The organism is Pelomonas sp. Root1237, assembly GCF_001425055.1.
Lineage (GTDB): Bacteria > Pseudomonadota > Gammaproteobacteria > Burkholderiales > Burkholderiaceae_C > Pelomonas.
Window position 1 is genome coordinate 1,022,926 of sequence record NZ_LMDK01000012.1, and the last position, 57,671, is coordinate 1,080,596.

General features: G+C 68.5%; 45 protein-coding genes (2 of these 45 only partly in view). 12 read left to right on the forward strand and 33 right to left on the reverse strand.

The window, feature by feature from the left end:
* The 23 genes from ASC91_RS12430 to ASC91_RS12540 all read right to left on the reverse strand — a co-directional run.
* Positions 1 to 279, reverse strand: the 5' end (the start) of a protein-coding gene (locus ASC91_RS12430) for an ATP-binding protein (protein WP_056197017.1). It extends 1,683 nt beyond the left edge of the window; the window shows 279 of its 1,962 coding nt (coding positions 1-279); the start codon lies at positions 277 to 279; its stop codon lies beyond the left edge, outside the window.
* Between the two features lie 7 nt (positions 280 to 286).
* A complete protein-coding gene (locus tag ASC91_RS12435) occupies positions 287 to 1,594 on the reverse strand; it encodes a hypothetical protein (protein ID WP_056197018.1) in 1,308 nt (435 codons plus the stop codon).
* Between the two features lie 6 nt (positions 1,595 to 1,600).
* Positions 1,601 to 6,214, reverse strand: a complete 4,614-nt coding sequence (locus ASC91_RS12440) for a hypothetical protein (RefSeq protein ID WP_056197019.1) — start codon at positions 6,212 to 6,214, stop codon at positions 1,601 to 1,603.
* Between the two features lie 16 nt (positions 6,215 to 6,230).
* A complete protein-coding gene (locus ASC91_RS12445) occupies positions 6,231 to 8,111 on the reverse strand; it encodes a hypothetical protein (RefSeq protein WP_157281509.1) in 1,881 nt (626 codons plus the stop codon).
* 12 nt (positions 8,112 to 8,123) lie between these two features.
* Positions 8,124 to 9,038: a hypothetical protein gene (locus ASC91_RS12450; RefSeq protein ID WP_056197024.1), complete on the reverse strand. Its 915-nt coding sequence runs from the start codon at positions 9,036 to 9,038 to the stop codon at positions 8,124 to 8,126.
* The gene (locus tag ASC91_RS12455; RefSeq protein WP_056197026.1) at positions 9,035 to 9,250 is read right to left on the reverse strand and encodes a hypothetical protein; all 216 of its coding nucleotides are present in this window, start codon (positions 9,248 to 9,250) and stop codon (positions 9,035 to 9,037) included. Before ASC91_RS12455 ends, ASC91_RS12450 begins: the two co-directional genes overlap by 4 nt.
* An 8-nt stretch (positions 9,251 to 9,258) precedes the next feature.
* Positions 9,259 to 9,570 carry a hypothetical protein gene (locus tag ASC91_RS12460; protein WP_056197028.1) on the reverse strand — a complete coding sequence of 104 codons (312 nt, stop codon included), beginning with the start codon at positions 9,568 to 9,570 and terminating at the stop codon, positions 9,259 to 9,261.
* Between the two features lie 30 nt (positions 9,571 to 9,600).
* Entirely contained in the window at positions 9,601 to 12,150 is a 2,550-nt protein-coding gene (locus ASC91_RS12465) for a phage tail protein (protein WP_056197030.1), read from the reverse strand.
* Positions 12,151 to 12,152: 2 nt separating this feature from the next.
* Positions 12,153 to 14,417 (reverse strand): putative baseplate assembly protein, encoded by a 2,265-nt coding sequence (locus ASC91_RS12470; RefSeq protein ID WP_056197032.1) that lies wholly within the window; start codon positions 14,415 to 14,417, stop codon positions 12,153 to 12,155.
* Positions 14,418 to 14,422: 5 nt separating this feature from the next.
* On the reverse strand, positions 14,423 to 14,824 hold the full coding sequence (locus ASC91_RS12475) for a GPW/gp25 family protein (RefSeq protein WP_056197034.1): 402 nt from the start codon (positions 14,822 to 14,824) through the stop codon (positions 14,423 to 14,425).
* A gap of 9 nt (positions 14,825 to 14,833) precedes the next feature.
* Positions 14,834 to 16,441: a hypothetical protein gene (locus ASC91_RS12480; RefSeq protein WP_157281512.1), complete on the reverse strand. Its 1,608-nt coding sequence runs from the start codon at positions 16,439 to 16,441 to the stop codon at positions 14,834 to 14,836.
* Positions 16,442 to 16,447: 6 nt separating this feature from the next.
* Positions 16,448 to 17,161 (reverse strand): phage baseplate assembly protein V, encoded by a 714-nt coding sequence (locus tag ASC91_RS12485; RefSeq protein ID WP_056197038.1) that lies wholly within the window; start codon positions 17,159 to 17,161, stop codon positions 16,448 to 16,450.
* A 1-nt stretch (position 17,162) separates the two neighbouring features.
* Positions 17,163 to 18,257, reverse strand: coding sequence for a phage late control D family protein (locus ASC91_RS12490; RefSeq protein WP_056197040.1), 1,095 nt, complete (start codon positions 18,255 to 18,257; stop codon positions 17,163 to 17,165).
* A gap of 12 nt (positions 18,258 to 18,269) precedes the next feature.
* The gene (locus ASC91_RS12495; protein WP_056197044.1) at positions 18,270 to 18,461 is read right to left on the reverse strand and encodes a hypothetical protein; all 192 of its coding nucleotides are present in this window, start codon (positions 18,459 to 18,461) and stop codon (positions 18,270 to 18,272) included.
* 14 nt (positions 18,462 to 18,475) lie between these two features.
* Positions 18,476 to 19,411 carry a hypothetical protein gene (locus ASC91_RS12500; RefSeq protein WP_056197045.1) on the reverse strand — a complete coding sequence of 312 codons (936 nt, stop codon included), beginning with the start codon at positions 19,409 to 19,411 and terminating at the stop codon, positions 18,476 to 18,478.
* Positions 19,408 to 19,887, reverse strand: coding sequence for a phage tail protein (locus ASC91_RS12505; RefSeq protein WP_056197047.1), 480 nt, complete (start codon positions 19,885 to 19,887; stop codon positions 19,408 to 19,410). The genes ASC91_RS12500 and ASC91_RS12505 overlap by 4 nt, the downstream gene beginning before the upstream one ends.
* Entirely contained in the window at positions 19,884 to 21,377 is a 1,494-nt protein-coding gene (locus tag ASC91_RS12510; protein WP_056197048.1) for a hypothetical protein, read from the reverse strand. The genes ASC91_RS12505 and ASC91_RS12510 overlap by 4 nt, the downstream gene beginning before the upstream one ends.
* A 13-nt stretch (positions 21,378 to 21,390) precedes the next feature.
* Positions 21,391 to 21,834, reverse strand: coding sequence for a phage tail protein (locus ASC91_RS12515; protein WP_056197049.1), 444 nt, complete (start codon positions 21,832 to 21,834; stop codon positions 21,391 to 21,393).
* 13 nt (positions 21,835 to 21,847) lie between these two features.
* Entirely contained in the window at positions 21,848 to 23,716 is a 1,869-nt protein-coding gene (locus ASC91_RS12520) for a phage tail sheath subtilisin-like domain-containing protein (RefSeq protein WP_056197050.1), read from the reverse strand.
* Between the two features lie 31 nt (positions 23,717 to 23,747).
* Entirely contained in the window at positions 23,748 to 24,518 is a 771-nt protein-coding gene (locus ASC91_RS12525; protein WP_056197051.1) for a hypothetical protein, read from the reverse strand.
* On the reverse strand, positions 24,515 to 25,105 hold the full coding sequence (locus ASC91_RS12530) for a DUF4255 domain-containing protein (RefSeq protein WP_056197052.1): 591 nt from the start codon (positions 25,103 to 25,105) through the stop codon (positions 24,515 to 24,517). The genes ASC91_RS12525 and ASC91_RS12530 overlap by 4 nt, the downstream gene beginning before the upstream one ends.
* Before the next feature lies 1 nt (position 25,106).
* Positions 25,107 to 25,418, reverse strand: a complete 312-nt coding sequence (locus tag ASC91_RS12535) for a DUF3467 domain-containing protein (protein WP_056197054.1) — start codon at positions 25,416 to 25,418, stop codon at positions 25,107 to 25,109.
* Between the two features lie 161 nt (positions 25,419 to 25,579).
* The gene (locus tag ASC91_RS12540; RefSeq protein ID WP_082532626.1) at positions 25,580 to 26,581 is read right to left on the reverse strand and encodes a sigma-54-dependent Fis family transcriptional regulator; all 1,002 of its coding nucleotides are present in this window, start codon (positions 26,579 to 26,581) and stop codon (positions 25,580 to 25,582) included.
* Between the two features lie 737 nt (positions 26,582 to 27,318).
* On the opposite strand from ASC91_RS12540, the gene kaiC reads away from it, so the two are divergent.
* Genes kaiC through ASC91_RS12555 form a run of 3 tightly spaced genes read left to right on the forward strand, consistent with a single transcriptional unit; the run spans position 27,319 to position 31,788 of the window.
* Positions 27,319 to 29,079: a circadian clock protein KaiC gene (gene kaiC / locus ASC91_RS12545; protein WP_162247781.1), complete on the forward strand. Its 1,761-nt coding sequence runs from the start codon at positions 27,319 to 27,321 to the stop codon at positions 29,077 to 29,079.
* Entirely contained in the window at positions 29,076 to 29,378 is a 303-nt protein-coding gene (locus ASC91_RS12550) for a circadian clock KaiB family protein (RefSeq protein ID WP_056197060.1), read from the forward strand. The genes kaiC and ASC91_RS12550 overlap by 4 nt, the downstream gene beginning before the upstream one ends.
* A complete protein-coding gene (locus ASC91_RS12555; RefSeq protein WP_056197062.1) occupies positions 29,365 to 31,788 on the forward strand; it encodes an EAL domain-containing protein in 2,424 nt (807 codons plus the stop codon). The genes ASC91_RS12550 and ASC91_RS12555 overlap by 14 nt, the downstream gene beginning before the upstream one ends.
* 217 nt (positions 31,789 to 32,005) lie before the next feature.
* On the opposite strand, the gene ASC91_RS12560 is transcribed toward ASC91_RS12555, so the two are convergent.
* Positions 32,006 to 32,341 carry an HPF/RaiA family ribosome-associated protein gene (locus ASC91_RS12560; protein WP_056197063.1) on the reverse strand — a complete coding sequence of 112 codons (336 nt, stop codon included), beginning with the start codon at positions 32,339 to 32,341 and terminating at the stop codon, positions 32,006 to 32,008.
* Between the two features lie 151 nt (positions 32,342 to 32,492).
* Positions 32,493 to 34,826: a nitric-oxide reductase large subunit gene (locus tag ASC91_RS12565; protein WP_056197271.1), complete on the reverse strand. Its 2,334-nt coding sequence runs from the start codon at positions 34,824 to 34,826 to the stop codon at positions 32,493 to 32,495.
* A gap of 571 nt (positions 34,827 to 35,397) precedes the next feature.
* On the opposite strand from ASC91_RS12565, the gene ASC91_RS12570 reads away from it, so the two are divergent.
* The 7 genes from ASC91_RS12570 (at position 35,398) to ASC91_RS12600 (ending at position 45,532) form a co-directional block, all read left to right on the forward strand.
* Positions 35,398 to 38,079, forward strand: a complete 2,682-nt coding sequence (locus ASC91_RS12570) for a DUF2235 domain-containing protein (protein WP_157281515.1) — start codon at positions 35,398 to 35,400, stop codon at positions 38,077 to 38,079.
* A gap of 207 nt (positions 38,080 to 38,286) precedes the next feature.
* Positions 38,287 to 39,210 (forward strand): hypothetical protein, encoded by a 924-nt coding sequence (locus tag ASC91_RS12575; RefSeq protein WP_056197067.1) that lies wholly within the window; start codon positions 38,287 to 38,289, stop codon positions 39,208 to 39,210.
* A 15-nt stretch (positions 39,211 to 39,225) separates the two neighbouring features.
* Positions 39,226 to 39,681 carry a hypothetical protein gene (locus ASC91_RS12580; RefSeq protein ID WP_056197069.1) on the forward strand — a complete coding sequence of 152 codons (456 nt, stop codon included), beginning with the start codon at positions 39,226 to 39,228 and terminating at the stop codon, positions 39,679 to 39,681.
* 379 nt (positions 39,682 to 40,060) lie between these two features.
* The gene (locus ASC91_RS12585) at positions 40,061 to 42,127 is read left to right on the forward strand and encodes a glycoside hydrolase family 2 protein (protein WP_235531967.1); all 2,067 of its coding nucleotides are present in this window, start codon (positions 40,061 to 40,063) and stop codon (positions 42,125 to 42,127) included.
* 26 nt (positions 42,128 to 42,153) lie between these two features.
* Positions 42,154 to 43,728, forward strand: a complete 1,575-nt coding sequence (locus tag ASC91_RS12590; RefSeq protein ID WP_056197072.1) for a beta-xylosidase — start codon at positions 42,154 to 42,156, stop codon at positions 43,726 to 43,728.
* Positions 43,725 to 44,597 carry a PHB depolymerase family esterase gene (locus ASC91_RS12595; protein ID WP_200955265.1) on the forward strand — a complete coding sequence of 291 codons (873 nt, stop codon included), beginning with the start codon at positions 43,725 to 43,727 and terminating at the stop codon, positions 44,595 to 44,597. The genes ASC91_RS12590 and ASC91_RS12595 overlap by 4 nt, the downstream gene beginning before the upstream one ends.
* A gap of 20 nt (positions 44,598 to 44,617) precedes the next feature.
* Entirely contained in the window at positions 44,618 to 45,532 is a 915-nt protein-coding gene (locus tag ASC91_RS12600) for a ThuA domain-containing protein (RefSeq protein ID WP_056197076.1), read from the forward strand.
* 185 nt (positions 45,533 to 45,717) lie between these two features.
* On the opposite strand, the gene ASC91_RS12605 is transcribed toward ASC91_RS12600, so the two are convergent.
* From ASC91_RS12605 to ASC91_RS12640, 8 genes are all read right to left on the reverse strand, one after another.
* Positions 45,718 to 47,187 carry an NAD-dependent succinate-semialdehyde dehydrogenase gene (locus ASC91_RS12605; protein WP_056197078.1) on the reverse strand — a complete coding sequence of 490 codons (1,470 nt, stop codon included), beginning with the start codon at positions 47,185 to 47,187 and terminating at the stop codon, positions 45,718 to 45,720.
* Position 47,188: 1 nt separating this feature from the next.
* A complete protein-coding gene (locus ASC91_RS12610) occupies positions 47,189 to 48,277 on the reverse strand; it encodes a tartrate dehydrogenase (protein ID WP_056197080.1) in 1,089 nt (362 codons plus the stop codon).
* Positions 48,278 to 48,296: 19 nt separating this feature from the next.
* Positions 48,297 to 49,925 carry an ABC transporter ATP-binding protein gene (locus ASC91_RS12615; protein ID WP_056197082.1) on the reverse strand — a complete coding sequence of 543 codons (1,629 nt, stop codon included), beginning with the start codon at positions 49,923 to 49,925 and terminating at the stop codon, positions 48,297 to 48,299.
* On the reverse strand, positions 49,925 to 50,794 hold the full coding sequence (locus tag ASC91_RS12620; protein WP_056197084.1) for an ABC transporter permease: 870 nt from the start codon (positions 50,792 to 50,794) through the stop codon (positions 49,925 to 49,927). The genes ASC91_RS12615 and ASC91_RS12620 overlap by 1 nt, the downstream gene beginning before the upstream one ends.
* A gap of 13 nt (positions 50,795 to 50,807) precedes the next feature.
* Positions 50,808 to 51,764 (reverse strand): ABC transporter permease, encoded by a 957-nt coding sequence (locus ASC91_RS12625; protein ID WP_056197086.1) that lies wholly within the window; start codon positions 51,762 to 51,764, stop codon positions 50,808 to 50,810.
* A 24-nt stretch (positions 51,765 to 51,788) separates the two neighbouring features.
* Complete coding sequence (locus ASC91_RS12630; RefSeq protein WP_056197088.1) at positions 51,789 to 53,405, reverse strand: ABC transporter substrate-binding protein; 1,617 nt, start codon at positions 53,403 to 53,405, stop codon at positions 51,789 to 51,791.
* Positions 53,406 to 53,479: 74 nt separating this feature from the next.
* Positions 53,480 to 54,769, reverse strand: a complete 1,290-nt coding sequence (locus ASC91_RS12635; RefSeq protein ID WP_056197089.1) for an FAD-binding oxidoreductase — start codon at positions 54,767 to 54,769, stop codon at positions 53,480 to 53,482.
* A gap of 20 nt (positions 54,770 to 54,789) precedes the next feature.
* Positions 54,790 to 55,455: a haloacid dehalogenase type II gene (locus ASC91_RS12640; RefSeq protein ID WP_056197091.1), complete on the reverse strand. Its 666-nt coding sequence runs from the start codon at positions 55,453 to 55,455 to the stop codon at positions 54,790 to 54,792.
* A 496-nt stretch (positions 55,456 to 55,951) separates the two neighbouring features.
* Between ASC91_RS12640 and ASC91_RS12645 the strand changes: the two genes are divergently transcribed.
* Together ASC91_RS12645 and ASC91_RS12650 are read left to right on the forward strand one after the other, a co-directional pair.
* The gene (locus ASC91_RS12645; RefSeq protein WP_056197093.1) at positions 55,952 to 56,839 is read left to right on the forward strand and encodes a GNAT family N-acetyltransferase; all 888 of its coding nucleotides are present in this window, start codon (positions 55,952 to 55,954) and stop codon (positions 56,837 to 56,839) included.
* Positions 56,840 to 57,005: 166 nt separating this feature from the next.
* Positions 57,006 to 57,671: the 5' portion of a glyoxylate/hydroxypyruvate reductase A gene (locus ASC91_RS12650; RefSeq protein WP_056197096.1), read on the forward strand. It continues 264 nt past the right edge of the window; the window shows 666 of its 930 coding nt (coding positions 1-666); it begins with the start codon at positions 57,006 to 57,008; its stop codon lies off the right edge, out of view.

The following is a 57,671-nucleotide window of genomic DNA, read 5'->3' on the forward strand; positions in this document are numbered from 1 at the left end:
TTCAACGGCCGCGACCAGGGCGAGCGCCAAGGTTTCGATGGTGCTTAAGCCAAAGGCGTCGCGGGCGCGAGCCAGCGCCGCATCGCTATCGACGCTGGCCAGCGCCTGGGCACGCCAATCGTCCCCGCCGGCGGCAACCAGCGCCTCGCGCAGAAATCGTTCCTCAGGTGCCGCGCTCGGCTCGCTCGGATGAACGAGCAAGGCACCCAGCGCCGCGAGTCCGAAGTCGCGCGGGCGCATCGTCAGCGTCAGTTGGGGCGGCAGGTCGGCGGGGTTCATGAGCGCGTCACGAGGGGTAGTGGAAGTGCACGATGCGGCCCAGCCAGGGCACGAAGCCGGGGTTGATGTCGAAGCCAGCGCGGCGGATGCGCAGGTCCAGCGAGGCCGGCGGGAACTCGACGTCGATGCGCTCGGGCGAGACCCAGACCGCGCCGCGGCGTCGTGCAATGCGCAGCAGGGGCAGGTGGGCGTCGTGGACGGCGGCGAGGCGGGCGGTGCGCAGCCAGTGCGGGTCGTCGACGAGGGGCAAGTCGAGCCCGGCGAGTGCGGTGCGCATGACATCGTCGTCCGGAATGTGCAGGTGCCTGCAGGCGGCCCGCATTGCACCGGCCCAGGCGGCCAGCGGATCGTCGGCGTCGTCCAGGCCGCGGCGCAGCAGCATGGGCAACAGCAGCCAGAGGCCGGACCAGGGGCTGGCGAGGCCGTTGCTGAGGAGGGCGTGCGGCTCTGTTTTGGTGATGGCCTGAGCCGCAGGCGCTTCGATGGTGATGACCTCAGCGCGTCGGGACGCTGCAGGCGCTGGTTCGTCGGGATGCGCTGTCAGCGCATTTGCCTCCGCCTGCAGAGCATTCGGCACGGTTGGCGATGTGACACGCCGCTCGATGAGCGCGTCTTCAACGCAGGCCGACATGGCTGTCATCAGCTCAAGCAGCCGTGCCCGCGGTGTCAACGCAAGCGGCGCAGGCGCCTCGTTGCGAAGCCGCAGATGAGCCAGCTGGGGCGTCTCATCTGCCGCTTCGATCAGGCTCAGGACGGCGAGGGCTTGCACATCGACGATGGCCCGCACGAACTGCACCGCCAGCCTGTGCTCAGCGACCAGCGCCAGCAGCGCACGCACTTGCAGGGCCTGCCGCCGCGCCCCGGCGAGGGTGCCAGGCCCAGGCGCTTCGTCGTCTGCCATCAGCATCAGCGCCACGGCGCGCGCCGGCCATGCGCCGTCCACATGCGGTGAAACCAGCCGCTGCCAGAACCAGGCCTTGGCCTCCTCACCGCGCAGCCATCGCCGCAACAGCGCTTGGCGCGCCACTGCAAGGCTAGGCGCCCACACCGCTTCGGCCGTTTCGCTCGCCTGCTCCATGGGCTGGGCCCGCGTCGCCAGCTGTTGCCAGGCCCGCTCCAGTTGCTGGGCCAAGGCCTGCGCACTCGCTCCCGCCGCCGTGCGCAGGCGCAGTCGGCGCACAAGCACAAAGCGATTCAGCAACGCAGCCGGCTTGGACGAAACGCGCAGCGCGTCCTCCACGTTAGGCAACAGGCCCGGCACCGCTGACCGCGATCTCAGTCGCAGGCGTTGGACGGTGATCTCGGTCGCGGCCATGGCTCATCAACCCAGCAGGAAGTTCACCGTGGACCGCGCGCTCGGCGTGAAGCCGGCCTGCACGGTCTGGGTCACGCTGACATGGGCGATGCCACCCACGATGTCGGCCACCACGGCATGGGCGGCGATACGGGCCACGCCGTGGGAGGCATCCAGCACCGGGTCCATCAGCTGCACCTTCATGCCCACGCGCAGCCGGTCGGGCAGCGAGGGCTGGACCTCGAAGCGCACGCCTGGGTGGATGGGAATCGGTCGCACCAGCCGGCCGGTGAGCAACTGGCCGGCCGGGCTGTGGCTGGCCGCCAGCAGGCAGACGCGCACCAGCGCCGCCATCAGCGCCACGGCGCGCGGCTGGCTCGCGTCCGCGCGGCGGCGCAGCCAGGACGCCAGGTCGCGGATGTCTTCGCGGTCATCGCGGTCCAACTCGGCGAAGTGGGGCAGCGTCGACAGATCGCCCAGGTCGCCCACCGTATCGAACTGGCTGAAGCGCTCGGCCCAGTCGAGGCGGATGCCGGCGCGCACCGTGGACAGGCGGGCGTGCAGGCAGGTGGCCACCTGGGCAATGCGCGCGAGCTCTTCCGTCACGCGGCGGTTCAGCAGATTGCGCTCGGCATTGCTGGCGGCCAGGTCGGCCAGCGATGCACTCCTGGCGATGAGATCGATCTTGCCCACCAGCCCCAGGCTGGCCGACGACAGGGCCACCGCGGCGAAGGGGAGTGCTTCACTGCGGGCCAGGCTCACGCTTTCGGCCTGGGCGCGCACGGCATTGAAGGCGACCTGCTGGCTGGCGCCGCCAGCCAGGCCGTTGAACAGGGTCAGCGCACTGAAGCTGCTGCTGGTGATGGCGGTGGCCGTGAGCGGCAGGGCGGTGAGCACGCGGTCGGCGACGAAGTGAGTGTCGAGCAGCCTCAGGTGGGCACGCATGGCCGGGAACCAGTCGACCGGCGCCTGGCGCACGATGCCGATCATGGCGGCCACGTCGCCGGGCGGGTCGTCGTGGTCGGCCAGGCAGGCGGGCACGGCGTCGGGCTCCAGGGCCGAGTCGAGCAGGCGCGAAGGCAGGGCCACGGTGCGGCTGCCGATGCGGGCGCGCGCAAAGGCGAGGAACTTCACATGCTCGGCAATGATGGCGTCGCGCGAGGCGTTGAGCGCGGCCGCGCGCTGCTGGTCTTCGGCGAGCAGCGCGCGGGCAGTGGCTACGTCCTGGCGCGACTCGGCCAGTTCGCGTTCGACCAGGGCCAGGCGTGAAGCGAGCCCGCCCAGGCTCACGTCGATGGCCGCCAGCGACTTCTGGCAGCGGGCCAGCGCGTCGCGGTATTTGCGCACGATGCCTTCGGCGGCGCGCAGCACAGCGATGGTGTGGTCCGACAGGTCGACGCCGCCGAGGAAGTAGGCCGACTCATCCCGGGCCTTGTCTTCCGGGTCGGGGTCGAAGCTGATGTCGGCAAAGCGCACGCGCAGCGCACTGAGCTTGATCGGCGCGGCACGCAGCGGCTGGCCGCCGGGGTCGAACTCCTTGACCACGCCGTTGACGGTCTGCTTCTGCGCGATGCCGGGCACCTCCAGTTCGTCCAGGTCCAGGCCAAGCGCAGCGAGCTTGCTGATGACTTCGAGCCGCGTGGCCACGGTGAAGTCCTTGGCCTCGATGGCCCGCGGGCGCTCCAGACGCGAGGCGATGGAGGTGGTGCGGATCTCGGCCTTGCCGGTCAGCGCCGAGGAGTCGGTGACCTTGGTGCTGGGCGGCGGCGCTGTGGCCGCGGGGGCCAGCGGCACCAGGCCCGCCAGATTGATGTGCGGGTCGAGCGCGACCTGGCCGCCGATGATGCCGCCAATGCTTCCGCCACCAATGACGCCGCCGATGCGCGGCGCTACGGGCGTAAAGGCCGAGATGGGCGTTTCGATGACCCGGATCGGCGATGGCGCGGGTGTCATGAAGCCGCCGACGCTCCTGCCGATGCCCACATTGCTGGTCACGTTCAGCGCCGCCGCGCTTTCGGTGACGCCCGCGCCCGCCCGGGCGATGCCGCGCGGCATGGGGACCGGCGCAACGCCGCCGGTGCGCGTGCGGATGGGGAAGATCGGCGGCGCGGTCGCACCATCCGGGCGCTTCAGCTGGGCCTCGCTCTTGACCGTGCCATAGAAGTCCGAGAGCTGCTCGCGTGTGGCGCTGGCGTTGTCGAGGTCGGCGATCTGGGTCAGCGCGGGCGAGACGGCGAAGCGGCTGGCCTGGGATTGCTTGAGCACCGTCTGGCGGAGCCGGTACATGTCGGTCTGCACCCGCAGATAGCCCAGGTTGACGGCGTCGTCCGCTTCGTCGATGCGGCCGGATAGATCGGCCACCGTCTGGCGCAGGCCGTTGGCCTGGATCAGGGCAGCCAGGGGCTGGAAGCCGCGCTTGATGGCGTCAGCCTCGGTGGGGTCGAGCTTGCTGTCGTCGCCGGTGATGGGGGCGAGCTTGCGGCCGGCGATCAACGGGTCGGCCAGCAGCGTCGCCAGCTCGGCGGACTCGCGCTCGCCCTTCGCGTTGGCGCTGGTGTCGTAGGCGTTCTCGAAGGCTGTGTCGGCATCGCCCGGGTCGACGAAGTCCCAGGACTCGCCTTCGCCGCGCAAGGTTCCCGAGTCCCGTGTCTTCGGGTCGAGCCAGACGGTCTCCTGGTTATCTCGCAGCACGCCGACAGGCCCGAACAGGGCCTGGCCGTCGTAGAGCGTGAAGGCCACGCCGCTGACGGTGGTGTCTTCCAGCGCCAGCGCCGCGGCAGGAATTTCGAGGCGATGCCAACGGCCCGGCGTGGGCACCATGTGCGGCTGGTCAGTGGACTGCTGCAGGCGCGACGGCGTGCCGTCCAAGCCCCAGCCGATCAGGTTCTCGCCCCAGTAGGCGCGGTGTTCCCAGCTGTTGGCGATCTGCCACTGCAGCATCAGCGTGCGCGGCGGGAACTCGCGGTCCAGCTGCACCCAGGCGAACAGCACATCGCCAGGGCGCACGGCCAGGGTCTCGGTGGCGTGGTCCAGGAAATGCTGGTGCAGGCCGCGCACATTGGCAGAGCGATGCAGCAGGCCAGCCGGCGCCGGCAGCAGGGGCGCCAGGCGTTCGTCCTCGACGCGCAGCGGGTCGTCTTGCGGGTCGGGCACGGTGTCGGTGTTGTCGGGGCCTTCCGCGGCCATGGTCAACGCCTCACGTTGCAGGCGCTGGCGCTGGCGGCGGCGCAGCCAGTCGGCGCGGTCGTCCACATGGCGCTCGATGGCGTCGGCGATCTTGTGATCGGCGTCGGCCACTTCGGTCAGCAGCAGCTTGGGGTCGAACAGGGTCTGCGGCACCGGCACGTAGACGCAGATGCTGTCGCGCACGGCGAGGTCGATGGGCGAGAGGCCGGCTGCCGCTTCCAGCACCGTGTCCAGCTGCTCGATGGGCACGGGCAGGGCAGCCACGTCGAGCGTCGACGGGAAGAAGACCTGCCGGGCGGCGCGGGCGTTGACGGCGTCGCGCGGCAGCAGGCCCGCGGGCGGCAGCGTCAGCATCTGGTCGCCCAGGGCCACCGTGTCATCCCCCGCTGCGGCGGCTTCGGTCAGGTGTTCGGTGAATTGGTCGATGCGCGCCTGCCACAGGAAGCGCGTGCCGGCGCCGAGCCTGGCATTGGCCTCGGCGCGCGGCCGGCCACCCAGGCGAGCGACGGCGGCGCGATCGGCGAACAGCGGCTGCCAGGCGGTGTTGACGGCCACCAGCGCCAGCGGCACGCCGCTGGCATGCCAGGGCATGCTCTGGCTGTTGCCCAGCTGGGCCTCGCGGGCGAAGACGGCATGGGCCAGCGCATTGCGCCAGGTGTTGCCAGGCGCGGGCAGGGGCAGCCATTCGTCGGGCCAGGCATAGAAGACGGGGCGCGTAGCGTCCTGGCGCACCTGATCCTCGAAGGCTTCGGCGTCCAGGTCGCGCTCGCACTGGTCGAAGGGATCGGCGCCTTGAACGACGCGGTGCTCGATGGGTTCCAGCACGACGATGCCCACCTGCGGCAGCGGCCGCCCGGCGGCCAGCAGGGTGCGCAGGCTGCGGCCGGTGGCGCGGGCGAACAGCACGCTGCCGTCGGCGTCTGCCGGCATGGCGGGCGCCGGGTCGGCATTGGACAGCAGCCAGGGCGGTGCGACGACGGGCAGGTCCAGCAGGTCGAAGGAGAAGGCCGCGGGGACGATGACCTCCTCGCCGCCTGCACTGAGCGCCATGCCGGGCTCGATGGTGATGCGGCGCGCGGTGTCGAGATCCAGGCCGGCTGCGGGCGGCGGCGCAGCGGCGGTATCAATCGCTGCGATGGCGTCGTCATCGAAAGCCAGGGCCAGGCCCTCGACCACGCCGGCGCTGAGGGCGCGATTGAGCAGGGCGATGCGGCGCGCCCGCTGGTTCTGCTCGGCCTCCAGCAGCGGCGCGGTCAGGGCACGGCCGGCGAAGGCGTTCATGCGCCGCTCGCCATCGGGCGCGGTGCGGCTGGACAGGCGGGGCTGCACGGCCACGGCGATCTCGCCGGAGCCCAGGGCAAGTCGCTGCCCTTGGCCGGTGCCGGCCGGCGGCGTGACCTTCAGCGCGACGATGCGCGCGCCGTCCAGGGCGGGGGTGCTGCGGTCGCTGGCCATGGTGATGGGCTCCGGTTCAACGCGGCTTGGCAGGCATGAAGCGCGCTGCCAGCACCTTGTCGAGATTGGCCTTGCCGCGCGCCGGCACTTTGATGTCGGCCGACAGGCGCTGCGCCTCCTGGCCGCTGCTGCGCGAAAGCGTGCGGCCCATGTCGAGCAGCTGTTCGCTGCCGGCGAGCTTGTGCAGGGCCTCCTTGTCTTCCAGCAGGTCGGGGCGCTGGGCGGCCAGCTTGGCCAGGCCGTCTGCTACGCCCGGCGTGTTCAGCGCCGTGGCGACTTCGGCCACCGCGGTCTCGTCCATGGTCTTGCGCGCCTCCAGCTGAGCCAGCGCGGCATGGGCCATCAGCGGCTCGGAGAACTTGGCGGCGGACAGCAGCTTCACGGCCTCGGCCCGCGCCAGGGAATCGGAGCGGGCCAGCAGCTTTTCCACGCGTTCCGTTTCACCCAATGCCTTGAAACGCTCGCGGATGATGTTGTCGGGGTTGGGGCCTTCGTTGATGACGGCGACGGCCACGCCTTCCACCTCGGGGCGTAGCGACACATTGCGCCGCCGGGCATACCAGAGGGTGGTCTGGGCGTTGACGAGGCTGGCCCAGGCGGTGTCGACGGGGTCGGTGATGGCCGGCGGCGGGAACAGCCCGGTCTTCACCAGTCGCGTGTTCTCTAGCAGGCGCAGCGACTCCGCCGGTGAACGCCTGAGGGCCAGCCGCGTGGCAGGTACGACCAGGGCGCGCGTGAGTCGCTGCTGCAACTCGCGCGCCCGTTGCGCCAGGGCCTCGCGGGGCACGGGCACGAGGATGCTGACGAAGGTCGAGGCCTGGGCCTGGGCGGCCAGTTGCAGGTCGATGGGCGGCAGGGTCAGCGACTCCTCGACCAGCATGGCGATCTCGTCCTGCGGCACCAACGTCAGCTCAGCATCGATGCCGGCGGGCAGCCAGCTCTGGCTGAAGTCCGCCGTGTTGACGGCCGCGGCTGGCAGGGGTCCCGCGGCCGGCAGGGCGGAGAAGAACTGGGCGGCGCTGGGCCGTCCGCCCAGGGGCCGCTTCATGACGTCGTCCAGCTGCGCCTGGTACTGGGCCAGGTGGGCCTCGCGCAGCAGGCGCGGCGCAAAGCCGAAGCCGAGCACGTCGGCGTGCGACTGGCCGGCGGTGCGGCGGGCGAGGTGGACGTCGATCCAGCGCACCGTGTCGCCGGTCAGTGCCACCAGGGCCAGGGCCAGGGTTTCGGCCGGCAGGCTGGGGCCGGCCTGCTGCACGAAGACCTCGCGCGCAAGCTCGCCGCGCAGCGCGTCGACGCGGTCGCCAGGTGCGTCGGCCACGTAATGCAGCGTCAGCGCGCTGGCCTCGACGATGTCGCCCGGCTCCACGGTGCGCTCGGCATCCAGGCCGGTGGGGTAGCTGGAGACCGGGTTGGCGCTGAACTCCAGCGCGCGCAGGCCCAGCACGAAGATGCCGGTGCGGTTGCGCAGCGGCGGGGTCAGCAGCTTCTTCTTGCCGCTGAGTTGCTGGGCCAGCGTCTGCAGCTGGAAGAGCTGGGCCAGGGACACCCGCACCGGCCCGGTCAGCGCGACCAGCTCGCCGGCCGTCGTGTAGCCAAAGCCCGGGCTGACCTGCAGCTCGGTCGCCACGCTGCCCTGGGACACTTCCAGCCCCTCGACCACGCCCGCGCCGAGCGCCCGCGCGAAGCCGGCCTGGCGGGCCAGGAAATAGGACTGCTCGCGGGTCAGGTCGCGCGCGGCGAGGAATTTGCCGTCGAACCAGCGCGGCCGCACGCGGTGCGACTCCTCCACCATCAGATTGGCCTCGCGCAAGGTGCGTGCGGTGTCGACGCTGACGACGGTGCGCTGGGTGCCGCTGGCGGCGCCGATTGAGACCTGGGGGGCTTTCTGGATGGCCATGGCGGTCTCCAATCAAATACCGAAGACGGCCGCCAGCGCATCGGCGGGATAGGCGAAACGGCGGCTGGTGTTGTCGATGTGGGCGGCGTCCAGCGCCGTGAAGACCGGCGTGGGGCGCGTGCCGGCGGGCACGGCGGCCGGCGCTTCGACGGTGGGGATCAGCAGTCGCGCGAGGAAAAGCGAGGTCGGGTCGGCCAGCGAGTCCGAGCCGTCGGCCGCCGCGCCGTGTTCGGGCAGGGGCGGCAAGGCCTCGCCGTCGGGACGGGCGAGGTCGTGGGCGTGCGGGTTGGTGGCGTCGTTCCAGCCGTCGAGCAAGGCCTCGCGCAGCGCGTCGGGCCGGTCGGCCGGGGCCAGCGCCCTCACGGCCTGGAAGCGCGAGCGGGGCAGGAAGTCGGTGGCCGGCGCGTCTTTCGCGTCGGGCCGCAGCACCAGCTCAAGTCGGAAAGCGTCGCGCACGCGGTTGGGCACGAGGGCGTCGGTGGCGTCGAAGGCGCCTTGCGCGAAGCTGGGCGTGCGGCCGCGGGCCTGGGGTGTGAAGCGCAGGAAGAGGTCGGCCACGATGCCTTGGGCGCCATGAGCGGCACGCAGCGCGTCGGCCGATTGCGCCAGGAACCAGGGTTCCAGGCGCACGCACCAGGAGCGCGGTACTTCGATAAGGCGGCCCAGGCGGTCGATGGCCAGGCCGGCGCCGACCTTGAGCTCGTGCTCGGTGCCTGCTTCGTTGGCGACCGCCTCGGCCTTGAGTCCGATCAGCGTGCCGGCACCGGCCAGGTAGGCCAGGGCGCGCGCCAGGCGGGAGCGGTGGTAGGTCTGCTCGTCGCGGAAGTCGTCGCTGCCCAGCAGTACGCCGGTGTCGTAGAAGGGGCGGTCGGGCCGGTCCAGGCGATCGGCGGCTTCCAGGGCATCGACTTCATCGAGGGCGTTCATGGGATCAGTCCTCTGTCAATCGGCGTCACCGGGCGCCGCGGCACGATCAGGCCGGTTTCCACGCTCACGTCCAGCGACACCGGCTCGCTCTCCACGCCCTGGTCGTTGATGACGACGAGGGTGAAGCGGTGCTTGCCGGCCGCGAGCTTGTTCTCGACCAGCAGCACCGGTTTCTCCTGCTCCAGTGGCTTGCCGACAGGCAGCACGGCCATGGTGGGTCTCACCGCACGGGGCCGAGATAGGTGTAGCGGTAGCTCTTGATGACACCGCCGATGTCGAAGGACTTGGAGCCATTGAGCTCGAAGTTCTTGCCGAGGTCGGCGACCTGCGGGCCGGCGATCACGGCGGTCGGGCGCTCGCGGTCGGCCACGATGACGTCGACCACGTCGGGCAGCGAGACATTGCCCGAGTCGTCGATGACCTCCAGCTGGAACTTGTGCCGGCCGCGGGCCAGCGGGCTGCGCGGGTCGACCTCGACGACGACGGTTGGCTGGTCGGTTTCGAAGGGGACGTTGATTTCGAGCTTGGCCATGGTGGCACTCCTTGGGAGGTTGAGGCTGGGTTATTCGGGGGCAGAAAGTCGCGTGAAGCGCCAGCGCGCGATCACGCCGTCGGGCGGGGGTTCGGAGCGGCGGCCGTCGAGCAGCAGATTGCCGCCCGGGCTGCCGATGGCAGCGGCGTCCAGATGGGCGCGTGGTGCTCCGTCAAAGGCGACCAGGCCGGCGCTGTCGTCCAGCCGCCAGTCCAGCGCACCGCCACCGGTGATGCGGTCGCCGCGGCCAACGCCGCTGCGACTGATGCGCGCCACCTCCAGCGGCACCGGCGCGCGCAGATAGCTGTCCACGCCGACGAGGGCAGCGATGCCGACCATGAAGGGCTCGCGAGCGGCCATCACCTTGACGAGGACATGGGCCGGCGCGATCTCTTCGGCGAGGTTGCGAACCATCGCGATCAGGTCGGCGTCCAGCCCTTCGTGCACGAGGATGGTGGCGCGGTGGGCGGTGCGCTCGTAGACGCTGGCGACGGTCTCGCGCTCGGCTTCGGAGTCGATCTCCTCGCCGAACAGCGCCAGGAACTCGCGGCGGGCCTCGGCATCGTCGGCGTCACCCAGGGTTAGCGTGTCACCGACGAAGGAATTGCCGGAGACGACGAGGCCGGGCAGCAGCGGGTCGTCGCTGCGCTCCAGGTCGATGCCCAGCAGCGTGGCCAGGGTGCGGCGCAGGCGGAAGTCCTCCAGCACGATGACGCGGCCGAGGCTCACGGCGCCATCCGTGGCGATGTCCAGGGCCAAGGCCAGGCCGCCGCGCGTGCCACGCAGCCGGCGCAGCAGCGGCGCATTGGCCAGCCAGGCGCGCTTGTGCGTCGTGGGCAGGCGAGAGGGGAAACGTTCGCCGGTCCAGCGGGCCAGCCAGTCCAGCGCATCGGGTGGTGTGCTGGCGGGCGCCGTCAAAACGCGGGCGTCGGCGATCTGGTCTTCCATCGGCGTCAGCACGCTTTCGAACAGGCCGATGAAGCGCTCCAGGAAGTCGTGGCGCGTGGCGTCGCCGCTGGCGGTGCGGTCGAAGACGGGATCGTCCCGGTAGAGCTCGGGCAGATAGCGACGCAGATAGGAGAAGCGGTCGCCCCAGACGCGCACGGCCGCCACATGCGGCGTGGCGCGGCCGTTGCCATAGAGCGTCACACGCAATTGCAGGCGGCGGCCGCGCAGCTCGCGCAGCTGCATGCCGGCGCGCTGCACCAGGGCGCCGAACAGGCCGACGCGGTTCGCCTGCGGCGCGCAGCCGAGCAGGCTGGCGTGATGGGGCAGCTCGCTCGGGCAGGCCAGCCAGGCGGCGCGGGGCGTGCCCGTGGGCAGATCGGCCTGCAGGGCGCTGGCGTCGCCGAACCAATGCGGCCACCAGGTGCCGCTGAACGTGTCTTCGTCGGAGGCGCCCAGCTCCACAAGCACGCCGCAGCCGGGCGGGATGACAGCCTCGACATAGAGGCGGTGCCAGACCAGATCGAGGGATTGCGTGTCCACCGTGCGGCCCTGAGCGGTGCCGCTGGCTGCAAAGCCACGCCAAGACAGGGGCACCAGGGCACGGCTGAACGTCGCGTTTTCCGCGGCCTCGGGTGCATCCTGCGGGCGGACCAGCGGCAGATGCGGCGGCCAGTCCTGTGAGGCGACAAAGCCGCCGGGTGCGGCGTCGGCGCTCGGGTAGCGGCGGCCGAGGGGTTTTTGCGGAGTCGTGGCGTCGGCCGCGTAGACCAGGGCTTCGGCCAGGTCGGACACGCGCAGGGCGATCTCGGTCTCGTCTAGCCAGGCGATGGCGTGGGCGTACTCCGCGCCTTCGAGGATGGCGCTCTTGCGTTCCAAGCCGTCGAACACGCTCAGATGCAGCTCGCCATCCGGTCCCCAGGCGATCACCGCCAGCCGCCCCTGCGGGCTGGCGGCCAGGGCCACCGGGCGAAGCGCAGGATCGAGCAGGGCTTCGGGCAGCAGCTCGAGGCGCGCGTCGTCGGCGTTCTCGGGCTGCGGGCGGAAGGTGCCGGCGTCGCGCACCACGTCGCCCCGCTCGGGGAAGGGCGTGCCTGCGAGCACAGCCAGGCGCCGGTTCGTGCGATCCAGCAGCCAGCGCCCGCCCTGGGCGTCACAGGCGACGGCCTGGGGCGTGAACAGCGGCGGCAGCTCCAGGCGCACGGGCTCGTGGCGATCGCGCAGGTCGAAGAGTTCCACGCGATCAGCGAAGGCGAAGACGATGCGGTCGTCCGCATCGATGGCCATGGCCGTCGGCGCGCCGGGGGCTGAAGTGGCGTAGCGCGGCACCTCGCCGGGGAAGGCGCCAAAGCCCATCAGCGAGCCACCGGGACCCTCGGGCGTGGGCCGTGGGTCCCAGCGGGCGTAGCTGCCGAAGCGGTCACGCAGCAGCGGCAGCATGGCCAGCTGGGTTTCTGCGCTGGCCAGGCGCGAGACGCCGTCAAGCATCGGCGGCACGCCCAGCTCCGAGGCCAGCGACAACACCTCTTCCACGCCGCCGTGGGTCGCGTCGCGCGGCGCGATGGCGCAGCCGTCTTCCACGGCCCAGTCCGCCGGTCGCGACCAGAGCCAGAAGCGTTGCGAGTTGGCGTCCATGATCAGCAGAGATCCACGATGACGGGCACGGCGACGCGAGTGCCACCGCTGCCGGAGGCCGTGTCCGGTGCCAGGCTGGTAGCCGGTGCATTGCCCACTTCCACCAGCACCTGCATCAGCTCCGGCAGCTGCCAAGGCGCGAGGGCGACCTGCTGCAGGCCGTTGGCGTCACGGCCCGCGAGGGCCCAGGCGCCCGGCCCGCCGGTGAAGAGATTGACGCCGGCCACCGTCGCCACGCCTGGCACGCGGGCGGCTTCGACCTCCAGCTCACGGTCGGCCAGGGCGCGGCCCAGCGGCCAGCCATTGCCGTCGAAACCGCCAGGCGACAGCGGCCACAGCAGGCGCCGGATCACCAGGCGCACGGCCGCCAGCGTCTCCTCGCGCGGCGCGCCGTCGCGCAGGCCGATGGCGATGGAGACGGACAGCGGCAGGTATTCGCAGCCGATGACGTTCAGCTCGGTCGCCAGCGGCCGCCGCGGCTCCAGCCAGGCGTGGACAGCCTCGATCAGCGGCCGGTCGGCGCGCGGGTTGGGCGCGGTGCCGACCTCGCCGCTGGCCGTGCCCGGCAGCACCATCACGGCGACGACGCCGGGGATGCCGAAGGCCCGTGTGCGCGGCGCAAAGCGCGGCAGCACTTCCACGCGGCCAATGTCCATGCCGGGCGTCTCGCGGGCCAGGCTGGCGTAGTCGTCGGCCGTCACGGCGCGCTCGCGGTGGCGCAGCATGGCGGGGATGCGCTGCTGGGCGGCGTCGACGTCCTCGGCGTCCTCGCCGCCCTGGGTGGCGACCGGCTGCGAGAGTTTCAGCGTGTTGACCACGGCGCCGGGCAGGCCGCTGGCGTTGATGGTGGTGGCGACGATGTCCTTGAGCAGGCCTGGTGCGAGATTGCCCGCGCGGCCGCCGCCCGAACGGGCTGAGACGATGCGCACCCGCGAGCCGGCCGGCGGCAGGCGGCCGCGCATGCCGTCGCCGAAGCGCACCTGGCCGGACTCGGCGTCCAGCTCGTAGGCGCGGGCGTCCCGGGCCAGCTCAGCGCGGTGCGACACCAGCGCCAGGTCGTCGACGTGCGTCCAGGCCGCGTATTGCATGCCGGGCTCGGCGATCTCGAGCTGCAGGCTGTCGGGCTGCACATTGCGCATCGGCAGGTTGATGACTTCGCCAGGCTGGCCGGAGGTCTGCGCCACCACCAGGCCCTGGGTCGTCACCCCCTGCTCGATCTGCACGGCGTGCAGGCCGACCCAGCTCAGGCGCAGGCGCTGCACACCGGCGGCAGGCTTCATGCGCAGCCAGGCGACGAGGCGCTGGGCGCGGTCGGGGTCGTCCAGGCGCGGCGGCTCGTCGTCGACGCCGGAGACGGCATCGATGCCGCGGGCCGAGTCACCGACGCCGATCAGCTCGGGGCCGGGCATCAGCACGCGCACGACGCCGGCGCGGCGCAGGCCGTCGGTGCTGTCGTTGCCTGTAGGGTCGAGCGTCTGGTAGTCGGTGGCACGGGCACCGCCGACCGAGATCTCCCAGCTGACGCCGATGCGCTCGCGCTCGCCGACGAGTTCCTGGTCGTCGGGCACGGTCAGCGCCGGCACCAGGCCGATGTTGAGCAGGCGCGCCGCACCCGCCGTGTTGCGCGCCAGCTGCTGGACGCAGCGCTGGCGCAGCGTGATGAGGGATTCGCCGCGCGCCGGCTTGGGCGCCAGCAGGGCGATCCACAGGCAGCCGTCGACGCTGTCGGCCACGATGTCCACGCCGGCGTCGACCGCGCCGTCGGCGAACAGCGGCTGGGTCTGGTAGGCGTCGAGCGTGCGGCCGCCGTAGAGGGCACCGAGCTGGGCCAGGGTGTCGGCCAGCTCGGGGTGGTCGTCGGCGGTCACGCGCTGCTTCAGATAGACCTCGCCGGTGACGGGCGCGACGCTGATCTCCTGCGCCGTCTCGAAGGGCACGGGCCGGCTGATGATGGCGCGCTCGCGCAGGTCCAGGGCCTCGCGGGCCTCGTCGGGCAGGCGCAGCGTGACCAGGCCGCGGGCCATGCGGGCGGGCTTGAGGCCCATGCCCAGCAGGTTCAGGAAGACGCGGCGCTGCAGCTCCGGCACCTGGTTGGCGCGGTAGAGCAGGGCGTCGCCGAGGAAGGCGAAGAGCTCGATCAGCGTGCGGCCGGGGTCGCCCACGCGCGGGTCGGTCCACTCCGGCGTGTGGGCGGGGATGCGGGCCAGCAGGTCGGCGACGAGGTCGTCGGCGCGGCGGTCGTCTAAGAGGGGAATGGGCAGCGGCATGGTCGTTACCCCAGGGTCAAGGCCAGCGCCATGCGCTGGGGCTCACCGGTGCGGCGCAGCCGGTAGTGCACGGCGATGTGGACGACGCGCGGGTCTTCGGGGTCCTCGTTCACGTCGATTCGCTCCACCTGGGCGCGCGGCTCCAGGCGGGCGATGGCACCGGTGATGCGCTCGTGCAGCCGGGCGCGCACGGTGAGGTTGTTGGGCTGGTTCAGGAAGTCCTGCACGCCGGCACCGAAGTCCGGGTGCATCAGCAGCTCGCCGGGCCGCGTGGCGAGCACGCAGCGCAGGCCGTCGGCCACGCTGCGCGCCAGGCCCGGCCAGGCCCAGCGGCCGTCGGCGTCGGGCCGGCCGAGCAGCGGGAAGCCGATCGGCGGAGAAAGTTCGGGGGCGAGCTTGCGGGCCATGGCTTGTCTCTATTTCTTCTTGGGCACGGGCAGGCAGATCTTTACCAGCGGCAACCAGAAGAACACGAGGTTGAGCAGGGACAGCACGACGTTGAGCAGGATGAAGGCGCAGATCGTGATGATGGGAATCGAGAACGAGCACAGCCAGCCGATGCCGATCTCGCTGACCGCCTTCGGCTTCTTCATGAAGTCCTCGGGCTTGTTGCGCATCAGCAGGTTGGCCAGTCCGGGCGGCACGTCGAAGGCGACGTTGGGCTTCATGGCGGCCAGCGAAGCACGGTCGAAGGCGGGCAGGGCGATGCGGGCCTGGGGCGTGCCGGTGGAGGCGAACCAGGGCGCCACGCGGTAGAGCGGCGTCATGTCGCTCCACAACAGGCGGGTCGGGCAGCCAGGCTCGCCGTGCACGCGCACGAAGGCGCGGATGGCGTAGAGGGCTTCGGCGTCGTCGAAGCGGCCCTCCAGCGTGCGGGCCTCGGCGGCGCGGCCATCGAGCACGGTCAGTGCCGCGTTGGTGAAGCGGTCCAGCCAGCCAGCGGGCACGGGGCCGAAGTCGTCGGGGATGTCAACGGCGCTGGCGCCCAGGTCCGTGACGACGCGCACGCAGGCTTGCAGGAAGCCGGACGCTCCGGCGGTGATGCGCTCCGTGGTGCCGAAGGTGGTCACGTTGCGGCCGATGAGCAATTCATCGAGCAGCAGCAGCAGGGCCGTGCCGCGGCCGTTGATGTCGAACTCGAAGGCGAGCTGGCGCACGAAGGCGACGAACTGCTCGCGCATGGCGGCGCTGTCACCGCTGTCGGGCTCGCTGGCGTCGACGGGCACATCGCCGTTCAGCCAGGTGGCCTCGAAGGCGCCACGTGCGTTCGGCAAGGGGCGAATGCTGGCTCGGGACAGATAGGGCGACAGATGGGCGATGAAGCTGTCCCGCGCGGTGGAGCTCGGGGCGCGGGCGGCGGCGTAGTCCACCGCGGCGTCGGCCGGCTTGCGTAGCGCCTCGCTGGTGGGCACGACGCCGTAGAGCAGGCTGCGTTTGGCGGCGTCGCAGACCGCGGGCATCAGCGCGTGCAGCGGGTTCACGGCCTCGGCCGGATGCACGGCACGCAGGGCGGCCAGGCGCGCATCGACGCCGGGGTTGCCGGTGCGTGGCGCAGGGCGGCGGGCTGGGTCGGGGTCCGCGTCAAAGGCGGCGGCGTTGGGCAGGGTGCGCCAGCCGTTGGCCTGCCAGGCCTGCCAGTTGTGCGGGTCGGCCAGGGCTTGCGCGTTCAGGTCCTCAGGCCCGGCCCAGCGGCGCACGACGAAGCCGCTGGACTCGATCTTCTTCGGGTCCAGGCGCGGCGAGCCGAAGACTTCGCAGTGCGTGTCGAACAGCACCAGGTTGAAGCGCCGGTGGATGGGCTGGAACAGCGCGCGCGGGGCGCCCTGGTCGGGCAGGCGGGCGATGGGTAGCGAGGCCGGCCAGCCGAAGCGGGGCCAGCCGGTGGACGTGATGGCATCGCTGAGTGCGGCGACGAAATCACCGGCCTCGATGTCGACAAGGACGGCCGGCGCATGTGGGTGCTGGCGCGACGGCCCACCCACGGCGACGGCGTGGTGGGTGTGGGCGTCCATGACAGCTGCCATGTCAGTTCACCAAATATTGCCCGCGCCGGGCGTGTAGCTCGACGACACGACGGCGTTGGTGATCAGCGTGTCGCACTGGACCACGCCGCTGAACTTGGACATGCCGGCGTCCACATTCACCATGCCGGCGCTGACCTTGACCGTCGCCGCATTGACGGTGACGGTGGCCGAAGCGGTGACAGTGATGCCGCTGCTCTCAAGCTTGATGCTGTTGCCGTTGGAGTCGACCAGCTCGCAGGAGCCCGGGCCGTCCTTGAGCGTCAGCTTCTGGCCACCGGGGGTTTCGAGGATGAGCTTTTCCTGGCCGTCCTGGTCGTCGAGGGTGACCTTGACGCCATTGCGCGAGCGCAGCACTTTCAGGTAGTTGTTACCCGAGCCGTCCATGCTTTCGGGCGGTGAAGCGGCGCCGTGCCAGAGGCCACCCAGCACGATGGGCATGCGTGCGTCGCCCTGCACGAAGGCCACGGCCACGAGGTCGCCGACGTCGGGCACCCACCAGGAACCGCGGTTGTTGCCGGCGAAGGGCGCCACCAGCATGGCCCAGATCTCGGCGTCGCCGCTTTGCTCGTCGACGCCATGGACGCGCACCTTGACGCGGCCGCGGTTGTCGGGGTCCTTGATGTCGGTCACGTCGGCCATGAAGACGCCGCCGCCCAGCCAGGCCGGGCCGAGGGCCGGTGGGTTGCCGGCGGGGGCGAAGGTGAAGGGGGCGCGGTCCATGTCAGTTGTCGGCGATGAAGGCCGACTGGGCGACAAACTCGGTCACATAGCCGCTCGTCGGATCGAAGCGGTGGCGCGCCTCGACCACGGCGTAGCAGTTGTCGAAGCGCCGGCCGACGCCGTGCAGGTTCACGCGGCTGCCCACGCGCAGGCCGGCATTGCCCTCGGTGCGGCCGTGCAGACGCACGAACTGGCGGGCGCGCTGGTCAAAGGCGGCGTCGGCGAGGGCCTGGGCTTCGGTGTCGTTGCGGCAGGGCAGGGCGCCGAGGTTCTCACTGCGCTCCATGCCGATATCGGACAACAGCGAGGCGCCCGTGCGGCCGCTTCCCGGACCGGGTTGAGCGCCGGTGCTGGTCTTGGTGAAGTCGCTGCCGGCGGCCGGGTCGAAGCCACGCGCCATGACCTCGGTGACCTGGCTGGACAGGTCGGCGATGACGCGCACCTCCTGCAGCTGGCTGTAGAGCGTGAGGTCCAGCGTGCCCCGGTCCATGTCCGCACTGCTGCGCACCTGCAGCGTGCTGCCGATCACCTGCATCTCGCAATCGCTGCGGCTCAGCACGCGGCGCAGGAATGACAGGTCGCTTTCATTCATCTGCACCCACAGCGCGTTGCCGCTGGGCAGGCCGGTGGCATCGACGGTGAGGCCGTGGCTGCTGGCGATGGTCTGCACAACGTCTTCCACGCTCGACGCCTCGTAGCTCTTGCTGCGCCGACTCATGCGCGCGGCGTACAGCTTGTCCTCGGCCAGCACCAGCAGGCTCGGCGGTGCGCCGACGGAGCCGCTGGCTTCGATGGCGTGGATCTGGCCGTCGAAGATCTCGATGGGGCCGGAGGTCTCGCCGGCGTAGAGCTGCACGCGGGCACCGAGCTTGATGGGTCCGCCGGCGTCGAATACCAGGCCCAGGCTGCCGCCGACCATGCCCCAGTTGCCCATGCCGAGCGACAGGCTGCTCATGCCGCCCTCGGCCTCGGTGACGGAGAAGGTTCGCACGAGATCGTCCAGCGCGGGCAGGGCCTGGCCGTCCACGCGCAGCGTCGGCCGCGCGCTGTAGGCGGTGCGCGAGGAGACCGGGCGTTCGCTGGTTTCGGGAGGCATGGCCGGTGAGTCCTAGTCGGCCAGCAGGCGCGCGCGGCGCTCGAGGGCGACGCTGAGTTGCTGGTCGAGCATGTGGGCGAATTCGGGCGTCCAGGCCGGCGTGGGCGTGGCGTTGGCCGCGCCCTGGGCGTCGCGTGACTGCTGGCCGGCGGTGGTTTCCGGTGGCGGAACGTCGACGACGATTTCATCGATGAAGACGGGCATGGGGGTGTTCCTGTTCAGTCGTCGAAGCGCAGGGCGCGCGGGGCCTGGCCGACGTTGGCGCGCAGGCCGGCCGCACCGGCGGGCAGGGCGCGGCCGTCGATGCTGAAACCGGCGCCGACGTCGGTGGCGAGTTGCTGCGGCACTGGCGGCGGGGCGAGGCGGCCGGCGTCGAAGCGCAGCGATGGAGTAGAGGCGGAGAGGCCAATGCCGGCACCCGCGCCGATTCCTGCGCCAATGCCGCCGACACCCGCACCGCCGGCGAACGACACCGCAGCCTTGAGTTCGACCTTGGCGCCGACAGCCAGCGTCGCGCCGGCCGAGAAGCGCAGGCTGACCTCGCCATTCATGCTGGCGATGGCGCGGGCGGCGCGCAGGTCACCACCCAGGCCGGCGATGCCGGCAGCACCACCCAGCCCGCCCGCCACTTCGAAGGCGCTGCTGCGCGCACGCGAGGCGTTGGCGGCAGACGGGTTGTCGCGCTCCAGAGCGCTGAACTCGTTGGGCTGCTCCTTCAGGGCCAGGGCCACGCTGGAGCGCAGCGGCACGCCCTCGGGTGAGAAGAAGTCCAGCGTCTCGCGATAGCTGTCCGAGATGCCGGTGAAGGTGAAGGTGCCCCACTCGAAGCGCAACGTGGGCGGCGTGAAGGCGGCACTGGACTCGGCGCTCTGGGTGCCGGTGGCGTCCGGCGAGCGCACGGCGGCGCGCAGTCGGCGCGTGATGGTGCGCACGTCTTCGCCGGTGTGGGTGGTGTCGAACAGCAGGTCCAGGCCGAGCTTGGCGCTGGACTGCGTGGCCGTCTGCGTGGTGCTGCCGCTGCCGCTCTGCGGGCTGGTGGAGTTGGTGATCTCGACCTGCAGCGAAACCGGGTTGAAGTGCACCTCGACGGTGTCGATGTCCTGGCCATTCCTTTGCAGAACGATCTTGGCCTTGACGACATTGGGAGCAGTCATGATGTCGAGTGCTCCAGTCCTTCGTGGACGATGTGCAGCTCTTCCACGCCCACGTCGGTGCCGCGCGCATTGAGGTCGGCGGCCTTGAACTTGACGGGCATGGCGCGGCGCAGGGTCCAGCCCATGACACGCTCGCCGGTCGTGCTGCGGATCTCGATCTCGGCCTTGAGGCGGTTCACATAGCCGCCCTGGCCCAGCAGCTCGAACCATTGCCAGAGGTCGCGCGAGCGGGTGATGCCGCGCTTGAGCACGACGGTGGCGAAGTTGACGCCGCCGGGGCGCTGCACGCTGCCCCAGTTGCGGCCGCCTTCGCGGATGCTGCGTGGCTCCATCGTGGCTTCGAGGCCGGTCAGCTCGCTGAAGGCGCCCTGGCAGAGCGTCGCGTCGTCGCCGCCGCTGCCGTCTACCGGGTCGCGGCTGAAGGACACATGAAAATTGAACACGCCGATCGGGGCGCCCCGTGCATCGGCGCTCATGCAGCCTCCGCGGTGTGGGCAAGCGGCTCGGCGTCCTGCCAGTTGACGCTGCCGTCCTCGGCCAGGGCCAGCTCGATGCGGATGTGCTCGATGGCGGCTTGCGGCGCGAACTGCACCAGCACGATGACGCGGCCGGCGTCGAGATCGCTCTGGGTCATCACGCTGCGGTCGCAGCGCACCGTGAAGGCTTCGGACGCGCTGCTACCGCGCAGGGCGCCAGCCTGCCAGTAGCTGGCCAGCATGTCTTCGAAGCGGCTGCGCACGCGAGCCCAGAGAGCTTCGCCGGAGGTCTCGAAGACCAGCGTCGCGCCGACCATGCGGGCGGTGCGCAGCAACTGGCCGAGCAGGCGCACGACGCCGGCGCTGCGCCATTCGCGCACGGCGCTCAGCGAAGGGTCGCTGAGCAGGCGGATGCCGTTGGCCGTAGGGCCGAAGAGGGCGAAGGTCTCGGCCAGCGGCCAGCCGCTGCGGCGGCTATCGAGGTTGGACAGATAGCCGGCGAACTGGCCTCGCGGGGGCGAACGCAGCTCCTGGTCGCTGGGTTGCGGATGGACGGCGAGGACGCCCATGGGCGCCTGGCCGGCGGCTGGGCGCACCGGGCCATTGGCGAGTACCGAGGCGGCGATCAGGCCGGCCAGCGCGCCGTCGGGCGGGATCAGGCCTTCGGGCGTGCGCACCTCGCGCAGTGGCAGCAGCCAGGGCGTGGCGCACTCCACCATGCTGGTCTGCAGCCTGATGGCAGCGCTGAGCTGGCGTGCGGCCTGGGTGTCGCGGGCGGCCAGCGGCGCGGCGACGAGCAGCATCAGGTCGCGGCGCTGTCGCGCGAGCGTGTTGCGCAGCCTCAGCACATTGCTGTTCCAGAGTTCGAAGGCCGCGTCGGACAGCCGCGGCGCCGCAAGTTGCCGCACGCCGTTTGTGGGCGGCGTGGCGAAGGTGGGCGTGCCGCATTCGACAAAGACTTCGGGCACGACGGCAGCCACGCCTGGGTCGCCGGGGATGGGAGGCTGGTTCAGATTCGCGTGCAGCTCGGGCAGGTCGGGCGCCAGCACGAAGCTGACGTCATCCAGCGTCCATGCCTGCTGCATGGCGACATCCAGCGCGTCGAACAGCGTCACGGCGGGTGTCGAGCCCAGCGGCCAGGGCAGGCCCAGGCACAGCACATAAGCCTTGCGCCCGCCGTTGGCAAAGAAGTCGCGCACCGCCAGGCCCAGCCAGTCGTCGGCGAGTTCGCTGCGCCCCTGCACGGCGCGGGCATGCCAGTCGAAAAGGCTGTCGAAGGCGTCCCAGGTGTCGATGGGCGCCGGCATGCCGAGCAGGGTCTCGCGCAGGGCGGCGTCCTTGAAGCCCCGCGCATTCAACCAATCCGACATCGCCCGCGGCAGCGCCACGCTGGCGCGGCGCGTCGTCCAGCCCACGAACAGCGCGATGTCGGCGCGGGCCGGATGCGGGCGCTCGACAGGGCGGGTCGACTCGAAGCTCAGTCCGTACATGGAAGCGGCCCGCTCACGCGGCCTCGATCTCCAGACCTTCGGACGACAGCACCAGCTCTTCCATGGCCACGTCGCCGCCGCCCTTGGCCGCGAGCGTCGGGCCGGTGTACTTGAGCGGGATGGCGTTGCGCAGCAGCCAGACCTGCACCGGGTTGCGGGCCTCGTCGAGCAGGGTGATGGAGATGTTCTTCTGCGCGTTGACGCCGGTGGTGCGGGTCTCCTTCACCCAGTCCCACAGAGACTTGGAGCTGATGATGCCGCGCTTGAGCGTCACGTCGCCGACCTTGTGGACGCCGGGGATCTTGCGCACATGGTTCTCCGCGTCGTTGCCGTAGCGGTACTCGGCCACGGTGATTTCCGAGCCGAGGCCGGAGACGTCGGAGAAGCCGCCGAAGGCTTCCGCGCCGTCGAAGTTGACGAGGAAGTTGAAGGCGCCGTAAGGGACTTTGCGTGCCATGAGCTGCTCCTAATCAGTCGCGGGAATCGGCGGTCTTCTGGCCGATGCGGAAGATCACGAACTCGGCGGGCTTGAGCGCCGCAACGCCGATCTGGCAGACCAGGCGGCCGTTGTCCAGGTCGTTCTGCGTCATCGTCGAGCGGTCGCAGCGCACGAAATAGGCCTCCTCGGCCTTGCCGCCCAGCAGGGCGCCATTGCGCCATTCGTTGTAGAGGAACTGCGCGATGGTTTCGCGGATGTTGGCCCACAGGCGCTCGCCGTTGGGCTCGAACACGGCCCACTGGGTGCTGCGGTCGATGGAGGCTTCCAGGTAGTTGAAATAACGCCGCACGTTGACGTATTTCCATTCGGGGTCGCTGCTGGCCGTGCGCGCGCCCCAGACGCGGTAGCCGCGGCCCGGGAAGTAGCGCAGGCAGTTGACGCCCAGCGGGTTGAGCACCTCCTGCTCGCCAAAGCTGACATCGCGCTCGAAACGCAGCGCGCCGCGCACGACTTCGTTGGCAGGTGCCTTGAACACGCCGCGCTCGATGTCGTTGCGCGCATAGATGCCGCAGACGAAGCCCGACGGCGGCAGGGCGATCTCGCGCGGGATGTCATCGCGGCCCGGCCGGGCATTGGGGTTGGCGATGACGACCCAGGGGTAGTACATCGCGGCGTATTTGCTGTCGATGGTGGCGCGGGCTTCGCGCGCGGCACCGGCGTTGAGGCCGGTGTTGGTGTCGAGCACGGCGATGCGGTACATGCGCCGGCCTTCGGCGTGGGTGATCAGCGAGTTGCGGATGGCGTCGCGCGCGGCATAGGCGCTGGAGCCGGGGGCAGCGACGATGGCGATGTCGTCGAGTTTGGCCAGGGCGGCGAAGGCGCCGATGTAGCTGGCGTCCATGGGCTCGGCGCCGTCGTTGCCGCCGGTCAACGCGAAGGAGCCGCGGCGGCCGGTGGCGTTGGCGGCGGTCGGGAACAAGGCGGCGAGCAGCTGGAAGGCGTTGACGGCGCTGCCGAGGTTGGCGGCGTAGAGGTTCTCGATCTGGTCGACGCGGCGGTTGGGTTGCGGCGGCATCACGGTGCCGAGCCAGCGTGGGTGGCCGCGGTCGTAGCCGAGGTCGTCGATGGCCAGGCTGCCGCCATCGGCGTCGGTCGCAATGACGGCCAGCGTGATCAGCGAGACGGAGGCGAGCAGGGCTGCCGCGGCGTCGCGCTGGGCCTGGTTGCCGGCGGCGGCGATGGCGGCCTGGGCGGCAGCGTCGGGTGCGGTGACGGCACCATCGCCGGCGTCGGTGAGCGCATGCCAGCCATCGGCACGCTTGACGAAGTAGCTGTGGGGCGCGGCCACACCGCTGCGGGCCAGCGAGCCCAGGGGCGTGCTGTCCAGCACGCGCTGCGGGGCGGGCGCGATGATTTCGCGCGTCTGGATGCCGCGCAGCTGGGACTGCTCACGGGTGGGCACGGCGCCGTTGCCACTGGCGCCCGGGAAGCGGGCGACGAAGCGGATGCGGTTGGTGTCGTCCTCCGCCGCCAGTACCGCGGGCGCGACGGCGGCGGGGCGCAGGTCGGCCGTGCTTGCCAGGCCGGAGTCGTTGGCGCCGCGCGCCAGGAACACACGCGCCACATAGAGCCGCGAACCGCCCTCGTTGAAATAGGCCCGCACGGCATGCGCCAGGAAGTTGATCGCGTCGGCCTGCAGGTCGAGATTGGCCGTGCCGCCGTAGATGCGCTCGAAGTCGGCGAAGCTGGTCAGGATCTCGGGCAGCAGCTCGGCCGTGGCGATGGGGCCCTTGCGCGTGGGGCCGGCGAAGGCCGTGGTGCTCGTGCCCACGCCTTCGATGGACTTGGCTCGAAAGCTGGTTTCTTCCACGTACACGCCTGGGGCGAGGTATTCGGGCATGGTGTGCCTCCTTCAATCGGTCAAGCAGGGCTCAGGGGAGCGTCAGGTTCATCACTTCGATGCGGCCGCTGGCGAGGTTGCGCGGCACGATGAGTCGAGAGAGACCGGCGCCCAGGGGGCGGTCGGCCAGCAGGTCGGGGTCGACGAGGGCGCCGGGCGCCAGCGTGGTGTCGGCGCTGACGACGATGTCGACGGCGATCTCGGTCTCGACCACCAGTTCCTCGGCACCCGGCGTGATCTGCGCCACGCCGACGACGGCCACCAACGCCTCGCCGCGCACGTCCGTCATGCCGCGACCGAGCACGGCCTCGCTGCCGCTGCGGTGCACGCGGATGGCCGCCTGCGCCGCGGGCGCGCCGTTGCGCCGCACGCTCAGGCGCAGGGCGGCCCATGTGGGGAGGAGAGCGGTGGCGGTGGTGGGGTCGAGGGTGATGGTGGCGGCTTCGAACAGCGGAGCCGTTTCAGCCGGTGCAGCTGGGAGTGGCGAACGGGGCAATGCCAACGTGAAACGACGCGGCAGATAGCGGCCGGCGGGGTCGCTCACCGTGCCAGGCAGTGACAGTGCCGGGGCGGGCGGGATGGGGTCGAAGGCGTTTTCATAGTCGCGCCGGGCGTCGAAATTGGCGGCATCGTCCAGAGCCGTGACGACGAAGAAACCGCTGCGGTTGCGCTGCAGCCGGGCGCCGGGCAGGTCGACGCGCAGCGGGCTGTCGATGGTGTGGCCCGACATGGCATCGACGAAGCGCAGCGCGCCCCAGACGCGGCGCACGTCGGTCTCGATGCTGTGGAAAACCACGCTCATGCCGGCACGCCTCCATAGTCGAAGCGCCGCGCCACGACGGGCAGGGCGTCCGGCGCCTCGACGTCGAGCTGCACGATGCGGGCCACATACGGCGCGCTCAGCCGGTAGCTGGGCGTGATGGCGTCCCAGATGCGCATCATGTCCTCCACCGTGATCTCGGCAGGGATCAGCTGCACGACCTCCTCGGCCGACCAGCCGCCGTTGCTGGACAGCGTCGACGCATCAAGGATGGGTTCGCGATGCAGCTCGCGCAGCACCCAGGCAAACGCGGCCAGCTCCAGCGCGGTGTTGGCCGACCAGATGGACAGCAGCAGGTGCACATCCAGCGACAGCGGCCGGTTGGACAGGCCCGGTGTGCGGCGTGCATCGCTCGCACTCAGATTGCGCATCTGCTCGTTGACAGTGACGCGATAGGGCCAGACCGATAGCACCGCGCCCTGCACGTTGAGGTCCGCCAGCAGGCCACCGCTGCCGATGGCCTGGAAGCTCATGTCGCCATGCCGCGCGCGCAGTTCGGGCGTCCAGGCGTTGTCCAGCCTTCGGGCCAGCGACTCGGCCAGGGAGAGGAGGGCGGATTCGTTGGCCATGTCAGAACGTGGAGTCCTGCGCGACGATGCCGTTGCCGACCGGGACCACCGGGCCGTACTCCGCCTCGTAGCGCTGCATCGCTTCTGACAGCAACTGCAGCAGGGCCATGGCATAGGACGGCGTCATCACCACGCGGGTGGGTATCCCATGCGTCAGCGCCTCGCCCTCGTAGGCCTGGGCCATGCGCAGCAGCACTTCGCTGCGACTGAAGCCGACCTCGAACTGGTTGGCATAGTGATAGCCGGCCGATGAGGCGGCGACCGGGCAACCCTCGGCGGCCCAGTCACGTCGAACGTCGGTTGGCGACTTCATGCGCTGTATTGCGCAAGTGGCGTGCCATGCTCGGCGGTGGCCGCCGCCCCTTATGAATCAAGGAGTTGCGTGTTCGGCCGTGAACGATGTCACATGAGCGATGTGACGTTGCGCTACGAAAACCTCAGCGGATCAAGCACTTGCGGTGTCACAGCGGCGTGTTACGGCGCACGTGCATTGCGGACCGGCTCCGGCGCGATGTGGAACTGCTTCATCTTGCGATACAGGGTCATGCGGGACCAGTGCAGCATCTCGGCGGCCCGGGTGCGGTTCCATTCGCAACGCTCGAGGGCTTCGATCACGCGGCTCGATTCATCGTTGACCAACGACGCCGCGCCGGACAGTGGCAGTTCATCGGGCTCCAGCGGCCGGCCGTCGAACACCAGCCCGGCGGCCTCGACCAGGTTGCGCAGTTCGCGGGCATTGCCCGGCCAGCCGTGCTGCTGCATCAGCAGCATGGCCGAAGCCGTCACGCGCACCGGGCCTGCGCTGCCGCCGTCATTCAGTTGACCCGCGAAGTGCTCGAACAAGGGCGCCACATCTTCGGGGCGCTGCCTCAGTGGCAGCAACTCGATGCGGGCCACGTTGAGCCGGTAGAACAGGTCCGCCCGGAATGAGCCCCTGCGCACGGCCTGTTCCAGCGCGCAATGCGTCGCCGCGACGATGCGCACGTCCACATGGCGGCTGCGCAGCGCGCCGATGGGGAACACCTCGCGCGTCTCGAGCACGCGCAGCAGCTTGGCCTGGGCATGCAGCGGCATGTCGCCGATCTCGTCGAGGAAGAGCGTGCCGCCGCTGGCCAGCGAAATCTTGCCGGGATAAGCCGCATGGGCGCCGGTGAAGGCGCCGCGCTCATAGCCGAAGAGTTCGCTGTCGAGCAGCGTGTCCGGCAGCGCCGCGCAATTGATGCTGACCATGGGCCCGCTGCGGCGCTCGCCGAGTTCGTGCAGGGCGCGGGCCACGCAGTCCTTGCCCGTGCCCGTTTCGCCGGTGACCAGCACGCTGCATTGGGACCGCGCCAGCATCGGGAGCCGCATGCGCAATGCGCTGAGCGAGGCGCTGGGGCCGACGATGCTGGCCAAGGCGTCCTTCGGTTGCTGCACCGGCCGGCGGTTTTCCGATACCCGAGCAGGCAACTGCTTTGGCACGCTTGCTGGAGTCATGGTTGCGCCTTCCTATGCTGCCCGCCGCCTGGCGATGCTGCGTTGGCTTGCAGATCCGGGCTTGATGCAGCGAAGCAGGTTGTACGGCCTCAACCCAGCAAGGTCATCCTTAACCGCGCGGAAAAGCTGTCCGAAACATCTGCCTGCCCCAGTCGTCAAAAGTTTCGTTTTGGAATCAATGACTTCTGAAGGAGGAGAGGGTGTTTCTTGACGCCACGTGGCGACAACAAATACCGACTCGGCCGGGGCAGGGCGTTCAATACCGTTTGATTGATCAGGAACTTCATAGTCCGCGCTGAGGCGCGGATTCGCAATCTCTCATCGTGGGATGTCTGCCGTAGAGATCCTCAATGGGTATGAGACATATTTGTGGCGATGGGGCGATGAGGAGTGTGCATCCAAGCTCGGTGGGCATGCTCAGCAGCCGATGGAAGGAGGCAACTACCTACCGAGAGGCGCAGATGTCGCCATTTCCTTATGTGCGTTGTCGCACGGAGGCTAACGAACAAACCGAACAGACTGGACTCCCAACGGGAGCCGATGTCATGCCCCTGAACGAACAGGATGTCATGGATTGCTCGCGCAGTGCTGCTTCGGCTGACTCCATCCCGTTCAAATCGACAGGGAGAGACCATGTCAGCAAGACTCTCTTGCGCCCATCTGGGTGACCATGCCGTAGGGTCCTTCATGCAGCGCGCGCGGTGCCATGCGCGTCAGATCTTGATGCGGAAGGCCTTGTGAGAGTCGCGCGAACGGAGGCCGCACCGGGCAAGGCATCGACCGGCGTGGGTGGCTTCGATGACATCACCGGCGGCGGATTGCCGATCGGTCGCACAACCTTGCTGGTCGGTGGGCCTGGCTCAGGCAAAACGATTTTCGCGCTGCAATTCCTTGCGCACGGCGCGCAGGCCTGCAAGGAGTCTGGAATCTTTGTCGCGTTCGAGGAGCACATCGAGCGCATCGTCGCCAACGCGGGCAGCTTCGGCTGGAATCTGCCCGAGCTTCAGCGCAAGCGGCTGTTCTTCATGAATGCCCAACCGCTGCCCGATCTGGTGCAGTCCGGCGACTTCGACCTGAGCGGGATGTTGGCGGTTCTTGGGGCCAAGGCCGACGAAATGAAGGCGCGTCGCATCGTCTTCGATGCCCTCGACATCGTGCTGGCATTGCTGCCCGACGCGGCGGCCAAGCGGCGCGAGATCTACCGGCTGCATGAGTGGCTGCTGGCGCGCCAGTTGACTGGCCTGATCACCGCCAAAGCCGGCGGCGATGACAGCAGTCACAGCAACTCGAGCGGCCCACAACCGTTCGGCCTGATGCAGTTCATGGTCGACTGCGCGGTGATCCTCAATCACGATGTCGTTCAAGGTGTGTCGCAGCGAAATCTGCGGGTGCAGAAGTACCGCGGCTCGCGCTTCGACGAGGACGAATCGCCGTTCGTGATCGGCAATGGCGGCTTCGAGGTCGCCGTCGCGCGGGCGCAGGATCGCGGTGACGTGAAAGTCAGCAGCGAGCGCGTATCCAGCGGCGTCGCGCGTCTGGACACGATGCTGGGCGGCGGCTACTACCGTGGCGCCAGCGTGCTGATCACCGGCTTCTCGGGCACCGCAAAGACGACGCTGAGCGGCGCATTCGCCGAGGCTGCCTGCGGGCGCGGCGAACGCACATTGTTCGTCAGCTTCGATTCGGATGGCTCCGAGGTGGCGCGCAACTTGGCATCGGTGGGCATCCGCCTCGACCGATACAAGAAAAGCGGTCTGCTGCGCATGGTCTCGGCCCGCTCCATCGCTGGCAGCGCGGAGACCTATCTGATGCGCATCAAGACGCTGACGGCCGAACACAAGGCTCGCTGCCTGGTCATCGATCCGGTCTCCACATGGTCGGAATCGGGCAACTACCTGACCGCCCACAGCGTGGCCGAACGGTTGATCGATTGGTCGAAATCTGAAGGCATCACCTTGATCTGCACCCGTTTGCTGGGCGAGATGTCCAGCCTGGCCGAGGGCGGTTCACCGCTGCAGATCTCGGCGGTGGCGGACACCTGGATCCATCTCGACTACCTGGTGCAGGCGGGCGAGCGCAATCGTGGCCTGTCCATCATCAAATCACGCGGCACGGCGCATTCGAACCAGGTGCGCGAGCTGATCCTCAGCGACTCCGGCGTGACCCTGACCGATACCTATACCGCCGGTGGTGAAGTCCTGATGGGCACGCTGCGCTGGGAAAAGGAACGCGCCGAGCGTTCGTCGACCGACGCCGCCGAGGTCGCCCGCAAACTCAAGCGCGTCAGGCTCGATGCCGAAGAGGCCGAGCTGGAGGTGCGAGTGAAATCGCTGCAGACCGAGCTGGTTGCAAAGCAGGTCGAAAAGGCCTTGCTGGCCAGCGCCACCGAAAGCAGCGAGCGCGAACTGTCACGCGGCCACACCCGCATGCGCGAACTCCGCGGTGCCGATGCTGCAAAACCGGCAGCCAAGGCTGTCACGAAAGCGAGCACTCTATGAACCGCCGCAGCTTGTTCAAGTTCCGGCTCTACGTTGCCGGCGATGCGCTGAATTCGGCGCAGGCACTCGACAATCTGTCAGCCCTATGTCGCGTCCATCTGCCGAAGCGGCATGAGATCGAGGTGGTCGACGTGTTCCGAGAGCCCAAGCTGGCGATGGCGGCAGGCGTATTGATGACACCGACGCTGTTCAAGCTCTCGCCTTCACCGACCCGCCGCATCGTCGGCACGCTCAGCCAAGCCCAGCCTTTGCTGCAGGCCCTGGGGTTGCCGGAAGGCGGCAGCCGTGAAGCCGAATGAGCTACCGCCGGCTGACGATGTCAGCGAGGAGATCGCCAGGCTGATCGAATCTTTCCACGTGATCGAACAAAGGCTGGAGGAACTGACCGGGGGCGAGGTGGACACGGTGACTGACCAACTCGGCCGGACCTCCCTGCTGCGCCGCTCCCAGGAGCACTCACGCCACAACGAGGCGGTGAAGCAGGCCGCGATTCTCGATGCGCTGCCCGCCCATATCGCCGTTCTCGATGCACAGGGATCCATCGTTGCGGTGAATGAGGCGTGGCGCTGCTTCGCCACCGCGAACGCGCTGCAGGGGCCACGCTATGCGGTCGGTGTCAATTACCTGAAGGTGTGCGATGACGCGATAGGCGACGGAGGGAGCGAGGGGCCCATCGTCTCAGCGGGCATACGTGCGGTGCTGATGGAAGGAGCGAAGAGCTTTTCGATCGAGTACCCCTGTGACTCGACGACCGAGCAAAGGTGGTTTTTGCTGACAGTGACGCCGTTGGCCCAGCAGCGCCCGAATGGCGTGGTGGTCATGCACCTCAACATCACGGAGCAGAAGATCGGCGAAAACAGGATCAGGCGCCTGAACCGCGTCTATGCGATGTTGAGTGGCATCAATGCGCTGATAGTGCGCGCGCGCGGCTACGACGAGTTGTTCCGCGAGGCCAGCCGGCTGGCAGTCGACCTCGGCGCCTTCAAGATGGCCTGGATCGGTGTCATGGATCCCTTGACCCTGGAATGCAAGGCAGTCGCCTCGCACGGCAGCGAGCCGGGCAATGTCAACCCTATCCCGCCGAGTGCCCGCGTAGACGCACCGAGCAGCGACCGGCCGGCCTGCCGAGCGCTTCGGTCATCGCAGCCAGTGATCTGCAACGATATCGAGAGCGACCTGGCGATGGCGCCATTCCGCGCCGAGCTGCGGGGCGGGGGCTACCGATCATTTGGCTATTTCCCTTTGACGCTGCACGGGCAGCCATGGGCAGTCATGGCGCTGTTTTCGGGTGAGGCCGGCATATTCGATGCGCAGGAAATGCAGCTATTGCAGGAGCTGGCCGGCGATATCTCATTCGCGCTTGACCATATCGAGAAACTGGAGCGGCTGGAGTACCTCGCCTATTTCGACGTGCTGACCGGATTGGCGAACCGCACGCTGTTCCTTGATCGGGTGACATGGCATCTGCTCGCCGCTATCGCCGGCGGCCACCCCATGGCCGTGTTCCTGTTCGATCTCGAACGCTTCAAGAACATCAACGACAGCCTGGGCCAGGTGACCGGCGACGAACTGCTGCGTCAGGTCGCCGCGTGGCTGGTTCAGCAAATGGGCGACGCTGGTCTGGTGGCACGCATCGGTTCGGACCGCTTCGCCGCGGTGCTGCCGCGTGTCACGCGCCTGGGCGGCGTACGGCAGCTGCTGGAGCAGACTTTGATGGCGTTCTTGAACCATTCCTTCCCGCTCAATGAGGCGGTGTTCCGCATCTCCGTCAAGGTGGGTGTCGCGGTGTTCCCGGACGACGGCGCCAGCGCCGAGAGCTTGTTCAAGAACGCCGAGGCGGCCTTGAAAAAGGCCAAATCCAGCGGTGACCGCTACCTGTTCTATACGCCGCAGATGACCGCCTCGGTAGCCAGCAAGCTGGCACTGGAGAACCAGCTGCGACAGGCGCTGGAGAACGAGGAATTCGTACTTCACTACCAACCCAAGGTCGATCTGCGCAGCGGCTTGCTGACTGGCGCCGAGGCCTTGATACGCTGGAATGACCCACGCACGGGTCTGGTACCGCCGACCCAGTTCATTCCGATCCTCGAAGAGACCGGTCTGATCTACGAGGTTGGGCGTTGGGCCCTGCGCAGTGCAGTCAGCGACTATCTGCGCTGGCGCCGCGACGGCTTTTCAGCCGTGCGTATTGCCGTCAATGTGTCGCCGCTGCAGCTGCGCAATCGCGACTTCATCGCCGAGGTTGAGCAAGCCATCAGCATCGACCCGCAGGCAGCGGCCGGCCTGGAGTTGGAGATCACAGAAAGCCTGATCATGGAGGACGTGCTGCATAGCATCAGCAGCCTGCGCGCGATCCGCGCGATGGGCGTTCGCGTCGCCATCGACGACTTTGGTACCGGATTTTCGTCGCTGAGCTATCTGTCCAAATTGCCGGTCGACACACTCAAGATCGACCGTTCCTTCGTCGTCGACATGACCACCAGCTCGGAAGGCCTGGCACTGGTCTCGACCATCATCACGCTCGCGCACTCTCTGAAGCTCAACGTGGTGGCCGAAGGCGTGGAGACCGAGGCGCAGCGGCGCTTGTTGCAGGAGCTGGTCTGCAATGAGATGCAGGGTTATCTGTTCAGCCGGCCACTGCCCTGCGATGCCTTCGAGGCGCTCTATCTTGATCCGCCAGCGGGCGGCGCAGATCGGCTCGATGCATGAATCCGGCACTTCAGACTCGTCATGATGGTTGCATTTCGGGTGAGCGACATGATCTAAGCCCGCTGCGTCGCCGCTGCGTCGCCGCTGTGTCCACAGCGCCACGGCCCGACGCTTTGCTCGCTGATATGAAGGACAGCCTGTTCTGCGCCACGCATCAGGAGCAGGTCCGTGACGCCGCGTCGGCGCTTCGCCGCCGGCAGCGACGAAGCGAAGGCCGTCAGGGGTGCACGGGTTGATGCCGTGGATGATGCTTGGCAATCGCAGCACCGACTGCGCGTTTGAGCTTGTGCACCGCTCCGGCGATGGCCTGGTGCGCGTTGGCGGCGCTGTCGTTCACGACGATGGCCTCTTCGCCGCTGAGCCGTGCATCGAGCATGCAATGAATGTCGTCGGTTCCAGACTTGGCCCGGCTGTTCGCGTCGGACAGATGAACTTCGACGCGCGTGACGCGTTCGCCAAAGCGCCCGAGTGCGGCATTGACGACCGCGTCGAGATGGTCGGTCATCGCCGCGCTGCCGTCGGTGTTGGGGTCCGTGTGGAGCAAGATCTGCATGGGGTCCTTCAAAGTCGTGCGAAGCGTTTGTGCGGCCGGAGCTGTCAGCCCTAGTTTGTGCGGTGCGATCGTCCGGGTCCGTGCGCTGTCGCACGGTCGCGTACCGTGCCCGTCATGCCTGCAGCGGGCAGGGCGGGCGCGATCACAAGCACTACACCGGCAGCTTCGCGGGGACGAGCAATGGGCGTATCGACTTGGCGCCCTCCCGCACGCCGAGGTACGCCTTGACCGACGCGATCACCAGCGGCACGGCCCCGAACACGATGAACACCACGTCGCCCGGCATGCGCATCCATTCGAGCAGCTGCGAACGTTCGCTGGCGATGTAGTCCAGGCTGCGGGCATGCCAGTAGCCGTTGTGCAGGACGTCCCACAGCTGCAGCAGCCCCGCCGGGAACAGGCTCAGGCCCACCATCAGCGCCAAGCCGCCGTTGGTGCCCCAGAACGCGACCCGGACATACCTTTCGATCGCAGGCCAACGTGAGTCATCGCTGGTCTGGCGCAGCACGAAGACCATCAGCGCGATCCCCAGCATGCCGAAGACACCCATCATGGCCGAGTGCCCGTGGGCGGGCGTCAGCAGCGTGCCGACTTCGTAGTAGCTGACGATCGGCAGGTTGATCAGGAAGCCGAGCATCCCCGCACCGACGAAGTTCCAGAAGCCGACCGCCATCAGGAAATGGAAGGCCCACTTGTGCGGGATCTCGATGGCTTTGCCCGTGGCGTCGCGCACGCCGCGCGTGGTGCGCACGAAGTCCCATGCGTCGAGCGTCAGCAAGGTCAACGGAACCACCTCGAGGGCGGAGAACAAGGCCGACAAGGCCATGTTGAAGTTGCTCTGGCCGGTGAAGTACCAGTGATGGCCGGTGCCCATCAGGCCGCCGAGAAAATACAGGATCGCGTCGAGATAGATCACACGCAAGGCCACATTGCGGCGAGCCAGGCCGAGCTGGAAGAACGTGAGCGCCACCACGGTCGTGGCGAAGAACTCGAAGAAGCCTTCGACCCACAGATGGATGATCCAGAAGCGCCAGGTGTCGACCACCGTGTAGTTGGCCTTGGCACCAATGAACAGCGCCGGAATGTAGAACAGCGGAATCGCGATGGCGGCGACCAGGAACATCCTGACGATGGGCCGCACCGTGGGGTTCGCGAGCGCGTTGGGCCGCACCAGGATCCACAGCAGTGCGAACCACGCGAAGAGGCCGGCCACCAGAAGGTATTGCCACACTCTGCCGAGTTCGAGGTATTCCCAGCCCTGGTTGCCGAGCCAGAACCACCAATCGCCAAGCACCTGCGAGATTCCCAGCCATTCCCCGAGCAGGCTGCCGCCAATCACCAGGGCAAAGGCTGCGAAGAGCACGTGCGTCAAGGGTGCGAGCCAGCGCGGCTCGTCTTTGCGCAGTGAACGCCCGAGAAACAGCGCCGCAGCGACATAGGCGGTCGCGATCCAGAAGATCGCCAGCTGCAGGTGCCAGGTTCGCAGCAGATTGCTGGGAAAGATGCGTTCGAGGTCGAAGCCGTAGAAGCTGCCCGGGTCGGCGCGGTAGTGTGCGACACCGCCGCCGACCAGCGTCTGCCCCAGCAAGAGTACGGCGACCACCACGAAGAACTTGACCAGCGCTTTCTGCCCGTCGCTGGACTGGCCCGGCAGCAGCTGCGGCCTGACCTTGTGGCCCCGGGTGACCCAGCCGAGGTAATCGAACTTGCCGAAGGCCAGCAGCACCACGGCGATCCCGGCCAACAGCACCACGAGGCTCAGGGCGCTCCAGAACAGGGCTCCGGCGACCGGCCGGTTGCCAACGTTCGGGTCGTAGGGAAAGTTGTTGGTATAGGAATAGCTTTCGCCCGGCCGCACGGCGACGGAAGCCCACGCGGCCCAGCTGACGAAGGCTGTGAACTGCCTCAGCTCCGCGCGGTCCGTGATCAGGTCGGCCGAGAGCCCCCCATTGAGCGCCGGGTCGTGAAAGTAGCGGGTCCAGTGCTCGATCAGCTCTCGATGAGCCGCCGCTTGCGAGGCGGTCAGCCGCAACACCCCGGTGTCGGGGTCGTAGCGGTTGGTCTTCAGCTCGACCGCCGCCTCGGCGCGCACCGCCGCCTGCTGAGACGGCGTCAGATCCGAAAAGGGTTGCTGGTGACGCGCCAGCGCGATGGACTGGGCCGTGACTTCGCCCATTCGGTGCAAGGCCGCGGCCGCGTAATCTGGCCCAAGGTAGGCGCCGTGGCCCCAGATGCTGCCGTTGGCCATCAGCCCGTATTTCAGGAACACGGCCTGGCCTTCTGCGATGTCGTCGCCGCTGAATTGCAGCGAGCCTGCAAGGTCCGTCGCCTGCGCGGGGATGGGCGGTGCATTGCGGTAGGCGAGCAACGTGACTGCGATGAGGCCGGCAAAGCCGAGCGCCATCACGATCAACACGGTGCGGACCCACCATGGCGACAAGGGGCCGTCGTCCTCGTCGGTCAGAGGCAGCGCAGCTTCATTCATGATGGTTCCCAGCGGGCGGACATTGCCGGCCATCGTGCACGCCCCTCAGCCTGGTGTATGTGCGCCAGCAGACGCACGCGGCCGTTTTACGCGGCTGGCTTGGGCCAGCGAGTGCCCATCACCGTTTAGTAGTGGGAGCGCGCCAGCCCTTCCACAGTGTTGGGGATGCCTTCCTGAGAGAGGCCGAATGAAATCAGGCCCAGGGGAGGGGAGTGCCATGAACGCAATACTGGGAGATCGCGCCGTGGGCAATTTGGAGTTCCGAGCGCTGAAATCGGCGCTCGGTGTTGGCCTTGCGATTGGACTCCCACAGTATCAGCTCCGGCCCGGACAAGGCCTCCGTACCGCCCGAATGGAAAGATGCTTTCGCCCAGCTGGGTGAAGCGCCTGTCGTGAAGCGGCTACGGATGCACCGCGCCTATGACGCCTCCTTCGTGCCGGCCGCGGCCACGGCCAAGAAGCCCAGCTGGTCTCGGAGCTGGGCGTGGCACTCGCGTTCGACTATCACGTGCAGAACGGCGACTCACGCGTGCAGGCGTGGCCGAATTAGCCGCAGCGGCCTGAAAGGCCAGTGTGTGGCGCCGCCGGCGTCGATTCATTGTTGGGAGTGGGAGGGGACATGCCAAAGAGACTCGTGTTGTGCTCGGACGGAACGGGCAACAGTTCCGCCAAGGCGGAAAAGACCAATGTCTGGCGCATCTTCCAGGCACTGGACCAGACCGAGCCCGACCAGCTTGCGCACTATGACGACGGCGTGGGCACGTCGTCCAACAAATACCTGGCCGCCCTGGGCGGCGCGTTCGGCTACGGCCTCAAGCGCAACGTCATCGACCTCTACAAGTTCGTCTGCCGGGTCTGGGAGCCGGGCGACGAGATCTACGGCTTCGGGTTCAGCCGGGGCGCATACACCATTCGCGTGGTGGTCGCACTGATCGAGAGCCAGGGCCTGGTGCAGGGGCGGTCCGAGTCTGAACTGCATGCGCACGCGCTGGCGGCGTACCGCCGCTACCGCAACGAGACCTATCCGTCCTGGAGCCCCATCGTCTGGCTGGGCCGCCGGCTGCGCGACCTGCTGCTGCTGCCCTCGACGCTCGCCGGCAGGCGCCACATTCAGGACTTGCCGCCGGAGCGGCGCAAGGTCCCTATCCGCTTCCTTGGCCTGTGGGACACCGTGGCGGCGTATGGGATGCCAGTGGACGAGCTCAAGTGGGGAATCTCGCTGCTGATCTGGCCCATGGTGTCAAAGGACCATCACTTGAGCGTGCAAGTCCGGCGCGCCTGCCATGCGCTGTCGCTGGATGACGAGCGCCAGACCTTCCATCCCATCCTCTTCGATGAGGCTCACGAGGCTGCGCTGGTCGCCGCGAACAAGGTGCCGCCGGACCGGTTGACGCAGGTGTGGTTCTCCGGCGCCCACTCCAACGTGGGTGGCGGCTACCCGGAGGACCAGCAATCGCTGGTGACGCTGGACTGGATGATCAGCCAGGCCAGTGATGCAGGCCTGCGGCTGGACGCGCGAACCGTGCAGGAGGTGGCCCAGGAAAAGTCGCCCTTTGCCCGGCTGTACGACGCCCGCGCGGGCGCAGGCTCGTACTACCGCTACGCGCCGCGGCGCGTGGACATGGGCATGGACAAGACCACGGGCCAGCCCATCCGCGCCATCGTGCATGGCAGCGTTATCGCGCGCATCGCCTACGGCTCGGATGCCTACGCGCCGATCGCGCTGCCCGCCGAGTTTGATGTGCTGGCGCCGGACGGCTCGCTGCTGCCCATGGTGGGGTTCGAGGACCGGGGCATGAAGCTGTCCAAGTCCACGACGGCGCAGGCCAGCGTGGCGGCATCAAGGACCGAGAAGGTCAGGGTGGCCATCGAAAAGATCGGCGCGCCCTTGCAAGGCATGGTGGAACAGATCCGCGACACCGTCTGGTTGCGCCGGGTCGCGTATTTCGCGTTTTTGTTCGCGACGTTGGCGTTGGTGATTTATCCGTTGGACGCCAAGAAATTCGCCGCGGCGATGTTTGAAACGCTTGGCCGGGCCAACGAACAGCTGGGCGGCCGCGCGGAGGCTACATCGGACGGGATCAACGAGACCTTGAAGGGCATCGTCGAGCCCTGGAGGCCGCAGTTGCGCGAGCTGGCGCCCAATTGGGCCAGAGGCTGGGTCGAGGCCTTCTGCGAGCAGCCGTTCGGGATGCTGGTCGTCATCGCGATGGTGGGGGGCCTGTTCCAGGTCAGCAACTTCCTTCGGCAGCGCGTTCATGACCGTGCCTGGTTTGCCTGGCATGCTGACCGGCGCGAGGACTACGTGACCTGGGTCCGCGACTCGGCGAAGAACTCCACCCTCAAGGCGGCGGCGCTCCTGGGCGTCGTGGTGGTGGTGGTCCTTGCATACACCAAGTGGCAAACATGGGCCGATGTCAGCCCGGTTCTGAAGCTGCTGGTTGTAGCCCTGCTGGCGGTCCTGCTCTGGCGGGTGCGCGTCCAGCGGCGGATCGAGAAGGTCATCGACGGCCACGTGCCCAGCACGCCCACGCTGAAGGTGGCCCGGGTGTTGCGCAACAACCCGTTCCTGATTGGCGCGGCCTGGCTGATTTCCCGGGGCATCGTGCCGCTGATCTTTGCGTTGGCGCTGCTGTACCTGATCGTGGGCGGCGTCAGCCACTTCGTCGCGCGCAGCGCGGACTCGGCGGGAGCGTTCTGCACGCCTTCAAAATCTTTACGGGACGTCGGCGACAGTCCCCTTGCTCCTAACGCGCGTTTCGACACGAGCGAGGTCTGCTGGGCCACGGGCCTTTCCGTCAAGGCGGACCAGTCGTATGAAATCGAGCTGGACACCGGCGCCAGCCCGCCTTGGTACGACAAGGGCGTCGAGGCCAGCGTGGCGGGGCTGAAGGCACGGGGCTGGCCGCACAACCTCTTTGCGCTCATCAAGCGCTCATGGGATGTCGACTACTTTGTTCCCATGATTCGCATCGGCCAGCGCGGCAACGTCGAGCCGGCCTTGAAGATGCAGCCTATTGAAAAGGGCTCTGGCAAGGCGAAGCTGACGTTCACGGCGTCGCGCGACGGTGAGCTGTTCCTGTACCTCAGCGACGCCATCGTGCCGGTCCCCTACATTGCCAACTGGTTCTACAGCAACAACTGCGGCTCGGCGGCCGTGACCGTGGGGCCTTCGCCGTCCGCCTCGGCCGCGAGCACCGCCGAGGCCACCCCGCCGGCGCCGGCTGGCGAAAACTGTCCGCGCAGGCATTGAGCGTGCGATGCCCAGACCGCGTGCCGGCATCGCGCTCCGACGTGCAGCGGCGTCCATTCACCTGTTGCGGCGCGTCGAGCTTGCCGCCTTCTGGTGCATGAGTTTGCCTCGGGGGAATTTGTTGGCGGCCTCATTAACTTTTGGGATGAGCCTTCCCCCAGCGCCGCCGATCATTCACAGGCCTACAGGCTCAAAGGGGAGTGAGACATGAGCGTGCCATTGCGTGCGATTGCGGCCTTGGCCGTCCTGGCGTTGGCAGGCTGCGCCAACTACAAGGCGATCACCAACTTCGCCGTTGAGACCACGAAGATGACGGGTGCCGTTCGACAGGAGATTCAGCAGGTCGCCAAGCTGTGCAATGACGCGGCGGACGTGCGCGTCTTGCTGTCGGAATCAACGCCAACGGGCGATGTAGAAGGTGCCAAGGCGCTCAAGAAGAGCTGTGGGTTGACGGGTGACGCCACCGTTGCGTTCCAGGAGGTCACTGTCGACACCTTGGAGCTCTACGCCAAGACCCTGCTAGCGATGGTTGACGACAAGCAGTTCGAGGTTCGCAGTTCCATTCAGGGAACGGCCAAGAAGTTGAGCGCACTCAAGGACAAGGACGGCGCTTCGATCGTCAATCCAAAGAAGGTCACCGCTGTCGCCAGCGTGTTGTCGCTGCTCGCTGATGTCCTTGTGAAGGCCGAGCGAGAGGACGGCATCCGGCGGCTGGTGGCCGCAGGGCCGGACCTCGTGGCCAACGCGCGCGTCTTGCGAAGCTTTTTTGTCGACGAGGCCCAGCAGTCCAACTACGACGGCTGGCTGACCACGACCGCGCGCGTGACGCGGGGCAGCGAGATCAGTGTGGGCATGGGGAAACCCATGGCCGTAGCGGAGCCCATCCGAACAGCGGAACTGCGCCGGCAGATCGGGGTGACTTCGAAGGCGATCGACTCCCGCCTGGCCAAGGCGGGCAAAGCCGGCGATGTGCCCACCAAGATCGTCGCCGCCATCGACGCCTGGATTGTCTCTGTGCCGGTGTTTCAGCAAGAGGCGCTCAAGTCGGACCCGCGTGCGCTGCTGAACCAGTTGGACGACTTCCGGACCAAGACACTTGAGGCTCGGGATGCCATCGAGGCGGGCTTTTAAGCACAGGAACAGAGCATGAGCACCGAAGCGAACAATGAATCCACAGGCACTTCCGGGCCTGAGCAGCAACTCATCGCGGTAGCCCAGGTCGGGGATCAGCTTGACGAAGCCTCGCTGGCCTCGTTGAGAACGTTCCTGAACGACCAGCTTGATGCGCTCAATGAGGATTTGAAGAAGGCGACCGCGCAGGAGGTCATCGACGCCGTCCTGGCGACACAAGACCGCCTTGCAGCGAAAGCTACCGCTCTCACCGGCTTGAGCATCCTCTTGCAAGCAGGTGAAGCGAAGATTTCAGCTGAGCACATCAAGTCGGCGGTCGACGCGGCACAGCAGGTGATTGCCAAGGTCAAGAGCGTCAAGGCCAAGCTCGCCAAGATTGGCGCCGTCATCGACTTCGCTGCAGCGGTGCTGACGGGCAACGGCAAGACGATCGTGGAAGGTGCGGAGACCTTGAAGGAAGCGCTTAAATAAGTGGAGTAGTCGCTGCGAGGGACCGAGTGCGTCGATTTCTTGGCGCCTTTGTGGGAGGTAGCGCAGGATGAAGCCATTGCTGCGAGCACTTGGGCCGCAGTGCTTGGCGCTGCTATTTGGCAAGCTGAAGTTCCTCATGGGCGCCGCACGCCATTGATTTTACATAATGCACATTGTCGACAAACCAGGTGGTTGACGCGGTGTTGCGATAGAGCGCTTTCGAATTGGGTTCCTACACTTCCGGTACTTGCTGCCTGTTGTGTTCATGCTCCTGATGCTCCCATCAAAAACTTATGTCCTCGTTGATGACCAACTTCTTCCACGCGTCAGCAAAGGTGCGCTTCCAGGGTCAGCCCGACCGGCCCTTGCAGAGAACCTCATGACGAAGTCTCGAAGAATTCGGCACGCCCTGTTGGGGCGGGCAATGCAGCAGCTGTCACTGGCCTTGGCGGTGATGTTGACAGCCATGCCCGTGATGGCGCAGCGTCAACAGCTTCTGCTTGATGGGCCTTGGCGCTTCCAGGCTGGAGACGCCAAGGCGGCGGCCGAGCTGGATGATTCCACCTGGGCGCGGGTCGTCTTGCCGCACAGCTTCAATGCCGTCGACGGCGAAGCGGGCGGCGCCTACTACCGCGGCGCCGCCTGGTACCGGCGCGTCCTGGAGCGCCCAGCCGCAGCCGCGGGCCGGCGCCAGTTCCTGGAGTTTGACGCCGCCACGATGGCCGCCGAGGTCTGGGTCAATGGCCAGCGCGCCGGCCGCCACGACGGCGGCTATGCGCGCTTTCGCTTCGACATCACGAACCTGCTCCGCCCCGGCCGCAACCTGCTTGCCGTGCGCGTAGACAACGGCGCGCTGCCGCAGGTGGCGCCGCTCGGCGGCGACTTCACCGTCTTCGGCGGCCTGGTGCGGCCGGTGCGCCTCATCGAGACCGACGACGCCCACATCGAGCTGCTCGACCACGGCGGCCCTGGCGTCCAGGTCGACACCGAGGCCCTGACCTCCGCGGCAGCACAGCTGAAGGTGCGCGTGCAGCTGCGCAACGACGGCGCCCTGCCCGCCCGGCGCCTGCTGCGCCTGACACTGCGCGACGCCGCGGGCCGCACCGTGCTGCAGCAGAGCCAGGCGGTGGAGCTGCCGGCCGGCGCAGCCGACGACGCAAGCGTGCAGCTGAACGTAGCCAAGCCGCACCTGTGGCAAGGCGTGTTCGACCCTTACCTCTACCGGCTGAGCGCCGAACTGCTCCAGGGCACCAGCGTGCGTGACAGCGTGCAGCTGCCGCTGGGCCTGCGCCAGGTCGCCGTCGACCCGCAGCGCGGCTTCCTGCTCAACGGCAAGCCCTACCCGCTGCATGGCGTCAACTACTTCCACCCCGGCCGCCCCGGCCACGGCGTGGCCGTGGGCGATGCCGAGGTCGACGAGGACTTGCGCATCCTGATGGAGCTTGGCGTCACCGGGCTGCGGCTGGTGCACTACCAGCACCCACCGCGCGTCTACGAACGCGCCGACGAACTTGGCCTGGTGCTGTGGACCGAGATCCCGCTCAACGCGGCGATGAGCGAGGCGCCGGCCTTCCGCGACAACCTGTTCCAGCAGCTGCGCGAGCTGGTGCGCCAGAACCGCCACCACGCATCGGTGGCCGTCTGGGGCGTGGGCAATGAGGTCTACCGCTCCGACGACGCTATCCGCGACCTGCTCGGTGAGCTGCACCGCCTGGCCAAACAGGAGGACCCGGCACGCCTGACCACCTATGCGCACTGCTGCGCGCCGGACGACCATCCCATGGCGCTGCAGACCGACCTGGCCTCCTACAACCGCTATTGGGGTTGGTACGACGGCGAATTCACCGACATCGGCCCCTGGGCGGACCGCCTGCATGCCAAGCTGCCGGCCAAGCCCATCGGCCTGGGCGAATACGGCGCCGGCGCCAGCGTGCTGCAGCAGGAAGACCCGCCGAAACGGCCGCAGCCGGGCGCGCGCTGGCACCCCGAGCAGTACCAGGCCCTCTTCCACGAGGCCTATGCCCGCCAGCTCTCGGCGCGCCCCTTCTTGTGGGGTCATTTCGTCTGGCTGGGCTTCGACCATGCCTCGGCAGGCCGCAACGAAGGCGACGCCCCCGGCGTCAACGACAAGGGCCTCGTCACCTACGACCGGCGCTTCCGCAAGGACGCCTTCCTGCTCTGGCAGGCCTGGTGGCAGCGCGAGCCCGTGCTGCACCTGGCCAACCGCCGCGCCAGCCCGCGGCCCGCGGGCACCGTGGCCGTGAAGGCCTACAGCAACGGCCGCCAGGCCAGCCTGGAAGTCAATGGCAAGCCGATGGGCACCGTGCCCGTCGTCGACCGCATCGCCGCCTGGCCTGCGGTGCCACTGGCGCCGGGCCGCACCACCCTGCGCGTGCGCGATGAGCGCGGCGCCACCGACAGCATCGAATGGGACATCCAACCTTGAACGCCATCCCGCGCCGCCCCACCCTCATGATCAAACGCCTGACTTCCCTCTCTGCCGCCGTGCTGGCGCTGAGCCTGTGCGCCCAGGCGGGCGCCGCCGGCCCGGCCGAACGCAAGGTCGACCTCGACATCGCTGCCGCGAAGGCGCCAGTCGATCGCTTCTTCGATCTGGCGGTCGGCTCCGACTATGTCGGCACCACGGGTCGCCCGGAGAACCTCGCACAGCTGAAGACCGCCGTCGACGAACTGGGCTTTCGCTCCGTGCGCTTCCACGACGTCTTCCACGACGTCTACGGCACCGTGAAGAAGGAAGGCGACAAGCTGGTGTTCGACTGGAGCGGCATTGACCGCGTGTACGACGCCTTGCTCGTCCGCGGCATCAAGCCCTTCATCGAACTGGGCTTCTCGCCCAAGGTGATGACGACCTCCAACCTCACCATCTTCCACTGGAAGGGCAACACCTCGCACCCGCAGCCGGGGCCCTGGGCCGAGCTGATCGATGCCTTCGCGCGCCATTTGATCCAGCGCTACGGCGCCGAAGAAGTGCGCAAGTGGCCGTTCGAGGTCTGGAACGAACCCAACCTGGACGGCTTCTGGGAGAAGGCCGACCAGAAGGCCTACTTCGAGCTCTACGCCAACACGGCGCGCACCCTCAAGAAGGTCGACCCGGCGCTGAAGGTGGGCGGCCCGTCCACTGCCGGCGCGGCCTGGGTGCCCGAGCTGCTGGCCTATGCCAAGCAGCAAGGCGTGCCGGTGGACTTCGTCACCACCCACACCTACGGCGTGACCGAGGGCTTCCTCGACGAATACGGCCAATCCGACCGCATCCTGGCCCCCGACGCCAACTCCATCATTGGCGACGTGCGCCGCAACCGCAGCGAGATCGAGGCCTCGGCCTTCCCCGGCATCCCGCTGTACATCACGGAGTGGAGCACCAGCTACAACCCGCGCGACAAGGTGCATGACAGCTACATCAGCGCACCGTGGATCCTGACCAAGCTGCGCGGCACGCGCGGCTACGCGCAGGCGATGAGCTACTGGACCTACAGCGACCTGTTCGAGGAGCCGGGCCCGCCGGACCGCGCCTTCCATGGCGGCTTCGGCCTGATGACGCGCGACAGCGTGCGCAAGCCGGCGTGGTTCGCCTACAAATACCTCAACGCCTTGCGCGGCAAGGAGGTGCCCAGCAAGGACGACAAGGTGCTGGCTGCCGTGGATGGCGGCAAGGCCGCCGTGGTGGTCTGGGACTGGCAGCATCCCGACCAGAAGAAGAACAGCAACGGCGTCTTCTTCGGCAAGCCGGTGCCCAACGGCCCAGCACCCGCCGTCACGCTGAACCTGCGCAACGTCAGCGCCGGCAACTACCGCGTGCTGGTGCGCCGCACCGGCCACAAGGTCAACGACGCCTACACCGCCTACCTCGAAATGGGTGCACCCAAGGACTTGAGCGCCGAACAGCTGGCCCAGCTGCAAAGCCTCACCGAGGACCAGCCCGAGGCGGACCGCATCGTCAAGGTCGGCAAGGACGGCAAGCTGCAGTGGAAGCTGACCATGCGCAGCAACGACATCGCGCTGGTGACGGTGGAGCCCGTCAAGCCATGAGACGGCTGCATTCGACGGTGGCGCGGCGAGTGCTGGGCGCCTTACTGCTCCTCTGCGCGCTCGCCGCCTGCGGCGGTGGCTCGGCGTCCGAGAGTTCCTCGACGCCAACGCCCACGCCACCACCCCCGGCACCAGTCGCCACCGGCAGCGCCGGCTGCGGCATCACGGCCAAGTTCAGCACCGGCCTGCAGTCGATCACGTCGGACAACGTCCAGCGCAGCTACTGGATCGAGATGCCGGCCGGCTACGACCGCAACAAGACCTATCCCGTCGTCATTGGCCTGCACTGGCGTGGCGGGAGTGCCAACGATGTCTATACCTGGGGCGGTTTCTTCGGGCTGAAGCCGCTGTACGGCAACAACGCCATCTTCATCGCCCCGCAAGGCCTGGATGCCGGCTGGGCCAACGACGGCGACCGCGACATCCGCTTCATGCGCAGCATGATCAGCCAGGTCCAGCAAGGCGTGTGCACCGACCCGCAACGGGTGTTCGCCACCGGCTTCAGCTTCGGCGGCATGATGTCCAACGCCATCGGCTGCCAGATGGGTGACGTGGTGCGAGCCATCGCCCCGCTGTCCGGCTCGCTGTGGAGTGGATGCGGCAGTTCGGCGCATCGCGTCGCCGCCATCTTCGACCACGCCATGGATGACAACGTCGTGCCCTACTCCGCCGGCGAGGATGCCCGCAACACCTTCCTGGCCCGCAACAGCTGCAGTGCCACGACCAAGCCCATCGGCACCAACGGCTGCGTGGAGTACCAGAGCTGCAGCGCGGGCAAGCCGGTCGTCTGGTGCGGCCACGCGACCGGCGGGCATTGGCCGCCCGGCTTCTCGGCAGCCGAGACCAAGGCCTTCTTCGACCGCTTCTAGCGCGGCCATCGGGTGCATCCATGGGACGTGACCGCAGGACCTTCCTGTTCACCGCACTGGCCTTGGCAGCGGCCGGCCTGCCACTGCTGACGCGCGCCGCCGAAGCCCCGCGCATCCGAGTGCTCATCATCGAGGGCATCAGCAACCACGACTGGCCACGCCGGCTGGAGCTGGTGCGCGAGATCCTCGCCCGCGACGGCGCGTTCGAGGTGGACGTGTCCATCACGCCACCGGATGCAAGCGACCCCGCCGCCTGGGCGCGCTGGCGGCCCGACTTCACGCGCTACGACGTGGTGCTGTCGGGCTACAACAACCTCGGCGGCAAGCCGGGCTGGCCGGCCGAAGTGCAGCGCGCCTTCGAGGCCTTCGTGCGCGGCGGTGGTGGCTTCTACGTCTACCACGAGGCGAACAATGCCTTCGCCGAGTGGCCCCAGTACAACGAGATGATCGGCCTGGGCTGGCGCGACAAGCACTTCGGCTCGGCGCTGCTGGTGCGCGAGGACGAGACACTGCAGACCGTACCGGCCGGTGACGGCGACGACACCTGGCACGGCGATCGCACCGACACGCTCGTGCACCAACGCGGCCAGCATCCCATCCATGCCGGCCTGCCGCGCAGCTGGCGGGCCGCCGACATGGAGGTCTACCGCTACGCCCGCGGCCCGGCCCGCAACGTCGACGTGATCGCCTATGCACACGACGGCGTGGACGGCCGGCAGTTCCCCGTCGAATGGACCGTGAGGTACGGCCGGGGCCGCGTCTTCGTGTCCGCCTACGGGCATGTCTGGTTCGGCCATGGCGCATCGCCGGGCATGCGCTGCGCCGCCTTCCAGTCCGTCATGCCGCGTGCCTTGAAATGGCTGGCGGGGCGCAACCCCGACACCCAGCTGCCGGCCGACTTCCCCGGGCCAGACGCCACCTCGCTGCGACCCTGACGGCGGGTACCCGTCCTGGACTACGTCCGCGTCGGCAAAGCCGTCGAGTTCATCGACGAACACCGGCGTTTGGCAAACCTTCCTGCGGCGTTCGAGCAAAGACGCACCACGTTGATCTTTGCGGCCAGTGCCGGCGTCACCGGACACAGCATTTGAAAGGCGGCCTTGCAGAAAAGGTTATGACCTCAAAGCTGCCCCTGGCACACGTATTTCAGGTGCATGTAGTCGTCCAGGCCGTGCACCGAGCCCTCGCGCCCATAGCCTGACTCCTTGACGCCACCGAACGGTGCCGCCTCGGCAGCTAGCGCGCCTTCGTTGACGCCCACCAGGCCGGTCTGCAAGGCCTCCGCCATGCGCCAGATGCGCCGCACGTCGGTGGCATAGAAATAGCCCGCCAGACCGAAGGGTGTGTCGTTCGCCGCGCGGATCACGTCGGCTTCGGTCTCGAAGCGAGTGATGGCCACCAGTGGTCCGAAAGTTTCCTCGCAGGCGCAGGCCATGCCGCCGTCGGCGCCGACCAGCAGCGTCGGCGCGAAGTAGTTCGGTCCGAGGGCCGGCAGCCGCGCGCCGCCGACCAGCGTGGCCGCACCGCGCTCAACGGCGTCTTGCACATGGCGCTCGATCTTGTCGACGGCCCTCGCGTTGATCATCGGCCCGATCTGTGAGGCCGGGTCGCTGGCCGGGCCGACCTTGAGCGCCGAGATGCGAGCGGCCAGCTTCTCGACGAAGGCGTCGTGCACGGGCGATTGCACGAACACCCGGTTCGGGCTCACGCAGGTCTGCCCGCCGTTGCGGAACTTGGCCACCATCAGGCCCTCGACGGCGGCATCGAGGTCGGCGTCCTCGAAGACGATGAAAGGCGCGTTGCCACCCAGTTCCAGCGACAGCCGTTTGAGCGTGTCGGCGGCGCGACGCGCCAGATGCTTGCCCACTGGTGTGGAGCCGGTGAAGGTGATCTTGCGCACGCGCGGGTCGTCGAGCCAGACATCGACGACCTCGGGCGTGCGTTCACGCGAAGCTGTCACGATGTTCAGCACCCCCGCGGGGACGCCTGCCTCCTCGGCCAGCTTGACCAGCGCCAGCGAGGTCAGTGGCGTGTCCTCGGCCGGCTTGCAGACCACGGTGCAACCGGCGGCCAGCGCAGGGGCGATCTTGCGCGCGATCATCGCCGCAGGGAAATTCCAGGGCGTGATCGCGGCGACCACGCCGACCGGTTCCTTCAGCGCGAACATGCGCCGGCCGGGCACCGACGCGGGGATCACGTCGCCGTTGGCACGCGTGGCTTCGGCAGCGAACCATTCCACATAACTCGAAGCGTAGGCAACCTCCCCTCGCCCCTCGGCCAGCGGTTTGCCCTGCTCACGCGAGATCAGGCGGCCCAGGTCATCCTGGTGCGCGAGGATCAGTGCGTTCCAGCGATTGAGGATCTGCGCCCTTTGCTTGGCCGGCATCGCACGCCAGATCGGAAAGGCCGCATGGGCCGCCTCAAGCGCCGCAGCAGCGTCGAGAGCACCGCTGTCCGGCACAGTGGCGAACACCGCGTCGGTCGCCGGGTCGGTCACCCCGAAACGTTGGCCCTCCAGCGCCTCGCGCCATTGCCCCGCGATGAAGTTGCGGCCGGGCAGCAAGTTGTCTTGTTGAATCGTCAACGGCATTTCAGAATTCCTTCACTCGATTGGCAATTGCCTGGCCGACGTCTTCGGTATGGGCGTCGCCGCCAAGGTCGGGCGTGCGTGGCCCGCGCAGGATCACGTCCTCGATGGCGCGCACGATGGCGTCGTGCGCTGCGCGGCCGGCGCCCTGCCCTTGCGTCAGGAAGTCGAGCATCAGCGCACCCGACCAGATCATGGCGATGGGGTTGGCGATGCGGCGGCCATAGATGTCGGGCGCCGACCCGTGCACTGGCTCGAACAGCGACGGGAACTGGCGTTCCGGGTTGAGGTTGGCGCTCGGCGCCAGGCCGATGGTGCCGGTGGTTGCCGGGCCTAGGTCGCTGAGGATGTCGCCGAACAGATTGGTCGCGGCGACGACATCGAAGCGCTGCGGCTGCAGCACGAAGCGGGCGCAAAGGATGTCGATGTGCTGCTTGTCGACCTGCACGTCAGGGTACTGGCGCGCCATCTCGTCGGTGCGCGCATCCCACCAGGGCATGCTGATGGCGATGCCGTTGCTCTTGGTGGCCACGGTGAGCGATTTGCGCTGGCGCGAGCGCGCCAGCTCGAAGGCGTAGCGCAGCACGCGATCAGCGCCGTGGCGCGAGAACACCGACTCCTGGATGACGATCTCGCGCTCGGTGCCGGCGAACATCACGCCGCCGAGGTTGGTGTACTCGCCTTCGGTGTTCTCGCGCACGACGACGTAGTCGATGTCGCCGACCTTGCGCCCCGCCAGCGGGCACGGCGCGCCTTCGAACAGCCGCACCGGCCGCAGGTTGATGTACTGGTCGAACTCGCGCCGGAACTTCAGCAGAGAGCCCCACAGCGAGACGTTGTCGGGCACGGTCGCTGGCCAGCCGACGGCGCCGAAATAGACGGCGTCGACGCCGGCCAGTTGCTCCTTCCAGTCGTCCGGCATCATCTGGCCGTGCTGCGCGTACCAGTCGCAGCTGGCCCAGTCGAACTCGCGCAGTTCGAGGGCGAAACCGAAGCGATCGGCTGCGGCCCTCAGCACGCGCAGGCCCTCGGGCATCACTTCCTTGCCGATGCCGTCGCCGGCGATGGCGGCGATTCGGAACGTGTTCATCATGGGTTTTCCTTCGTCGTTGTCAGGCGACCAGCACGGGCCGCGGCGAGTCGAGTTCTTCAAGCCAGCCGCGCCGCAGTTCGGGTACGGCTCGCGCGAGCTGCTCGTAGTAGGGGTGGTGCGGCCCGCGGTCATAGTCGGCCCGCGCCACCTGGGCCAGCTTGCAGCCATGCCGCATGACGACGATCTCGTCGCAGACCGCGCGGACCGTGTGCAGGTCATGGCTGATGAACAGGATGGACAAGCCCAGCTCGCGGCGCAGTTCCGCGATCAGGTCGAGCACGGCGGCGCCGACGACCGTGTCCAGCGCCGAGGTGACCTCGTCGCACAGCAGCAGCTCAGGCTCGGCGGCCAGCGCCCGCGCCAGGTTGACACGCTGCTTCTGGCCGCCCGACAGCCCGCCGGGCAGGCGGCCAGCGACGTTGGCCGGCAGCTTCACCAGGTCCAGCAGCTCGGCGATGCGGCGCTGCAGGGCAGCACCTTTCATGCCGCGGTAGAACTGCAGCGGCCGCGCGAGGATGCTTTCGATGGTCTGCGACGGGTTCAGCGCCGTGTCGGCCGACTGGAAGACGATCTGGATGCGGCGCAGGTCCTCCTTGCTGCGTGCGCCAAGCGTTGGCGCCAGGGGCCGGCCGTCGAAACGGATGGTGCCGGCGCTCGGTCCCAGCAAGCCCGCGACGGCGCGGGCCAGCGTCGTCTTGCCGGAGCCCGATTCGCCGATGACGCCGACGGCCTGGCCGCGCTCCAGCCGCAGGTCGATGTCCTGCAGGATGCACACCCGCGGCCGGCCCTGGGCATCCCGCGCGCCGTAGCCGGCGCTCAGGCCGCTGACCTCCAGCAGCGTCGGCGTGCTGCCGGCGTCATGGCCCGCATCGCGCGCCACCGGCCGTGCGGCGGCCAGCAGTTCGCGGGTGTACTCATGCGCTGGCTGGCCGATCACACGGTCGGTGCCACCCAGCTCCTGCATGCAGCCACCGCGCAGCACCAAGATGTGATCGGCCATCTGGGCCACGACCGCCAGGTCATGACTGACGTAGACCGCCGTGACCTGGCGCTCGCGCACCACCCGCTTGAAGGCGCGCAGCACCTCCACCTGCGTCGTCACGTCCAGCGCCGTGGTCGGCTCGTCGAGGATGACAACATCGGGGTCGGTGATCAGCGCCATCGCCGCCATCAGCCGCTGCAGCTGGCCGCCTGACACCTGGTGCGGGTAGCGCGCGCCAATGCCTTCAGGATCGGGCAGCGCCAGCTCGCGGAACAGCGCAATCGCCTTCAGTTCAGCCGCCGGGCGCGACAGCGTGCCGTGCAGCGTCGCCGGCTCCACGACCTGGTCGAGGATGGTGCGCGACGGGTTGAACGACGCCGCCGCGCTCTGCGCGATGTAGGTGACCTTGCGGCCGCGCAGGCCGCGCAGCTGGCGCGGGTCGAGCTTGAGCACGTCGACATCGCCGATGCGGACCTGCCCCGCCGCGATGCGGCAGCCTTGACGCGCATAGCCCATCAGGGCCAGCGCCGTGGTCGTCTTGCCCGAGCCGGACTCGCCGATCAGCGCCAGCACTTCACCGGGGTGGATCGTGAACGACAGCGCGTCGACCAGCGTCGCGTCGCCGGCTGTGACCGTCAGATTGCTCACTTCAACAAGGCTGCCCATCAGCGTGCTCCCCTCTCGCGGGCCTTGCGACCCGGCAGGTTGTCGATCACCAGATTCACGGCGATGGTCAGGCTGGCTATTGCCCCGGCCGGCGCAATCACCGAGGCGCCACCATCGGCCAGCGCGCCGATGTTCTCGCGCACCAGCGAACCCCAGTCCGCCATCGGCGGCTGCACGCCCAGGCCGAGAAAGCTCAAGGACGCCAGCAGCAGCACGACGTAGACGAAGCGCAGCCCCAGGTCGGCCAGCATCGGGCCGAGGATGTTGGGCAGGATCTCGCGCCGCATCACATACCAGGTGCCCTCGCCGCGCGTGCGGGCCACGGTGACGTAGTCCATCGCATTGATGTTCACGGCCAGCGAGCGGCCGATGCGGTAGGCGCCCGGCACATAGATGACGGCGGCCGTCAGGATCAGCACGGGCACCGACGAACCGAAGCCGGCCACGATCAGCAGCGCGAACATCTTGCTCGGAATGGCCGTCAGCGTGTCCAGCAGGCGGCTCAAGGTCCCGTCGATCCAGCGCCCGCTGGCGGCCGCCAGCAGCGCCAGCAAGGTGCCCGTGCCGCTGGCCAGCAGTGTGGCGACCAGAGCCACGCCGACGGTGTAGCGGGCACCTTCGATGACGCGGGCCAGCATGTCGCGGCCCAGATAGTCGGTGCCCAGCCAGTGGTGAGCGTTGATGGGTGCGAACACGGCACCACCGCCCTGGGCGCCGCTGCGGGCCAGCAGCGCGGGGCCGAACAGTGCGGCCAGGACCCAGAAGGTCAGGACCACGAGGCCGAGCAGACCCGAAGGGCCGAACTGCGCGAGCCGGCGGCGCCAGGCCACCGAGCGCCCGACAGGCAGGGGAATGGAAATGACGGTCATGCCTGTGCTCCGTTCAGCGGTGACGCAGCCGCGGGTTGGCGACGATGCCGCAGATGTCCGCGGCCGTGACGAGGATCAGATAGCCGCTGCAGAACAGCATGGCGCAGGCCTGCACCAGTGGCGTGTCGCGTTGCGCGACGCCGTCGACCATCAGCTTGGCCACGCCGGGATAGTTGAAGATCGTCTCGACGATGATCACGCCGCCCAGCAGGTAGGACAGGCTCAGCGCCACCGCGTTGGCAATCGGGCCGACGGCGTTCGGCAGCGCATGGCACATGACGATGCGCAGCGACGAGGCGCCCTTCAAGCGGACCATCTCGATGTAGGGCGCCTCCAGCTGGTCGATGACCGCCGCACGCGTCATGCGCATCATCTGGGCGACGATCACGCAGGTCAGCGTCAGCACCGGCATCGCGAAGGCCTTCAGCAGCTGACCCATCGATTCGATGTCGTTGACATAGGACAGCGCGGGCAGCCAGCGCAGTTGCACCGCGAACACCAGCACCGCCAGCGTCGCGATCAGGAACTCCGGCACCGAGACGACACCCACCGAGGCCGTGGACGCAGCGCGGTCGAACCACGAGCCCCGCCACACCGCCGACGCGATGCCGGCGGCCAGCGCGATCGGTACCGAGAACAGCGCCGTGATGGCGGCCAGCAGCAGCGAGTTGGGCAGCCGCGAGCCGATCAGCTCGGCCACCGGCTGGTAGGCCGTGACGGACTTGCCGAAGTCGCCGCGCGCCAGGCCGCCCAGCCAGCGCAGGTAGCGCGTAGGGGCCGAGGCGTCCAGGCCCATCTGCGCCCGCAGTGCAGCCAGGGCCTCGGGCGTGGCGTCCTGGCCGAGCTGCTCCTGGGCCGCGTCGCCGGGCAGCACCGCCGTCACGGCGAAGACGATCACCGACACCGCCAGCAGCGACAGCAGCGACAACGCGACGCGCTGCGCGAGCAGCTTGAGGATGATCCCGTTCATAGGATGCCTTGTGCGGTGGGGGTGTCAGGCGGCGAGCCAGACGTTCTCGGCAAAGTTGTAGCCCATCAACCCGCCCAGCGGGATGGGCGACAGGCCCTTGACCTTGGTGCTGTGGCCGTCAAGGCTGGCCAGGAACAGCGGGATGCCGATGCCGGCCTCCTGGTGGATCAGCGTCTGCATGTCGGCATACATCTGGCGGCGCTTGGCGAGGTCGGTCTCACCGCGCGCGGCGACGAGCAGCTGGTCGAACTTCTCGTTCTTCCAGCGCGACTCGTTCCACTGCGCATCCGACTTGAAGAACTGCGTCAGCAGCATGTCGGCGCTGGGCCGGGGGTTGACGTTGCCGAAGCCGACGGCGCTGTTGAGCCAGTGGTTGGACCAGTAGCCATCGGCCGGCATGCGCTTGACGTCGATGTCCAGACCGACCTCCTTGGCCGTCTGCTGCAGCATCAGCGCCATCTCGACCGAGTACAGCGCCGCAGGCGAACACACCACCGGCACCGCGCTCGAGACGCCCGCCTTCTTCAGGTGGAACTTCGCCTTCTCGGGGTCGAAGGCGCGCTGCGGCAGGCCGGCGAAGTGGAAGCGGTTGGTCGGGTCGATCGGCTGGTCGTTGCCGATGACGGCCTGGTCGAGGGCGATGGTCTTCCTCATCTGCTCGCGGTCGAACAGATGCTTCATGCCCAGCACGAAGTCGGGGTTGGCGCCAGGGCCGGTGTCGCGCCGCATGGTCAGGTCGGAGTACTGGCCCGACTGCGTCTTGAACACGGCGAAGCCCGGCGTGCCGGCGATGCGTGCCAGTGAGCGCGGGTTGACGGCACCGACAAGGTCAATGCCACCTGACAGCAGCGCGTTGACGCGGGCGTTCTCGTCGCTGATGCCGACGAACTCGATCTCGTCCAGGTAGGGCTTGCCGGGCTTCCAGTAAGCCTCATTGCGCACGACGACCGAGCGCACGCCGGGCTTGAACTCCTTGAGCTTGTAGGGGCCGGTGCCGATGCCGGTGTTGAAGTCGGTCGTGCCGTCCTTGACGATGTGAAAGTGGAAGGTGCCCAGGATGACCGGCAGGTCGGCGTTCGGCGCGGCGAGCACGATGGTCACCTCGTTCGGGCCGCTGGCCTTGATGCTCTCGATCTGGTCGGTCTGAACCTTGGCCTTGCTGGCCGTGGCGGGGTCCTTGTGGCGCGAGATCGAGTAGACGACGTCGGCCGGGGTCAGCGCCTTGCCGTCATGGAAGGTGACGCCTTTGCGCAGTGTGAACACCCAGGTCTTGGCGTCCTTGGTGTCGAAGCGCTCGGCCAGGGCCGGCTGCGGCGTCAGGCTGCCGTCCAGCGACGTGAGCCCGTTGTAGAGCATGTTGCAGCGCGAGTAGTCGGCCTGGTTGGACTGCTTGGCCGGGTCCAGCGTGTCGCTGGCCGCGGCCGTGGCGCCGGCCACGCGCAGCTTGCCACCGCGCTTGGGCGCCTGCGCATGGGCCGACATCGCGCTGCCCGCGAGCGCACCGGCGAGGCCGGCCTGCATGCCCGCCCCGACGAGCAGGCCGAGGATGTCGCGGCGGCTGGCGCCGCGTTTCAGCGCTTCGAACAAGCGCTGGCTGTCGTGCGGGCCGACAAGGGCTTCGAGGGGTTGGCGATGGCTCATGGTGTGTTTCTCGTTCAGTGTTCTGTGGGGGTGACGAGTTCGGGGCGGGTCTTGGGAGAACCGCCCGCTCCAGGCTAGGCGAGGCGATCCTTCAGCCGGTAGTACAGGCCGACGGCGGGCAGGAACCAGGGCGGGCCGACATGGCCGGGAATGGCCGGCCAGGCACGGTCCGCCCACGGGTTGGCGGCGGTGTCGCCGCCCATCAGCGCGGCCATGCGCTGGCCCATCAGCACCGACATCTGCGTGCCGTGGCCGCTGTAGCCCATCGTGTAGTACAGGCCGTCGCGCTCGCCGGCATGGGGCAGGCGGTCCTGTGTCATGTCGACGAGGCCGCCCCAACAGTAGTCCAGCCGCACGCCGGCCAGTTGCGGAAAGGTCTCCAGCAGGCCGGCGCGCAGGACCTCGCCGCTGGCGGCGTCCTGCTGCGGGCTGCTGATCGCGAAGCGAGCGCGGCCGCCGAAGACGAGCCGGTGGTCGGCCGTCAGTCGGAAGTAGTGGTGGATGTTGGCCACCGTCGTGTAGGTGCGGCGCGCCGCCAGCAGCGCGGCCGCGCGCTCCGCGCCGAGCGGCTCGGTCACGACGATGAAGCTGCCGATGGGCACGATGCGCCGGCGCAGCCAGCCGAAGCTGCGGTAGCCGCCGTGGCGCGAAGCCCCGGTGGCCAGCAGCACCTGGTCGGCCGCCACGGTGCCGCGCGTGGTGTGCAGGCGGTGGGCGTGGCCGTGGGTGCGCTCAATCCGCTGCACGCAGGTGCCGGTGAAGATGCCCGCGCCCTGGCGCTCGGCGGCTTCGGCCAGGCCGTTGGCGAAGCGGCCCATGTGCATCTGGCCGCTGCGCCTGTAGAGCATGCCGCCGTGGAAACGCTCGCTCTGCACCTCGGCACGCACGCTGGCAGCATCGAGGATCTCGGTGTCGGTGTCGACGCCGTCGGCATGCAGGCGCTCCACGCTGCGCCGCAGCGCCTCCAGCTGCGCCGGCCGTGTCGCCAGCTTGAGCTTGCCGGTGCGGCTGAAATCGCAGGCGATGCCTTCCTGCTGAACCAGCTGCGCCACGGTGTCGACGGCGTCGTCGTAGGCGCGGTACCAGGCGGCTGCCCGCTCGCGGCCATGGCGCGCGGCGGCTTCCGCATAGTCGACCGCCAGGCCGTTGTTCACATGGCCGCCATTGCGCCCCGAGGCTTCGGACGCGACGCGCGCACCAGCCTCCAGCACTGCCACCGTGGCACCGCGCTTGGCCAGCGCCAGGGCGGCGGACAGGCCGCTGAAGCCGCCGCCCACGATGGCGACGTCCACGCGCTGCGGCAGCTCGCGTGCTGCCGGCACGAACGCCGGCACGCTGTCGGTCCAGTAGGCATCGAGTTTCATGGCCTGGCCGCTATCGACGTTCAGAGACCGACCACGCCGGCCAGGCCGCCGATGTCGGCGATCTCGGTGTAGCGGTAGCCCGGGCAGCCCGGGCCATGGCCGCGGTTGACGAAGACCTTGTTGACGATGCCGATGTCGTCGGCCGACATCAGGTCGTAGCGCAGGCTGGAGGACACATGCAGCAGGTCCTCGGGGTTGCAGCCGAGCGAATCGATCATGTACTCGAAGGCCTTCAGCCGCGGCTTGTAGGCCTGGGCTTGCTGGGCGGTGTAGACCCGGTGGAAGGGTGCGCCGAGCATGGCGACGTTGGACTGGATCTGGTGGTCCATCGCGTTGGACAGGATCACGAGCGGGATCTCCTTGGCGACCTTGGCCAGGCCCGCGGGCACGTCGTCGTGCGGCCCCCAGGTGGGCACGGCATCGACGTAGCGCTGCGCCTCGGCGTCAAGGTACTGCAGCTTCCACTTGCGGCACAGCCGGCGCACCGCGTTCTTCAGCACCACGTCGTACGGTTGCCAGTCGCCCAGCACTTCGTCGAAACGGTAGGCCGTGAAGTCGGCGATGAACTGCTCCATGCGCTCGGCCGGCACGCGGTCGAAGAAGATATCCCGTGTGATCTCCGCCATGCGGAAGCGGGTCAGGGTGCCGTAGCAATCGAAGGTGATGTACTTGGGTCGGATGCTCATGTTGCGCGTCTCGCTCAGTGGGTTGTCATCAGGGCTTCATTGCAGCATGTGCAGTGAAGTGGTTTGTGGGGAAAACGGGCTGTCGCAGGCGCTGAAACTGCCGTTCGAAGGCGGCTCGGCGGCATGCCCTGCGGCGTGCACTTGGACGGGGACGGGCGCCCTTCAATGGAACCCTGGAGGCACCAGCCGGTGGCGCAAATGCGGGACCGCGAATCGGCCTTGAGCAACCCCGGAGTCCGGGCGGCCATTGGCGAATGCGGCTGGGCGACTTGCATGCGATTGACCTGCGATGTCATGGGTGAATGGGCGCTGATGGTAGGGACGGCGCCGCGAAATTTGTGGTCGCAGACTGGCCCGCCGCAGCATTGAATGCCGTGCGCGGCGGGCCTCACAGCGCAAGCTGCCGAAATGGGTGGCAGGCCGTATTTGGGCTGGCGCGGCACCCGCGAAAGGCTGCAACATCGGCAACCCCTTGCCCTTCAGGAGACCCCGCCACATGGGTGCCCCCGCCACCACGAATGCAGTTCCCGCCGACGACGGCGTGCGGCTGCGCAAGATGAGTGCCGCTGATCTTGCGGCCGCTCACGACCTGTCCGACACGCTGCGCTGGCCCCACCGCCTGGCCGACTGGAAGCAGGTCTTCCACCACGCCGAGGGCGTCGTCGCCGAGCGCGACGGCGAGATCGTCGGCACCGCCCTGCGCTTTCGCTGGGGGGCGCAGGACGCGACCATCGGCCTGGTCATCGTCGCGCCGGCGCAGCAGGGCCGGCGCATCGGCCACCGCCTGATGAGCGCGGTGCTTGATGGCCTGCAGGATTGCCGCGTTCGGCTCAACGCCACGCTCGAAGGGCGCGGCCTCTACGAGCGCCTGGGCTTCGTGCGCGTCGGCGAGCTGCGCCAGCACCAGGGCATCGCGCAACCGGCGCCGCTGGTGGCCCTGGATAGCGGCTGGCGTCTGCGGCCGGCGGGCGCTTCCGATGCGCCGGTGCTGAAGGCGCTCGACGCGCAAGCCTGCGGCATGCCGCGCGACGCGTTGATGGATGAACTGCTGGCCGAGGCAGAGTCCACCGTAGTGCTCGACGACGGCGGCACGGTGCGCGGCTTTGGCCTGCTGCGCCGCTTCGGCCGCGGCCACGCCATCGGGCCGGTCGTCGCGCCGGACGACGAAGGCGCCAAGGCCCTCATTGCCCACCTGGCCGGCACCAACGCCGGCCGCTTCACGCGCATCGACATCGACCTGGACAGCGGCCTGGCCGAATGGCTGGAGGCGATGGGCCTGCTGCGCGTGGACGCGCCGGTGGTCATGCAACGCGGCCCGGCTGCCAAGCCAGCGGCGCCGGGTGCGCCCAAGAGCTACGCCATCGTCACGCAGGCCTTGGGCTAAGAGGGTGAGAGCTTTTCATCCATGCCCGCCTTGCCCGCCAAAACGCCCTCGCCCGTCGTTGCAAATGCTCGCCATAGCCCGCTATGGCTGCGCTTTGCGCCTAGTTCGAGGGCGTTTTGACGCGCCTTTCGGGCACGTCTGAAAAACTCTCACCCTCTGAGGCGCCATGACCACCTTCCTCTACATAGCCGACGCCGAGCGCGGCCGGCGCTGGGGCGAACTGTTCCGCCACGGCGCGCCAACGCTGGACTTCCGGCTCTGGCCGGACGTGGGCGATCCAGCCCAAGTTCAATACCTCGCCACCTGGCAGCAGCCCGAGCAGCTGGCCCAGCGCTTCCCGAACCTGAAGCTGCTGTTCTCGACCGGCGCCGGTGTGGACCAGTTCGACCTCGCCGCGCTGCCACCGACTGTCTCGCTGGTGCGCATGGTCGAGCCCGGCATCGTGCAGGGCATGGTCGAGTACGTGCTGCATGCCGTGCTGGATATGCACCGCGACCGCCCCGCCTACCGGCGCCAGCAGGCCCAGGGGCTGTGGCGGCCTTTGCCGGTGCGTACCGCGGCGCAGTGCCGCGTCGGCGTGCTGGGGCTGGGCTCACTTGGCGAAGCCGTGCTGCAGGCGCTGCGCGGCCTGGGCTTTGACTGCGCCGGCTGGAGCCGCAGCCGGCGCAGCATCGACGGCGTGCGGTGTTTTGCCGGTGAGGGCGAGCGCGCTGCCTTCCTGGGCCGCAGCGACATCCTGGTCTGCCTGCTGCCACTGACCGACGCGACGCGCGGCCTGCTCAACAGCGCGTTGTTCAACGCACTGCCGCGCGGCGCGGCGCTGGTTCACGTC

What these genes read in the sequence shown, in the direction of transcription:
- ASC91_RS12485 (WP_056197038.1), bottom strand. Translation starts at nt 17,161, where the DNA reads ATGGACCGCGCCCCCTTCACCTTCGCCCCCGCCGGCAACCCACCGGCC.
- ASC91_RS12600 (WP_056197076.1), top strand. Translation starts at nt 44,618, where the DNA reads ATGGGACGTGACCGCAGGACCTTCCTGTTCACCGCACTGGCCTTGGCA.
- ASC91_RS12470 (WP_056197032.1), bottom strand. Translation starts at nt 14,417, where the DNA reads ATGCCGCTGCCCATTCCCCTCTTAGACGACCGCCGCGCCGACGACCTC.
- ASC91_RS12505 (WP_056197047.1), bottom strand. Translation starts at nt 19,887, where the DNA reads ATGAGCGCCGATGCACGGGGCGCCCCGATCGGCGTGTTCAATTTTCAT.
- ASC91_RS12500 (WP_056197045.1), bottom strand. Translation starts at nt 19,411, where the DNA reads ATGACTGCTCCCAATGTCGTCAAGGCCAAGATCGTTCTGCAAAGGAAT.
- ASC91_RS12560 (WP_056197063.1), bottom strand. Translation starts at nt 32,341, where the DNA reads ATGCAGATCTTGCTCCACACGGACCCCAACACCGACGGCAGCGCGGCG.
- ASC91_RS12605 (WP_056197078.1), bottom strand. Translation starts at nt 47,187, where the DNA reads ATGCCGTTGACGATTCAACAAGACAACTTGCTGCCCGGCCGCAACTTC.
- ASC91_RS12455 (WP_056197026.1), bottom strand. Translation starts at nt 9,250, where the DNA reads ATGGCCGTGCTGCCTGTCGGCAAGCCACTGGAGCAGGAGAAACCGGTG.
- ASC91_RS12445 (WP_157281509.1), bottom strand. Translation starts at nt 8,111, where the DNA reads ATGGCCATCCAGAAAGCCCCCCAGGTCTCAATCGGCGCCGCCAGCGGC.
- ASC91_RS12530 (WP_056197052.1), bottom strand. Translation starts at nt 25,105, where the DNA reads ATGGCCAACGAATCCGCCCTCCTCTCCCTGGCCGAGTCGCTGGCCCGA.
- ASC91_RS12590 (WP_056197072.1), top strand. Translation starts at nt 42,154, where the DNA reads ATGATCAAACGCCTGACTTCCCTCTCTGCCGCCGTGCTGGCGCTGAGC.
- ASC91_RS12630 (WP_056197088.1), bottom strand. Translation starts at nt 53,405, where the DNA reads ATGAGCCATCGCCAACCCCTCGAAGCCCTTGTCGGCCCGCACGACAGC.
- ASC91_RS12475 (WP_056197034.1), bottom strand. Translation starts at nt 14,824, where the DNA reads ATGGCCCGCAAGCTCGCCCCCGAACTTTCTCCGCCGATCGGCTTCCCG.
- ASC91_RS12595 (WP_200955265.1), top strand. Translation starts at nt 43,725, where the DNA reads ATGAGACGGCTGCATTCGACGGTGGCGCGGCGAGTGCTGGGCGCCTTA.
- ASC91_RS12450 (WP_056197024.1), bottom strand. Translation starts at nt 9,038, where the DNA reads ATGAACGCCCTCGATGAAGTCGATGCCCTGGAAGCCGCCGATCGCCTG.
- ASC91_RS12495 (WP_056197044.1), bottom strand. Translation starts at nt 18,461, where the DNA reads ATGCCCGTCTTCATCGATGAAATCGTCGTCGACGTTCCGCCACCGGAA.
- ASC91_RS12490 (WP_056197040.1), bottom strand. Translation starts at nt 18,257, where the DNA reads ATGCCTCCCGAAACCAGCGAACGCCCGGTCTCCTCGCGCACCGCCTAC.
- ASC91_RS12435 (WP_056197018.1), bottom strand. Translation starts at nt 1,594, where the DNA reads ATGGCCGCGACCGAGATCACCGTCCAACGCCTGCGACTGAGATCGCGG.
- ASC91_RS12575 (WP_056197067.1), top strand. Translation starts at nt 38,287, where the DNA reads ATGAGCGTGCCATTGCGTGCGATTGCGGCCTTGGCCGTCCTGGCGTTG.
- ASC91_RS12640 (WP_056197091.1), bottom strand. Translation starts at nt 55,455, where the DNA reads ATGAGCATCCGACCCAAGTACATCACCTTCGATTGCTACGGCACCCTG.
- ASC91_RS12460 (WP_056197028.1), bottom strand. Translation starts at nt 9,570, where the DNA reads ATGGCCAAGCTCGAAATCAACGTCCCCTTCGAAACCGACCAGCCAACC.
- ASC91_RS12515 (WP_056197049.1), bottom strand. Translation starts at nt 21,834, where the DNA reads ATGGCACGCAAAGTCCCTTACGGCGCCTTCAACTTCCTCGTCAACTTC.
- ASC91_RS12625 (WP_056197086.1), bottom strand. Translation starts at nt 51,764, where the DNA reads ATGAACGGGATCATCCTCAAGCTGCTCGCGCAGCGCGTCGCGTTGTCG.
- ASC91_RS12525 (WP_056197051.1), bottom strand. Translation starts at nt 24,518, where the DNA reads ATGAGCGTGGTTTTCCACAGCATCGAGACCGACGTGCGCCGCGTCTGG.
- ASC91_RS12635 (WP_056197089.1), bottom strand. Translation starts at nt 54,769, where the DNA reads ATGAAACTCGATGCCTACTGGACCGACAGCGTGCCGGCGTTCGTGCCG.
- ASC91_RS12520 (WP_056197050.1), bottom strand. Translation starts at nt 23,716, where the DNA reads ATGCCCGAATACCTCGCCCCAGGCGTGTACGTGGAAGAAACCAGCTTT.
- ASC91_RS12580 (WP_056197069.1), top strand. Translation starts at nt 39,226, where the DNA reads ATGAGCACCGAAGCGAACAATGAATCCACAGGCACTTCCGGGCCTGAG.
- ASC91_RS12565 (WP_056197271.1), bottom strand. Translation starts at nt 34,826, where the DNA reads ATGAATGAAGCTGCGCTGCCTCTGACCGACGAGGACGACGGCCCCTTG.
- ASC91_RS12645 (WP_056197093.1), top strand. Translation starts at nt 55,952, where the DNA reads ATGGGTGCCCCCGCCACCACGAATGCAGTTCCCGCCGACGACGGCGTG.
- ASC91_RS12550 (WP_056197060.1), top strand. Translation starts at nt 29,076, where the DNA reads ATGAACCGCCGCAGCTTGTTCAAGTTCCGGCTCTACGTTGCCGGCGAT.
- ASC91_RS12585 (WP_235531967.1), top strand. Translation starts at nt 40,061, where the DNA reads ATGACGAAGTCTCGAAGAATTCGGCACGCCCTGTTGGGGCGGGCAATG.
- ASC91_RS12620 (WP_056197084.1), bottom strand. Translation starts at nt 50,794, where the DNA reads ATGACCGTCATTTCCATTCCCCTGCCTGTCGGGCGCTCGGTGGCCTGG.
- ASC91_RS12465 (WP_056197030.1), bottom strand. Translation starts at nt 12,150, where the DNA reads ATGGACGCCAACTCGCAACGCTTCTGGCTCTGGTCGCGACCGGCGGAC.
- ASC91_RS12510 (WP_056197048.1), bottom strand. Translation starts at nt 21,377, where the DNA reads ATGTACGGACTGAGCTTCGAGTCGACCCGCCCTGTCGAGCGCCCGCAT.
- ASC91_RS12540 (WP_082532626.1), bottom strand. Translation starts at nt 26,581, where the DNA reads ATGACTCCAGCAAGCGTGCCAAAGCAGTTGCCTGCTCGGGTATCGGAA.
- ASC91_RS12535 (WP_056197054.1), bottom strand. Translation starts at nt 25,418, where the DNA reads ATGAAGTCGCCAACCGACGTTCGACGTGACTGGGCCGCCGAGGGTTGC.
- ASC91_RS12440 (WP_056197019.1), bottom strand. Translation starts at nt 6,214, where the DNA reads ATGGCCAGCGACCGCAGCACCCCCGCCCTGGACGGCGCGCGCATCGTC.
- ASC91_RS12610 (WP_056197080.1), bottom strand. Translation starts at nt 48,277, where the DNA reads ATGATGAACACGTTCCGAATCGCCGCCATCGCCGGCGACGGCATCGGC.
- ASC91_RS12615 (WP_056197082.1), bottom strand. Translation starts at nt 49,925, where the DNA reads ATGGGCAGCCTTGTTGAAGTGAGCAATCTGACGGTCACAGCCGGCGAC.
- ASC91_RS12480 (WP_157281512.1), bottom strand. Translation starts at nt 16,441, where the DNA reads ATGGCAGCTGTCATGGACGCCCACACCCACCACGCCGTCGCCGTGGGT.